This is a genomic window from uncultured Tenacibaculum sp., assembly GCF_947495995.1.
In the GTDB taxonomy this organism is placed as follows: Bacteria; Bacteroidota; Bacteroidia; order Flavobacteriales; family Flavobacteriaceae; genus Polaribacter.
The window spans coordinates 230,685-288,355 of sequence record NZ_CANMAX010000001.1; the positions used below are offsets into that span (position 1 = coordinate 230,685).

Consider the following 57,671-nt stretch of genomic DNA (forward strand, 5'->3'; position numbering starts at 1 on the left):
ATTTAATTTGTTACACATAAATCCTGGAGCTGCTGGAAAACATGGTTTTCATAAAGTACGCACTATGATTCGTTTTGAACTTAATTCTGGTGAAATTCAGAATATGGAAGTAATTGAATTGGCTAAAAACTAAAAATCGTTTACGCTAAAGCCATTTCTTGATTTCTAATTACAGGAATACTAACTATAACTTTTGTTCCGTTTCCTTTAGACGATTCTATAAGGAAATTACCATTCATCATTTTTATTCTTGCTTTAATTTGGTTTAAACCAATACCAGCTTCTTCATCTGACTTTTGATCGAAACCATCTCCATCATCTTTCACAATAAGGTTTATTGCATCTAATTCTTCTTCTAACATAATGTATGCGTTTTTAGCGTTACTATGTTTTAAAATATTATTCACTAATTCTTGTATAATATTAAATACTTTAATTTCAAAATCTTGTGAATAACGATATACATTACTTATTGCTGTACTTATTTTGATTTCTGAGTTTGAGAATTTTTTAGCTACATCTTTTATTGCGTATTCAAGACCAAACTTTAACAGAATAGAAGAAACTAAATTATGTGATAAATCACGTATTTTTTCTGAAGCTTCGGTAATAATTTGTTGTGTTTTTTGAAGCTCTTCGGGTATGTTATCTCCGTATTGTTTTTGTGTAGCTTCTAAATGCATGTTTGCAGAAGATAATAATGCACTTACATTATCGTGTAAAATTTCCGCTATTTGTTTACGCTCTGTTTCTTTACCATCGAGAGTAGCATTTAGAATTTTTACTTGAGCCTGAGAATTTAAACGTTCTAATCTACGTTGTTGGCGTAATTCGTTTTGCGAAAGTTTTAAACTTAAATTACGTTGGCGTAATTTATATAAGTTGGCTAGATATAATAGTAAAATAGAAATTAGAACTCCAGTAGTACCAACAATCCAAGTTTTTTGTTCTTGTTTCGATTGTTGTTCGTCAGCTTTTTCTTGTACTATATTTACATCGTTCTTTGCTAAAATTCTATTTAATTCTTTCTTTAATTCATTATCTTTCAAACTATCTCTGATTGCATATGATTTTGTAACAAAATCATATGCAGTATAATCTTTTAAATTATACAAAGCCCAAGCAATGTTGTCATATAATATCTCTTTATATCGAACTGCTTTTAGTGATTTTTCATTTTCTAAAAAAGTAAGAGCCTCTCCATACAACTCTCTACCTTTTTTGTATTCTTTTCTTTGTATATAAACTGTCGCTAAATTAGTATATCCCAAAGCAACAGACATATTTTCTTCAAGATCAGTATTAATTTGTATCGATTTTCTCATATACCTTTCAGCAATAGATAAACTATCCTCTAAAACAGCTATATTACCTAAATGAGAATATGTTTTTGCTTTGAAACCTAAAATCTCAAATGAAACATTATTAATATCAGAAATCTTTTTCAAATAATATTTTGCGCTATCTAACTTCTTTTTTCTTGAATAATATGTTGACATTAAAAAGTAAATGTCTGCTTTCAAAACATCCTGATCTTCATTAGTCTCACTAATAAAATTATTACTATCTAATGTCTTCAGTGATTTTTTTAGATATTTAAAAGCTATTGGAACTGTTTTACCTATACTATCCTTAACTAATTCTTCTTCAATTCTATTTAAAAGTGAATCACCTATGGTATTAAAGGATGATTTATTTGCTAAATCTTCAAGTAGAAGTTTACCAATAAGTAAACTGACTTTAGCTTCAAGAATCTTATTTCCCAGATCCTTATTAGCTAATGGCAATATTTTTTCAAGAGATTTTGTGTAATTTTCCTGTTCATAAAGAATATTTGCATATTCATATACTCTAATAGAGGTACTATCTTGTACCTTTTGGATATAACTATAAGAGGTTAAAGCTGAGTGGGCAGACTCAGCTTTAACTTTCAAACATAAAAATATAAAAACAAGGGGGACAATGTTTTTCACATTTACCATAATATGGCTAATTATATTAATTTAATAAGCAGTCTCCCAAATAAGTCTTGGTACTCTTTGAGTTCTTACTTCCGCAACTCTTGATAATACTTGAGCGTCATTTTTTAAGTAATTTACAAAATCTATTTGTAATGGTAAATACTCAGTTTTGTTATATAACTTAGTAAAAGAAGTAGTTTTTGACACTCCTTCTTTTAAGTGTACTTCATAAATATTTTCGTCTGCGTTATATTTAAATTCTACTTGAACTCCATCACGTACTGTAAAATCTAATACATATTGACCGTCTCCAAAACTTTCAACACTATATGTTTGTAAAAAGTTAGTACTAATTTCACCTTTTGCTAGAATTACATTCTCATCTTCAACAGTAATTGATCTTCTTTCTTCTCCATTTTCAACTACTTGTAATTCTAATTTATCGTTTTTCAGATCTAATTCAGCTGAATTATTTGTATTTCTATTTACAACGTCATTTTTTGTTTCGAATACATTTAACGTTGTAACATCTATATTTGAATCTTTATCTAAATTTGCTTGTGCATTTTTAGCTAATGTATAATCTACGGTATACTTACCGTTAGCATCTCTACTTATTTTTTGTGACTGGATTAGAGATTTATTAACACCCTCTACTTCAGTATTTAAAACATCATTATCTTCTGTACTACAAGATGAAATTAATGTAGCAACTATCATTAAAAAAGGTATGTATCTTTTTGTCATGGGACTTAAATTTTAAAAAATGGATTATAAACTTTTAAAAAAGGTAGAATTCGGGGGGACTACATTTTTAAAAAATGTGAAAAAGTAGTAGGCCCGACAATATATAGATAATACAGTCTCTGAGGGGGGGGGAACATATATAAGGACGGGGAACCTCTATATAAAATTGAAGGGAGGTCGATTAAACTATATTATTTTTAACAGCATATATTGCCAAACCTACTACATTTTTCACTTTTAACTTTTTATACAAGTTTCTTCTATGAGTTTCTATTGTTTTGACCGTTAGGTCTAATTTCTTTGCTATTTCTGAAGTACTTAATTCTTGAGTGATCAATTTTAAGACTTCAATTTCTCTTTCGGTAAGTGGTTCTACAACAGAACTACTCTTAATTGCATCGTCGGTTTTGGTATCATTAATATATAAATCGAATAAACTTTCTTTTATATTATCGCTATAATACTTTTCGCCACGATGTACCGCCTTGATAGCTTTAATTATGTGGTCGCTTGCCGAGCTTTTTTCTATGAAACCTTTTGCACCAAGTGCAATCATTTCTTGAACAAGCTTCGGGTCGCTTAAACCAGATAGTATAATGGTCTTTTGATCTACGCTTCTATTTTTAAACGCTTTTAAAACACCTATACCATCTAATTTTGGCATGTTAATATCAAGTACAAGAACGTCGGCTTTTTTGGTTCGGGCCCATTCTACAACATCTTTTCCCGTGAGTGAGTAGCCTTCTAACTCAATGTCATCTTCTGTTTTAATTAACGCTGAAATTCCGTCAATAATAATTTGATGATCGTCAGCGATATGAACTTTGATTTTCTTTATCATTGTTACATGTACAAATTTATAAGGTTAATGCGTTGTAGCCAAATTACAAACACCCTGAAAACCTTCTCAGGGTTTACCCTGAGCGTCTAAGGGTAAACCCTTAGAAGGATATCGTGGAGGCCTTTATTTATCTACAATTGTGATTTCAAATGTAGCGATTAAAATTTTAGCTTTTCATTCAAAAAATTCTAAAAAAGGGTAATGAAACGCCATTTTTTAACATAATATCTTTATAACAGAAAAAAACCGAGAATAGTATTATTCTCGGTTTATTCGCACTAAATATATTAAGATGTTAGGTTTATCGTAATCTGTCTACAGATTTTACAAGATCTTCATCCTTTTTAATGGCTATGTTCGCTAATGTTAGCAGAACAATTGAAACAATAGGTATGAACATCCCAATACCTTTCTCAGAAACCGCAGCTTCTCCAGATAATGTTAGAGACAAATATACCAACACCCCTAATAAAAAAAAGTTTGTCAAAATATTAAGTCGCCCTAATACAAATTGCAATTGTCTATTCTTAAATAAGAATATGGTTATTACAGATAATAGAGCCGATACAAAAAATGCTACAGGAATACTTTTTTCTAAAAAAGATGTAGCATGAAGAAAGTCTAATGAAAAGGTAGCACCTTTAGCAGTACTCCAAACATTAAAAACAAAGGTTAAACCTCCAGAAATAATTCCGGCGATTAGTAGGTATAACGATTGTATTCTTTGTATCATATTAAAAAATTGGAATGCAAATTTACACTTTCTTTTTTTAAAAAGAAACTTTGCAAATCAAAATATTTATCTATATTTGTCGAGTAAGGATACCTCACACCACTTACTTATTTACAAGTAAGCATTTCAAGAAAAATACCAAAAGATCTAATTTTCATCCCCTTATTTTCAAAAAAGATACTTATAATTTAAAAATATACTAATGTTCGAAATCTCGGATTTAAAAGCTAAAAAATTAGTTGAACTACAGGAAATTGCAAAAACAATTGGTTTAAAAAAGACAAGCCAATTGAAAAAGCTTGACCTTATCTACAAGATTTTAGACGCTCAAGCTGAAGCTTCTAAAGAACAGAAAAAGGAAACAAAACCTGCGGCTACAAAAGCTAAAACTGCTGAGCCTGCTGAGCCTGCTGAGAAAAAAGAAACAGAAAAACCTGTTAAAGCAGAACCAAAAGCAGATAAACCTAAGAGAAAACGTATTACTAAATCTGTTGAACAATCTTCAGGTTCTTCTAAACCTAGTGCTGCACCTAGTACTACTACTGCTACTACTGTAAAGCAAGAGCCTAAAAAACCTCAACATTCTCATTCTAATAGTAATAACCAGAATTCTAATAGAGGTCATAAAAATTCAAACGCTGATAATAATAAGTCTCAAAACGATAATAATCAGCAACAAAGAAATAATAACCAGAACAGGAATAATAATCAGAACAGGAATAATAACCAGAATAGGAACAATAATAACAAACATCAAAACCAAAATAAAAATCAAGGACCTAAACACAAGAGCGGTAACCGTTATCGCGATCCTGATTTTGAATTTGATGGAATTATTGAAAGCGAAGGTGTATTAGAAATGATGCCAGATGGTTATGGATTCTTACGTTCTTCTGACTATAATTATTTATCGTCTCCAGATGATATCTATGTATCTCAATCTCAAATTAAATTATTTGGTTTAAAGACAGGAGATACTGTAAAAGGAAATGTTCGTCCACCAAAAGAAGGAGAAAAGTATTTCCCTTTAATTCGTGTATCTAAGATTAATGGATTAAATCCTAACATCGTTAGAGATCGTGTTTCTTTCGAACATTTAACTCCGCTTTTCGCTAATGAAAAATTCAATTTAGCTGAAAAAGGAAGTTCTTTATCAACTAGAATAATGGATTTATTCTCTCCAATTGGTAAAGGGCAACGTGGTATGTTAGTAGCACAACCTAAAACTGGTAAAACCATGTTATTAAAGGATGTTGCAAACGCAATTGCTGCGAATCACCCAGAAGTTTATCAAATTGTATTATTAATTGATGAGCGTCCTGAGGAAGTTACAGACATGAAACGTAGTGTTCGTGGTGAAGTAGTGGCTTCTACTTTCGATGAGCCTGCTGATAAGCATGTACGTGTAGCTAACATCGTACTAGAAAAAGCAAAACGTTTAGTTGAATGTGGTCACGATGTAGTAATCTTATTAGATTCTATTACTCGTTTAGCCAGAGCATATAACACTGTAGCACCAGCTTCTGGTAAGATTTTATCTGGAGGTATTGATGCTAATGCTTTACACAAACCAAAACGTTTCTTTGGTGCGGCTCGTAACATTGAAAACGGAGGTTCTTTAACTATTATAGCTACCGCTTTAACTGAAACAGGTTCTAAAATGGATGAAGTAATCTTTGAAGAATTCAAAGGAACTGGTAACATGGAACTTCAATTAGAGCGTAACATTGCTAACCGTAGAATTTACCCAGCTATTGACTTAATTAAGTCTAGTACTCGTAGAGATGATTTATTATTAGATCCGAAAACAGTACAACGTATGTGGGTATTACGTAAATATTTAGCTGATATGAATCCTATTGAAGCTATGGAATTTATACAACAACGAATTAAAACATCTATCAATAACGACGAGTTCTTAATCTCAATGAACGGATAGTATTAGTTTTTGATAAAAAAATACCATAAAAAAATACCCAATAATGGGTATTTTTTTTACACCTAATTAACATATGTTAATTTACAGATCGAAAGATAAATGCCTTTCATCGAAACTTAAACGTCATTCATCTAAACTTTTAGCACACAAGAAGATAAACATTATATCTTTATTTACAGAAGTATGGGGCATATATTTTGGTCACAAGCATTTTAATAATTTGGGAGCGATTTTAACATATTTATATTAAATAGACAGGCTCAAATATATTGTCACTTCCCCCGATTGACATTATGGATTTGGATAATTCACTATTATCCAAATCTTTATTTTTTACACCTATTCTACTTCTGGATAAATCACCTTATCTAAAGGCACGTCAAATTCATTTAAATTATTGATTGAAGTTATAGGAGCAAAGAAGTTTAATCCTATAGTTTGTACAGTAGTTTTACAATCGCTTAAAAAACGATCATAAAAACCTTTCCCATAACCAACTCTATATTTTTTTTCATCTGAAATAAGTAGTGGTACAAAAACCAAATCAATTTCTTTTACATTAATCTCTAGCGCATTTTCTGGCTCAGGAATACCGTACTGATTAATAACTAAGGTTGTATCTTCTTCGAAAAAATAGTGTGTTAAAGTAGCATTAGAAAAATCACTTTTACTAATAATTATATTTTTATTAATGCTTCTTAAATAAGAGACTATAGGATATGTATTAATCTCTTTTTGCTTTTCGATTGGTAAGAAAATGTGAATATTTTGAACCTTGCTAAAATCAAAATTATAAATTTGATTATAAATGCTCTTTTGAAGGTTTTCTATAGATTCAAAGGATAAATCTTTTCGTTTCTGCTTATAGATTTTTCTCAGTTCATTTTTATTCATGAAACAAAGATATTAAGAAAATCGCTCTACTTGAAAAGGCGAAATATCCATACTTGTTGGTTTATTAAAAATAATTTCTGAAATTAATTTTCCTGTAGCCGGACCTAAACTCCATCCCATCATAGCATGACCTGTAGCTACAGTAACATTAGTAAGTTTAGAAACTCTACCGATATACGGCAAACCATCGGGGGAACATGGTCTTAAACCGCAACTTGAATTAGTTTTTTCTTCTGTAGTTATTTTTACTTGATCGTAATAACTTTCTGCTGCGTTTGCTATAGCGTTAACTCTTTTTGGATTGATATTATGATTAATACCTCCCAACTCCATCGTACCCGCAAAACGAGTAACTCCTTCCATTGGTGTTACCGCAACTTTTGCTTCTAACAAAATTGACGGTAAATTAATATTTGTTGGTGTTGCTGTTTCTATTCGATATCCTTTTCCTGCTTGTACAGGAACTTGTAATTGTATTTTCTTTAATAAGTTTTGTGACCAAGAACCAGTTGCTACAACTAATTCATCAAATTGCAATTCTCCATTTGTAGTTGTTACTGTTGTCGCGTAATTCGATTTAATTTGAATATCGATAACCTCAGTTTCTGTTTTAAATACAACTCCTTTTTGAATTAAATAATCTTTCATTTGTTGCATAAAATCAACCGGAGTCATATGTGCATCTGACAAATAATGCACTGCCCCTTTTACAGTTGAATTTACACTAGGCTCTATATTTTGTAACGTTTCTTTTGATAAAAGATTTACTTCAAGTCCTAATTCTATAGCCTTTTTACCTACATTCCATTCTGCTTCACCTTCTTTATCTGTTTTGTAAAGCATTAACAGCCCTTTATTCTCATAAAAGAAATCAAAAACATTTTCGCTTTTCATTTCTTCATACAATTGCTTACTCAGCAAATTAATATCTCGAATAACCGGAATTGAGCTTTTAACTTTTGCTGAAGTTGCTGACTGTTTAAACAACCAAGACCATTTTAAAAAATCAAAATCTAGTCTTGTTTTCACATAAAACGGACTAGAAGAATTAAACATCCATTTTATTCCTTTTGTGATTATCCCAGGACTTGCTAAAGAAATAATATGACTAGGTGTAATTAAACCAGCATTTACATAAGAAGCTCCCGAAGAAAAATTAGATTTATCAACCACAATAACTTCGGTTGCTTCTTTTTGCAAATAATAGGCTGTACTTAGCCCAATTATACCCCCTCCAATTATTACTATTCTCTTTTTCATTTTTATATCACTTGAAATCCGTGAGCATAAGGATCATCTTCATCATCAATAATAATGGTATTGTAACCATATATTTTTGCCCAACCTTGTACGCTAGGAATAATTGCGTTTTTAACTCCTAATTTAGTTACCTCTTCTACTCTACCAATAAAAGTACTTCCGATAAAACTTTCGTGAACAAACCCTTCTCCTACTTTTAGTTTTCCTTTAGCAAACAACTGAGCCATTCTTGCTGAAGTTCCAGTACCACAAGGACTTCTATCAATGGCTTTGTCTCCATAAAAAACTGCATTTCTACCCGAAGATTTTTGATCTAACGGTTCGCCTGTCCATAACATATGACTTACATCTCGTATGGTTTCATTCTCTGGATGCACAAATTGATTCGGATATTTTTTATTTATCGCTTCTCGAACATGCTGAGAATACTGAACAATTTTAGATGCAGTAAAATCTTGTATTCCTGAAAAGTTTTTTTGTGGATCAACAATGGCATAAAAGTTACCTCCATAAGCTACATCAAACACTAATTCACCTAACTCTGGACAATCAATAGTTAATTCTTCCGCAGCCAAATAACTCTTTACATTTTTCAGTTTTACCCAAACTACTTTTCCTTCAACTTCTTTATATTCAATTTCCACAAGACCCGCAGGTGCCTCCATTTTAATAACACCAGGAATCTTTGGAGTAACTAAACCTTCTTCTATTGCTATTGTAATTGTACCAATAGTTCCGTGTCCGCACATAGGTAAACAACCAGAAGTCTCGATGAATAAGATTCCAAAATCATTATTTGGATCTTGTGGCGGATATAAAATACTTCCGCTCATCATATCATGACCTCGAGGTTCAAACATTAAACCTTTGCGAATCCAATCAAATTCTTTTAAAAAATACTGACGTTTCTCACTCATAGAGTTTCCTATAAGCTTAGGACCTCCTTCTTTTACTACACGAACTGGATTTCCGCATGTATGACCATCTATGCAAGTAAAAACACTTCTCATTTTCTTAAGCGTTTGTCAATTTTCCGTTTACAACTCGGTTAATTCCTAAAGGATTTCCATCTTGCAATTCTACTGGTAATAATTGTTGTGGCCAATTTTGATAACTAAATGGACGCACCCAACGCTTTATTGAATTTACACCAACTGCAGTAAAACGACTATCGGTAGAAGCAGGATAAGGTCCACCATGCACCATAGACGGACAAACCTCAACACCAGTTGGTACTCCATTAAAAATTAAACGGCCTACTCTATTTTGCATTTTAGCAATTAATTCACCATAATTATTAAGCTCATTATCATCCGCTATAATAGTTCCTGTAAGTTGTCCTTCTAATTTTGCGATAATTTGCTCTAATTCTTGAACATTTTCACAAGAAACAACAATAGAAAAAGGTCCGAAAACTTCATGATGTAATTTTGTATTCTCTAAAAAGGTTTTACCAGAAACAGTGGCAATTAATTGTGATGCATAATTCGTTTTTACTTTCTGATCTAAATTCGCTACTACAGTAACATTTTCTTCAGCAATCGCTTTAGTTTTACCTTTTTCGTAAGCGCTATGAATATTTGGATGCAACATACACATCGGACTAATTTCTTTAATCTTAGTTCCTAATGTATTTGTAAAATCATCTAACTGTTTTCCAGCAATCCCTAAAATTAAACCTGGATTTGTACAGAACTGACCTGTTCCTAATGTTATTGAACCAGCATAAGTATTTGCAATTTCTGCGCCTCTATTTTCTAATGCTTTTGGTAATACAACCACTGGATTTATACTTCCCATTTCAGCAAAAACTGGTATTGGCTCTTCTCTTTTAGCAGCAATATCTAATAAAGCTCTACCTCCTTTAATACTTCCCGTAAAACCAACAGCTTTAACTTTTGCATCGCTAACTAATTGTTCTCCTGCATTATAATCTATTGCATTGATATTTGAGAAAATTCCATTTGGCATGTTAGTTTTCTCAGCTGCTTTTAAAATTGCACTGGCTATCAACTCTCCTGTACCCGCATGCATTGGATGAGATTTTACAATTACTGGACAACCAGCTGCAAATGCTGCTGCAGTATCTCCGCCTGCTGTTGAATATGCCAACGGAAAATTACTTGCTCCAAATACCACAATTGGTCCTAATGGAATATTCATTTTTCGTAAATCTGGTTTAGGCGCTGGGGTTCTGTCTGAAATTCCTGTATCAATTGAAGCTTCTACCCAAGATCCTTCTTCTACTAAATCAGCAAAAGATCGTAATTGAAAAACTGTTCTTCCTCGTTCACCTGCTGCTCTACCTGATGGTAATCCTGTTTCTGAACAATATACTTGAATCAATTGCTCTCCTAACGCTTCAATTTCATCTGCAATAGCTCTTAAGAATAAAGTTTTCTGTTTTCCTGAAAAACTTCTATATTCTTCAAATGCCTTTTCAGCTAAGTGAACTGCTTCATTTATTTCTTCCGTAGTCGCTTGATAAAATATATGTTCATTTTCAACATTTAACTCAGGATTGAATGTTTTGAATGTTTTATCTCCTTTAGCAGACAATTGATTTCCTATATAATTTTTTCCAGTAATCATGTATTGTTAACTTTTATAATTTGGTAGTTGTGGCCTGTTTTTAAGTCCGTCTTCTATAATCTTTAGTACATTTTCACGCTCTTCTCCAATTAAAGGTAATCTCGGCGCTCTTACATTCTCAGTTCCTATTCCTGTAGCAACTTCAGCAAGTTTAATATTTTGAACTAATTTAGAATTTATATCTAATTCTAACAACGGTAAAAACCATCTATAAATCGCTAAAGCTTCTTGTATTCTACCTGCTTTTTGTAACTCATAAATCGCAACAGTTTCTTTAGGAAAAGCACAAACCAAACCTGCAATCCAACCATCAGCTCCCATTAATAAACTTTCCAAAGCAAGTGTATCTACACCTGTCATTATTTTTAATCGATCTCCAAATGTATTTTTGATTCTAGTAATATTAGAAATGTCTCTGGTAGATTCTTTTACTGCCTGAATATTGTCGCACGTTAATAATTCTTCGAACATTTTTAACGTCACTTCGATACCATAATCAACAGGATTATTGTACACCATAATAGGTAAAGAAGTATTGTTTGCAACAGCTTTAAAATATGCTACCGTTTCTCTACCATCTGCTTTATAGCGCATTGGCGGTAACATCATTAATCCTTTTGCTCCATCTTCTTCTGCTTTTTGAGCTGCTAAAATTGCATTTTTGGTAGTTTGCTCTGCAACATTAATTAGCACAGGAACTTTATTTTCTACAATATCAACTGTAGTTGTAGTTAGTGTTCTCTTTTCTTCATCAGATAATGTACTCGCTTCTCCTAGAGTTCCTCCTAATACTATTCCGTGAACACCAGCATCTAATTGTGCTTTAATATTAACTTCAAAAGCAGCTAAATCTAACTGATCATCTGCTGTAAATTTTGTTGTTACAGCCGGCATAACGCCTTTCCACTCTATTGCCATTTTAGTTTAATTTTTAAGGCAAAAGTATAAGAGTAACATGAATTTAAAAGTGCTGATATTAAGCTAAACTAATACTATATTACTCAAATTATTAATTTTCACATTAAAATACATTAATTTCATATTTAAAATATAATCTTTAGACAATGAAAGTATTACCATTTAAAATTCCTAAACCGAAAAACTTGGGTGTAATTTACCAAGAAGATCGTGGTGTTTTTTATGACAAACTTCATCAACATGAAGAAATTCAAATTTCTTGTATTGTAAAAGGTAAAGGAACTTTAGTCGTTGGAGACACCATACATAATTATGCTATAAATGATGTATTTATTATTGGAGGAAACTTACCGCATTTATTTAAAAGTGATGCTCATAATTCTGAAGATTCTTTTATGATTTCTTTATTCTTTACAGAGCAATCTTTTGGAAAAGACTTTTTTAAACTAGATGATTTTTTACTCTTAAAAAACTTCTTTGATAAAACTAGAAATGGATTTAAAATCATAGAAAATAAGGACGCGATACTGCAATATTTTTTAACGCTAGAACATCATAACGATTTAGAACGTTTTATTACTTTTTTTACGCTTTTAAAAGAATTAAATCATCTAAAATCGGAATCACTTTCTACATTTATTTATCCGAAAAAATACACAGAGAATCAAGGAAAAAGAATGCAAACAGTAATGAATTATACTATTAATAATTTTCATTCAGAGATTGATTTGCACACCGTAGCTGAAAAAGCAAACATGACTAAAAACGCATTTTGTAATTATTTTAAACAACACACAAACAAAACTTATTTTACATTCTTAAATGAACTACGAGTAGAAAATGCATGTAATTTATTATTGGAAAACAGATCTTTATCTATAAACGAAATTGCATATCGATCTGGCTACAGTAGTTTATCTAATTTCAACAGAAAGTTTTTGGCTATTAAAAAAGTAACACCTTCACAGTATCGTAAAGTAAATTAAAGCGCCTTTAATTCTTCTTTCATTTTTCTGGTAAGCCCTTTTACTACCAAATCGTAAGAATGATCGATTAATTCGAAAACTAAATCGTCTGGAACACCTTGATTAATCGTGATCGTATTCCAATGTTTTTTATTCATATGAAATCCTGGATTTATTCCTTCATATTCTCCTCTTAATTCTTCAGATTTATCTGGATCACATTTTAGATTTATTTTCTCTTCACCTTTTTCCCAATGGTTTAATCCTACCAAAGCAAACATCTTCCCCATTACTTTAAACACCAAAGTAACATCATCAAAAGGAAATTCTTCAGTAATTCCTTTTCTACAAATACAATATTCTCGAAGTTGTTCAATATGCAAAGTTTTCTTTTTTTCTTACAAAAGTGATTTGTTTACTCAATCAATTTAATATTACTACTTGGTAATTCTAATGCAGAATAATCTAACTTCCATCCAATAGCTTCTATTAAATTTTCCATTAAAACAATGGCTTCTATAGCTTCATTATTTGCTGCTTGCATCAAATTACTTTCAGGAATTTTCTGCATTACGTGATCTTTTGCAGCCTGATTTACCTTTGTTAAATCTTCTGAATTAAACTTATTTAAAAAACCATCTTGAATGTCGTAAAAACGAATATTTGGCTCAATTGAAAGTATTTCAGGCTCAGGAAAATTTGATAATTTTATTGTTTTATTCTTAGTATCGGCTTCCATTTTAATTTTTCTAAAATCGAAACCAATATGTGTTTTTGCATTAATTAAAATAATTGCTTTTTTCTTACTTGATATTAATCCGAGTAACTTTCCTTGTGTATCTTCATGATGATAAATTTCAGAGAAATCACCTTCAACAGTAATCAACTTGGTTACTTTTTTAATTTTATCAAGTAAAATCACCGATTGATTTTGAGTAACACTTCTGTTCTTCACCGTTGCAAACTTCTGAAAAACAAAATAAGAACCTACAGCACCTAACGCTAGTCCGAAAAACAATAATTCCATAGGATAAAGATAGTTTTTATATCATAAATTAAGACTGTTTTTTACAATAGAAAGTCACAACTAAGTTTTACTCTTAAGAATACTTTAATAGTTTCTCTATTTATAAAACCTTAATTTTATTTTTGATTTTCACTCACCAAACATGCTTAGTACATTAGAAACGCTTCGTAAAGAATTACATCAAAATCCTGAAATTTCTGGTAAAGAATATAAAACAGCAGAAAGACTTCAAAAATTTATCTCAGAACATTATCCTGGAACAATAGTTACGAATATTGGCGGACCTAGCTTTGCTGTTATTTACGATTTTGGTTCTGGCGGATCTACAGTTGCTATTCGTTGTGAATTAGATGCACTACCTATTTTAGAAGAAAATGATTTTGAATATACATCAAAAGTTGAAGGCGTTTCACATAAATGCGGACATGATGGTCATATGACTATGGTAACCGGACTCATATTTTGGCTACAACAACAAGAGAAAATATTTACTAAAGGAAAGGTTATTTTATTATTTCAAACTGCTGAGGAAACTGGTAAAGGAGCTTACGAAATGCTTGAAGATCCTAAATTTAAACCTTTAGAAATCGATTACATTTTTGCACTGCATAATATTCCTGGAGAAGATTTGCATACGATTATCACAATGCAAGAAGGTTTTTCTGCGGAAGTAGAAAGTTTTGTTTTAAAACTTAAAGGTTTAGGCTCACATGCTGCAGAACCTCAGAACGGAATTAACCCCGCAGTTGGAATTGCTGATTTAGTTTCTGGTTTCAATAAATTAAATAACTACGATCCAAATCAAAAAGATTTTAAAGTACTTACTCCTGTTCATATTCGTATGGGAGAAGCAAACTATGGAATTTCACCTGGATCTGCAGAATTACATTACACCATTAGATCTTGGACTTTAGAAAGCATGAATGTATTAAAATCGGAAATTCTTAAGACTATTGAAATTCTCTCTAAAAAGCATAAATTAGAATACGAATTAGAATGGTTAGAACATTTCCCTGCTAGTGAGAACGATCCTACTTGTAATAAAATCATCAATAAAGTCGCTCATGAATTAAATTTTAATGTAGTAGAAAGAGCGTATCCTTTTAAATTTGGAGAAGATTTTGGTTGGTTTTCTAGACATTATAAAACAGGAATGTTTGGTTTAGGTTCAGGAATTAACACACCGCCATTACATAATCCGTCTTACGATTTCCCTAATGAAATTATCCCCACAGGAATACAAATGTTTAGCGAAATTATAGCAACTATTTTACTAGAAAAATAACATTACAGTTTATGAAAAACTTTATACTAATTCTCACATTTACTCTCTTTTCAAGTATTGTTTCTGCACAAAAAATCACTTCTTGTGAAAATTGTAATACAACTAAATACAATTTACAATCCATTAAAGAGAATCATCTACACGAATTAGAATTATTAAGAAATGAAATTTTCGCAAGACATGGTTATCAATTCAATAATGATAGATTGGATGAATACTTTTCAAACTTCTATTGGTATAAAGGAACTACAAAGAATGTTAGCTTAAATTTTATTGAACAACATAACGTTACACTCTTTAAAACTCAAGAAAATAAAATTAAGCAGCATCGCAAAAAATTAATCAGTGAATTACAAAAACTGAAAAAAGCGGTCTTAAATAATGATACTGATTTTATTAAAAACGTATTTGATAATTATACTTCTGAAAATGGTAATGATTATCCATACGAAGCTTTAGTAAATGCTTTAGAAAGTGTTTTAAAATCTACTGATATTGATGCAATGTATTGGCATAAAAATCAAGCAAAATATAGTATTGAAATTGATAATGGATTTTCCGTTTCAAGTAAAGGAATTTACATTAAAAACGATACTATTTCCATCATCGTTACCGATCCGCAGAAACATTCTAGTTTAATGAAAGATGATGCATTTGAATATCCTAGCAGCTACTATTCTGAATCTGAAAATTCTGCTGGTGGTGTTTTTGAATTCAGCAATGGAAAATTAAAATTAGTAAACTTGTATTTCGCAGGATAAACGTTGAGTTCATTTTTTAATTATCATTTATAACACTCATGGATATTATTACTTTACCAGAAGATTTATCGATACAAAACGAAAACGCTCTTTGTATTTACGATTATCAAACTTCAAAAGAGTGTTTAAAACAAATGGTAACGCTGCAGAAAAACACATTTAGCTTTCTTATTCAAGGAAATAAAGAAGTGTTTTCTAACAAAACTAACACAAACATTAATCACAACAGTTTTCTTTTAATGAAAAAAGGTCGTTGTTTAATGACTGAAAAAATTACGCTTACAGAACAAAAAAATTATAGAAGTATTCTTTTCTTTTTCGACAACGAAACCTTAATTAATTTCATTCATAAGAATAATATTAACTATGTAAAATCTCCTGTAAAAAAACCATCTATTTTCACTTTCGATTACGATGATTTTTTAGAAGTATTTGTTCAAAGTTTAATTTCAATTAGCAAATTAAATTATAAGGTACAATCGAAACTACTAGAAGCCAAATTTGAAGAACTAATTGTGTATTTAATAAATACTCAAGGAACAGATTTTATTGAATCTTTACTTTTTGAAATTCAAAATGAAAATCAACATTTCATAGAAGTTATAGAACACAACAAACTAAATAAACTTAGTTTACAGGAATTGTCCTTTTTAGCCAACATGAGTCTTTCTACATTTAAAAGAGAATTCACAAAACACTTTAATACTTCACCTAGTAAATGGTTTTTAGATCAACGACTCGAACATGCAGCGCTTTTACTTCAAGATAAATCTGTACGCCCTACAGATATTTTTGAAGAAATTGGTTATGAAAGTCTATCTAACTTTGTACAAGCTTTTAAAATTAAGTTCGGAATTACCCCAAAACAATATCAATTAAATTGAGCTTTTAGCAATACTTTTTGATCTGTATCGCACAATAAATAGTGTAAAACCAATCTAACTTTGCCTCATAATTAATTCTTATTATTATGAAAAAATTACTTTTAGCTGTTGGTATTTACATGATCGCAGCAATAAATTTACAAGCGCAAAAAACATTTACGTTAACAAGTAACTCTTTAAAAGGACAAGCAACTTTACGTGAAGAATTTAATGGATTTGGATGTGTTGGTGAAAATGAATCACCTCAACTTTCTTGGGAAAACGCCCCAAAAGGAACTAAGAGTTTCGCCATAACAATGTACGATCCAGATGCTCCTACTGGAAGCGGATGGTGGCATTGGGTTGTTTTTGATATTCCAAGTACTACGAAAGAATTAAAAGCTGGAGCTGGAGACATTAGTAAAAACTTGCTTCCAAAATCAGTAATTCAAAGTGTTACAGATTATGGCACTAAAGGATTTGGCGGACCTTGTCCTCCAAAAGGTCACGGATTACATCAATATATTATAACTGTTCATGCTTTAAAAACAGATTCTTTAGGATTAACAGCAGACACTAATCCAGCTGTTGTTGGTTATTATTTAGGAAATAACACTCTTGCTAAAGCCAGCATTGTTGCATATTACCAAAGAAAATAAAACAATTCAAAAGGTTTAAGTGATCGTATCATTTAAACCTTTTTCTTTTTAAATTACTATCATTACATTCGTGTAAATTATTTTCCTTGAAAGAGAATTTCCTTTTTAATCCATTTTCTGGTGTTTTACATGAAGATATTCCTCAAGTAATTCTACCTAATATTGATATTGAAGATATTACAAATAAGATAAGAAACTCAAATGGCTTAGCTATTGAATTTATTGGCAAACAAGGAAGAGGAAAAACTAGCCATTTAAAATACCTACAACACATTTTAAACGAATATCCTATATTCCTTTTAAATTCGAATTCTTCAGCCTCGGAAATTATTAAAAACACTTCTAAAACTGTCTTTATAGATAGTATCCATCACTTAAGTTTTCGACATCGCATACAAATATTCAAACAAAAAAAAGTTGTTGTGTATACAACACATTGGAGTAGAAAAATTGATTGTTTATTAGCGAAAAAAGATCATTATTCAATACGATTTAAGGGAATTCAACCAGAAAAATTAAAAGATATCTTGAACAAAAGATTGAAATTAGCTTCAAATACTAATCAACCTGATACATTATTCAGTACAAATGATGCTGACATACTAATTAAAAAGTTTGGAGATAATTACAGAGGAATTATTAATCATTTATACGAGAAATACCAATGAGCAATTCTATTTTAAATGCTAAAGTAAAAGTCTTAGGACTAGACAGTCACCATACATATAATGCTATATTAACTATTCAACCTGAAGAAGAATTAGTTATTGACCATATTGACGGAATTGTTTATTTAGAAGCTCGAGGAAGAATGTCGAGTGTAAAAAAACCTCTCGTCAACTTTAAAATTGAGAACAGGAAAGTTTTAGCTAAAAATGAAATTTTCGAGATTCCTTTTTCTTTCACTTTAAGTGAAGATTATATCGAATCTTACGACGGTAAAAATGTTAGTATTTCTTATAACTGTGAGGCTAAAATATTTGTAAATAAAGAAGATTTAGAAAAGTTAGATCGAGGTGTATTTACTCGTATGAAATCTTTTTTTACTTCAGACTATTCTACCAAGATCTCTGGTTATTTCACAAAAATTGACGAAGGAAAATATAAAATAAGCGAACATCACAGTGAACTTAAATTAGCCTTCAATTTTAAAAGTTTATTATTTACTGCATTAGTAATTGGTAGTATATATATAGCGGCAATGTTAGGTTTGAAATTTGATTTTCATGGAGGACACATTTTCTTACTTATTATTACTACAGTTATTACAAATTATTTTCTATTTCAAATTAAAAAGAAGCAAATTGGTGATATTTCATTAACCACTTCAAATCGTGAAAATGAATTTGTTTGTTATGTAAAACCAGCTCGTAATTTTAGTTTACATAAAGCTAAAATGTATTATCAAATCGTAGAAAAAGTTGTGGATAATAGAGGTACTTCCTCAACAACATATAGAGAAACAATATATAAATCTTCTATAAAACCTGTAAAAGGCAAAGGAAGTTCTGAAATTGAATTTGAATACCCTTTCCTTAAAAATTTAGCTACAATGGAGTTCGACGATTCTTCTATTTACTGGGAAATTGTTATCAACGGAATGCACAATGGAATTTCTGAGAAACTTACCTGTACTATTGAAGCATATAAAGTTTAATTTAAAACTTTATATAAAATAGGTTTACTCGGACTTGCATCATTTTCAAATGGTGCTATCATTAAATTTAAAAAATACGTTCCATCCTCAATTTTATTCGACACAAAAATAAATTCTGTTATAGTTGCCTCTAATCGAATTTCTCCTTGAGTATTCCAAAAAGCGTTATGAGCCAATAACAATCCATCATCTTTTTCTTTATCAACCGAAGGTAAATCGATAAGTAAATGCTGAATTCCTTTCTCTCTTAAATAAATAGCCGCTTCTTCTAATAAATAAGGCGGATTACTATTAGAATATCGTTTAGATCTTTTCTCACTTCCTACATTGGGTAAAGTTCTAATTACAATAGCTTCTCTTTTTTTATTTCCTAGCACACTTTGTAATTGTTTTTTTGAAATCACCTCATCTTCACCGAGTCTTTCAGGAGCTACAGTAACTACTTCTGCCAGAAAAAAGAAACGTTTCAAGTTTTGATTTACAGAATGTATTTTCTCTGTAATATGTCCGACACATTCTGTATGTGTAATATGAGAATGCGGATTAAATTGAATGGAATTAAAGTTTACAGGAGCTCCTTCGGAAACCTTGATTACCTCATCACCAAATTGTTCTGCGTAGATCTTAGGATCATCTATATACCAAGCATTTACATTTTCTTTGGTTGTATCTATAGGAATAGAAATATCGATAGGCATTGATAAATCTATTTGATATTTCTTTGAGTTGTACTGAATTGTTGTAATCAAGATAAATTTAGTTTAAACAAATCGGAAGCAATACCATCGGTTAAGAACTTCCCTTTTCGTGTTGTTTTTAGCGTTTCATTTTCAATATACAACAAATCTTCAAGAATGAATTTTTCTGCTTGCATTTTTAAATACGCTAAATATTTGACACCAAAATCTTCTTTTATCTTTTGAAAAGATACGCCCCAAATCGTTCGTAAACCTGTCATAACATATTCATTATAAAGATCTGTAACCGATAAATTTTCAATCTCTAAAGGTAATTCACCTGCATTTATTTTCTTAATATATAATGCATTGTTAGCGACATTCCAACCTCGTTGTTTTCCGTTGAAAGAATGTGCAGACGGACCAATACCTAGATACTTTTTCCCTTGCCAGTATGCTGAATTATTCTGACTGAAAAAATCTTCTTTTCCGAAGTTTGACAGTTCATAATGCTGAAATCCTGCTTTATTTAATTCATCTACTAAAATTAAAAACTGCTCTTGTGCTAATTCATCATCAACATTATCTATAATTCCTTTTTCAATAAAACTTTCTAAAGCTGTTTTGGGTTCAACCGTTAATGCGTAACTCGAAATATGTGGCACTCCGAAAGACAATGCTGTTTGAATATTCTCACGCCATTCTTCATTTGTTGTATTAGGAATACCATAAATTAAATCAATTGAAATATTGTCAAAATGACGAATCGCTAAAGACAAACTCTCTTTTGCTTCTTCTGCATTATGTGCACGATTCATTAGTTTTAAATCCTTCTCAAAAAAAGATTGAATTCCTATACTTAATCTATTTACAGTAGAACTTGCTAAATTTTCGATACGTTCAGCGCTTAAATCATCTGGATTCGCTTCTAAAGTAATTTCAGGATTCTCAACAACTTTATAATTCTCATAAACCGCAGTAATAATTCGATCAATTTCTTTTTGACTTAACACACTTGGTGTTCCTCCTCCAAAATAAATCGTTTTTACCTCTTCATTATTAAACTCACTTTTACGCATTGTTAATTCAGAAATAATTGCATCAATCATTTCTTCCTTTCTTTTTAAAGAAGTAGAGAAATGAAAATCGCAATAATAACATGCTTGTTTACAAAACGGAATATGTAAATAAATACCAGCCAAATCAATTAAATATTTCTTCTATCTTTCCAATTCTTTTCTTTTCGATACCAGAATAAGAATTGTCCTAATGTTTCATTCTCTAAATATCCTTTTTCTTTATTTTCCATTGTAAAAACATCGTTTTGTGTATCATTTATTTCCCCTCCATTAAATTCAGTTAGTTTTTCATATAAGAAATCTGTATCAACAACCTTTGACATAAGTAGTAAATCACTTTTATTAAACTGATCATATCTATCATTATCAAAAAGAGGAGTATATAATCTTATAATTTGTATAATATCAGATACATTATTAATAATTTCAGAAATAAAACTATCATAAGCATCTGGAGAATGTTTTTTGTATAGAAAAAGAAACATTTGTTTCATATCCTTTCGAAGATTATAATCTATGAATGATATATCTTTAAGATCTAACTCATCTTTTAGTCTTTCGATTAAAATCAATTCCGCTTTTGCTTTTATTTCTCTGGAATCTTGTATTTTACTTGTAAAAATAAATAGTTCATCAATACTCAACTTTTTTGTTAATGAAGTAACCTCATTTTCTTCTTTTGTTTTGTTCCCCATTAACTCAATAAAATAAGTTCTATGAGCTACCCCGTAGGCATTTTTATCTAATGTAATTAAATCTCTTTCTTCTAATAAAAATGAAAAGAAATACTCTCTATTTGCTTCATTAACATTTTTTATAAAAAAATCCATCATATTATAAAACCTATATTCATAATTTTTAAAGGATTCTTTTAAATGGATTAACTCACTTTTAATTTTTCCTGTTTCTTGAGAATTTATAAGATTTATTATTTCTTTCTTTTTTGTTTCTGAAACTTTTCTTTCGATATGAAATGAAAAATATTTTTCATAATGTTCTACAGAAGATATTTTTAAGCTTTTAGACATTAAATCTATATGATTTGAATCTTTATTCAATTGGTTATGATTAAATGAATCTTTATAAGGAAAAAGCTTATCTAAAACATTTTTCATTATATGATCATCTGGTAAACTTTTTGATATTCCTCTTGTATTAATAGTTGATTTATCTACTATAAAAAAATCTTCTATAGTATATATACCACTACCGTAAGATGAAACTTTCAATCCTTTCAAATAGTTATACAATTCACTATCGCAAATCTTCAAATACTCTATCCAAAATAAATCTCGTAAATTAACTTCTTCTCCAATAGCAAAAGCACTTGTAAAAAAACTATTTAATACTCTCACTACTTCCCTACCATTATTAAAATAAGAAGCTTCAAATTCTTCACTTAATTCTAAAATTTCTTTCTTTTTTTCCTCTTGATACCCTAACATCTGAACTATCTTATTTAGCTTTCTATCAAATGCTTCTTTTAAATCCTCTTCTTCTATTCGAGGTAAATGAATTGGCAGATTAATTATTTTTTCTAAAAACAATTTTCCATCTTCAATACTTTCTCCATATCGTTTACTTATTGCTTTTGCTACATGATCTTCATCTAAAGCAATAATGTATATAAAATTATTAAAGTTCGCATTAAGTTTTATTAGCTTTAAAATGGTATATATTTCGTTTTTGTCAAGACGATCTATATCATCAATAAATATTGCTATTTTATAGCTTGACTTTTCCAGTTTATTATTAATAGCTTCAATTAATTTACCTAAAGTTAAACTCTTTTTCTTAAAACACTTCGCAATTGAATAAAGTATCCTTGCAACTAATCCTACTCTCCCTTTTAACTTTATCGCTTCTATATACTTATAGTATTCTGTTATTTTTTTTGCTATCTTCTGAATATCACTATCTTGATCTACGTACATCATTTTTGAAAGTCCATCAAAAAAATCAAAAAGCATTTCTTCTTCAGTACTATATCTCCAAGGATTAAAATGATATTTTAGAATACCTTTTTGTTTACTTTCTTTTTTCCCTAAATCAATTTGTTTTTCTACTAGATTTAGAAATGATGTTTTACCTTCTCCCCATTTACCATAAATTCCAATAGTTAAAGGCTCTGAGTTATTTGAATTGTTTTGAATTAACTTTTGAATTTTTTTAGCATAATGCTTAAAATTAAAAAGATCATCTTCATTCTTTTCAATTGGTAAATCATTTAAATTCATCTTTTATTTATTTCTTAACTCTTTTTTCATTCTGCTTTACAAACGCAGCCCAACCAGTGTAGTTCTTTCCTCCTACTTTAGCTCCTGAATTATAAAAATGACAAACTGCTGCTGCTAAACCATCGGTTGCATCTAAATTTTTTGGCAACTCTTTTAAATTTAATAACGACTTTAACATCATTGCCACTTGTTCTTTACTTGCTTTTCCGTTACCTGTAATTGCCATTTTAATTTTTAATGGCGCATATTCTGTTACAGGAATTTCTCGAGATAAACCTGCCGCCATAGCAACTCCTTGTGCGCGACCTAACTTCAACATAGATTGTACATTTTTACCAAAGAAAGGTGCTTCTAGCGCTATTTCATCAGGCTTGTACGTATCGATAAGTTCTATCGTGCGTTCAAAAATTAGTTTTAATTTCAAATAGTGATCGGTATATTTTTTTAAGATTAATTCATTCATCTGAACAAACTCCATCTTCTTTCCTACAACCTTAATAATTCCAAAACCCATGATAGAAGTTCCTGGATCTATACCTAATATGATTTTTTCTGTCTTCAAATTCACTGTACTTTGTACCAATACAAAGCTACTATAATTTTAAGTTAGTTGTAACATTCTGATCTAAGTTTCATTCCTAAAAAAGCAACGCTTGTACCAATAAACAAATACACTTATTCCTTTTTAACTTTCAAAGTCTTTAAATAATTTGTTGATTTGTTACACAATCTAAAATGTTTAACCAAACACCAAATTTATTATGGCATGTAAAATAGAAATTCCACAAGGAATACAAATTCCTTTGAATCAAAACAGTCCAGAGAAATTAGCTGATAATATTAATTTTTCTTATCTAAGAAGTACTAGACCTTTACAACCACTTGTTTCCGTTAATACTTCTGATGAAGGAATTTTACAGAGTGCTAGTGCAGTTGTTTTGATTGATGCTAGTATTCCTATTAGCGAAGTTAATCCAAGAATAATTCAACAATTTAGTTACACAAACGAAGGAGTTCCTTTTTTAAACTTTTACATTTGTTACGATTTTAAACCTGTGGGTTCTAAAACCTTCAATGCATACAGATTTGATTTTAGCGTTAATTGGAACGATTTCTCCCCAAACCCAGTCTTTGATCCAAAAGCACCTATACCTGCACCTTCTTCTATAAAATTCATTACCTCTTTCTTATGGGACGAAGATCCTGAAACTTCTAGAGGTACAGTTACTACTGTTAAGAAGGGACTTTAACTTTTACATTTACTTTCATATAAAAAATAGTAAGATTTTTTAAATAGATTTGTTAGTGAATTCCTTTTTTAAAAAACTAATGAATATTTACCTAAAAATAATCTTACTATTTTTTCTATCCTATCTTTCTGCTAACGCTCAAAAAAACAAAACAGAATTATTCAATAAAGAGATAATAAAGATTTCTAAAAAATTTAAAACTGAACTTTTTTTTAACAAGAGTGTTTATTTTTTTTCTAAAAAGGAATGGGACTCTACTTTAATTTATTCTCAAAAACACCTTGTAACTACTGACAACATTCATTTAAAAAACTTTTCACATTATTTCAGAGGATATAGTTTTAAAGAAAAAAAATTGTATAAACAGGCAGAAAAAGAATTTAATCTCATAAATAAAAACTATAGATTTTATTACACAGTTAGAATGTTTTTAGGTGAATTAGCATTAGAACAAAGTCAATTCAGAAATGCTATTAATTACTTTGAAGAACTCATAAACATAGAGGAAAAAGATTATTATTATTTTAAAAAAAATGCAGTAATACACAATTTAGGTTTATGCTACCTACACCTAAAACAATATAACAAATCAGAAAAATATTTAACTAAAAGTGTAAAATTACAACAACAGCAACAAGATACTTTAGAATTAATAGGTGCATATGGTGACATTGCTAACCTCTATTATGTTCAATACAAAGATGGATTAGCTATTCCTTATTTTGAAAAAGCCTACCAAATGGCTAAGTATACAAAAGATTTTACATCAAAATTAAACACCTCTATAAACATGTCAGTTGTAGAGGAAAATAGAAAAAAATTTCAAAAAGCTTTAGTCTACAGAAAAGAAGTTCAACAATGGAAAGATTCCTTAAACGATCAAAATAGAATTTACGAAGTTGCTCAAAAAGAAAAAGAATTTGCTGTTGCGGCCAAACAACAAGAAGTAGATCTTTTACAAGTAGAAAACAAATTAAAAGAAACAGAACGAAATATTTTTTTAATCTCAGCTATAAGCTTACTTGCATTTTTAGGTATTGGAGCTTATTTGTTTCGAGAAAAAGTAAAAGCCAATAGAATTATTGCGCAACAAAAAGAAACTTTAGATGAACTAAACGCTACTAAAGATAAATTATTCTCTATTGTGAGTCATGATTTACGTTCTTCTGTAAATGCTTTAAAATCGAGTAATGCTGTTCTATTAGACAATTTACAATCTAAAAATTTAGATGCTTTAGAGCACTTACTTCAAAAAAACAGTGGTATTGTAAACGGTGCCTATGGCTTATTAGATAACTTATTAAACTGGGCTTTACTACAAACCGATGGTGGTTATTTTTATATCGAAAAACATCGTTTATTTGTTATTGTAGAGCACGTTACTTACAACTACAAAGCTTTGCTTTTGGAAAAAGCAATTCATTTTGAAAATACAGTTTCTAAAAAGGCCGTTGTAGCAATTGATCAAGAATCAATTAAAATTGTACTACGAAATTTAATTGATAATGCTATAAAGTTTTCAAAGCCTGAAGGTTCAATTAAAGTTTACGCTGAAGAGTCTAATAATTTTTGGAATTTAATTGTTGAAGACACAGGTTTAGGAATGAGTGAGACTACTCGATTAGAGTTACTAAAAGATTCTGCTTTACTTAATAAAAAAGAACATGAAGATGTACTTGGAACCGGATTAGGTTTAAGTTTAGTAAAATCTATGATTCGAAAAAATAATGGAAAATTCAATATTGAGAGTATATTAGGAAAAGGTACGAAAATGATTGTATCTTTACCTAAAACTACCACTAATGGATAACATTAACGTACTAATTATTGAAGATACAGTTGAAGAAAGTAATAAACTGGTTAAACTCTTAGAAGAAAATAATTATACTGTTAGTGGAATTGCACGAACCTTTCAAGAAGCTTTAGCTTTATTCTATAAAGTAAAGGTTGATATTCTTATCGTAGATATTTTTTTAAACGGTGTTCCTGAAGGAATTACTTTTGCTGAAACGATTACAACTGTTCCTGAAGCTGCAAAACCGTTTGTGTTTCTAACAAGCTCAAAAGATCGACAAATTTTTGAACGTGCAAAACTTACTAAGCCTTATAGTTTTTTATTAAAACCATTTAATGAATTAGAGGTTTTGTATGCTATTGAAATGGCTATTGAAAAGTTTTACGATCAGTCTGATGTGTTTTTCACTGAAGAAGAAGATACTGTAATTAGTGGAGATAGTTTATTTATTAAAAAAGGAAAATCTTTAAAAAAAGTATTACTTACAGACATTATTTACATTGAAGTTGAAGAGAAATACTGCAACATAATTACTGAAAAAGAAAAATTCGTAATTCTTATTTCACTTACTAAGATTTTAAAACTTTTAGACCCGAATTCTTTTTGTAGAACTCACAGAAATTATATCGTAAATATTAATAAGATCGTTGAAATTGTTCCTTCGGATAATCTTATTGTCTTACAAGGAAAACATCATGTTACGCTAAGCGAACGCTATAAAGACTTAATTAAAAAAGTCCGTACTCTTAAATAACACTTTTCTTTCTTTTTTCTACTGAAGTGATTTAGCTATCTATGAAAATAGATTGCTTCATTCCTCTTATTACTTATTATTTTTTATTCCATTTTTTTCCTTTTTCATGGAAAAGAAAACGTCTTTCATTCCATTTAAAGTCTGTAAGCTATTTGTTGACAGTAATTTTACATCAGAAATAACACGCTAGCATATTTGTTTCACGTAATATTTACTAACCACAAAAAACTTATTATGGCTTCAAAAAACACATTTCAATTATCAGTTTTAAGTCAAAATGACCCAGGAGCTGCGGACGGATCAAAATTATACTGTGAAGTAACTTCAATTAGTAATGGAACATTAAGAGCAGGGTCATTCCCAATTAATGAAGAAGTAAAATTACCAATTCCTCCAGGAGAAGCAAAAGATGCTCCAGCTACACCAACTTGGTTTTTAGAAACTGAAGAAGGTAAAGATGCTAGTCTTGAAATCACAATCTTTTGTCCTACTGATGACAATTATCCAAAAACAACTATTGTAATAAAAGAATCTGATGTAATTAAATGGGACACAGAACCTTTTGAAGAAAGAGTTAATCAAATCTATCAAAAAGGTGAATACGGAATTATTGGGTTTGCTCAAAAAGGACGTGAAGGATATATCTATACAATAACAGCGGGAATATTAAATCCAAGATTACACGGAAATTTAGCCGCTATTTAATACTCATAAAAACTTAATACTAACCAAACTTAAAATTTAAATTTATGGTAACTACAGCTTTAGCAACAGAAACAGTTTATTTCAAAGGATCAATGGGATTTATTGCAAATCCATTAGGAACAATGGTAGAATTCTCTTTATTAGTAGATTCTGACAAACATACGGTAACTGGTAACGTAACAATTACTAACGGAGCAACAAAAGAAAGTTATTCTGGAAGAGTATCTGGAACTACGTATCCAGCAGGTTACGGTGATATTGTTCGTTTAATTAACATTACTGGAAGTATTCCTGGTAGTAATCCTTTAACGCCAATTCAATTTCCTTTTGAAGCAAACATGGCATTAAAAACTGACTGGGATGGAAAAGGTGGATTTACATTCTTAGGAAAACATCATGACGATGTAGATGTACAAGGATCTATTTTCAAATTAGATTCAGCTAAATAATTAAAAAATCCTGTATGAAAATGCAGGATTTTATGCTTCAATACAATTCAAATCAATTCAAAATATAATATTATGTCACAACAAGTAGCAGTACAAGATAAAGATATAGCACAAATTGCTAATCAACATAGCGGATCAAGAAGATTCGGACCTGTAGAAATCACTTACAATATGAATATCGCAGAAGAAGAAGCTACAGTTTCTGCAAGTATAATGGGAGTTTCGTTAGGAACAACAAAACTTAACATGGAACATCAACAAAGCAGTCTTGGAGGAAATGTAAGTTTATACCATGCTCTAATTGAACTTGATATTAATTTTTCTGAAAAAGAAGTAGGGGGAGGTGTAGAAGTAACTATGATGGGAAAAGTAATTTTTAAATCAAAGATTACTTTATTAGATTGGTAAATACTAATTAAGTAATAAAAATATACTGCAAAAAAAGCACAACATGATGTTGTGCTTTTTAATTTTATAATAAAATTGAAATTTACTTAATTTCTAATGAGGTAAACTTAAATGTATTTCCGTCGAACAAACCTTTATCTGATAATTTTAAAGCAGGAATTACCAATAATGCCATAAAAGACAAAGTCATGTAAGGCGATCTTAGTTTACTTCCTAAATCTTTAGCCATTTGATCCAATTCAGCATAAGATTTACCGATTTCCTCAGCAGATAAATCACTCATGATTCCTGCTACAGGAAGCGATACTATTTTTTCTTCAGTATTTGAAACCGCACAAACTCCTCCTCTATTTTCTATGATTAAATTCACTGCTTTACAAATCGCTTCGTCAGATACTCCAACAGCAATAATATTGTGAGAATCATGTCCTACTGAACTTGCAATCGCACCTTCTTTTAATCCGAAGTTTTTGATAAATGCTACAGCTGGTTCAGAGTTTTGATAACGATTTACAACTGTCATTTTCAATACATCATTTTCTACATCTGAAACTAGATTTCCATTCTTGATTAATGAATTCGCTTCAATTTCATTTGTTACCAATTCTCCATCTAAAGCTTCAATAACTCTTATTTTTTCTGAAGCTGAATGAAATTCAAAGTCAATGACTTGTTTTTTATCTGTATCGAAATTATTTAAGACTTCAAATTCAACAGATGTAATATTTGATTTTCCGTTTTCAGCAATTAATTCTCCGTCAATATAAGTTTGTAGCACTTTAAATTTCTCTAAATCTTCAACGACAATAAAATCAGCTTCATCTCCTTCTTTTAACAAACCTACATCTAAATTATAATGTGATACCGGATTTACACAAGCAGCTTGTAAAACTTTAAACACATCGATTCCTTTCGCAACTGCTCTTTCACACAATTGATTGATATGACCTAATAATAAATCATCTGGGTGCTTATCATCTGAACAAAACATCATGTTTTCATAATGCTCTGGTAAAAGAGCAATTAAAGCTTCAAAGTTTTTAGCCGCACTACCTTCACGAACAATTACTTTCATTCCTTTTTGCAGCTTTTCTAAAGCTTCATCATATGTAAAACATTCGTGATCTGTATAAATTCCTGCTGAGATATATTTCGTTAAATCTTCACCTCTCAACCCTGGTGCATGACCATCAACTGGTTTATTATAATGTTTAGCCCATTCTATTTTTTTTAATACTTCAGCATCTTCATAAATCACACCTGGGTAATTCATCATTTCAGCTAAATATTTAATATCAGGATTCTCTAAAAGCTTTTTAATATCATCAGAATCTATAACTGCTCCTGCACTTTCAAAAGAAGTAGCTGGCACACATGATGGCGCTCCGAAATTAAATTTTAAAGGAACTTTTTTTCCGTTTTCAATCATAAAATCGACTCCAGCAACACCTAAAACATTAGCAATTTCATGTGGATCGGAAACTGTTGCCACTGTTCCATGAGTTACTGCAATTTTTGCAAATTCTGAAGGCACTAACATGGAACTTTCAATATGAATATGCGCATCTACAAAACCAGGTAAAATATAATTCTCTACATTATGATTACTTTCTGTTATCGATTTTATCTTTCCTTCTTCAACTACAATTTCTCCTTTAAAAATCTTTTTATTTAAAATATCTACAATATTTCCTTGAATAACCATTTGATCGAATTTTAATATAAAAGTAAGTAATAATTATACGTTAATCATTACAATAATAGATGAGTTTTTTCTACATAAAGTTGTAAAAAACAAAAGCGATTGTATTACTACAACCGCTTTTATATTTAACAACTACTAAATATGTTAGTAACCATAACGTTGAGGTCCTCCACGTCTGATTTCTTCATTAGCATATTCTTCGAACTTTTTAAAGTTTTCTCTGAATGCATTTGATAATTTAAATGCAGTGTCATAGTATAATTTATCGTTATTCCAAGTTGCTCTCGGGCTTAAAATCTTATCTGGTACACCAGGACAAGTTCTAGGTTGAGCCACTCCAAATACTGAATGGATGTGATAATCTTCGTAAGTATAGTTTCCTAAATCACCGTTTAATACAGCGCTAATCATAGCTCTTGTGTATTTTAAAGCGATTCTTGAACCAACTCCGTATTGTCCTCCAGACCATCCTGTGTTTACTAACCAAACGTTTACGTTTGCTTCAGTCATTTTCTTACTTAACATTTCAGCGTAACGTGTTGGGTGTAATGGCATAAAAGGCGCTCCGAAACAAGCAGAGAAACTAGGTACAGGTTCTGTAACACCTGCTTCTGTTCCTGCTACTTTAGCTGTATAACCAGAAATAAAGTGGTAAGCAGCTTGAGCTGGAGTTAATTTAGATATCGGAGGTAACACTCCAAATGCATCTGCAGTTAAGAAAAAGATATTCTTTGGATTCTTTCCTGTAGACGGTACTCTAATATTTTCAATATGGTGAATAGGATAACTTACACGTGTATTTTGTGTAATAGAAGTATCTGCAAAATCTACTTCTCCATTATCATTCATGATGATATTTTCAAGGATTGCTCCTTTCTTAATAGCACCGTAAATCTCTGGCTCTTTTTCTTGAGAAAGATCAATTACTTTAGCGTAACAACCACCTTCAAAATTAAATACTGTGTTTTCAGCAGTCCATCCATGCTCATCATCTCCTATTAAACTTCTGTTCGGATCTGTAGATAAAGTCGTTTTACCTGTTCCTGATAATCCGAAGAAAATCGCAGTATCTCCAGCTGCACCAACGTTTGCAGAACAGTGCATTGGTAATGTATTCTTGTATACAGGTAAAATAAAGTTTAATGCAGAGAAAATTCCTTTCTTGATTTCTCCTGTATAACCAGTTCCACCAATTAAAGCTACTTTTCTAGAAAAATTTAAGATCGCAAAGTTATGTTGACGAGTACCATCAATAGCAGCGTCAGCCATAAAACCTGGTGCATTAATTACTGTCCACTCTGGAGAAAAATCTTTTAATTCTTCTTCTGTCGGACGTAAAAACATATTGTAAGCAAACATGTTACTCCAAGGGTATTCGTTTACTACTCTAATGTTTAATTTATAGTTATCGTCTGCACAAGCATAACTATCTCTTACAAAGATTTCCTTATCTGAAAGATATGCAGTTACCTTGTCATATAATTGGTCGAATTTACCTGACTCAAAAGGAATGTTGATATCTCCCCACCAAATTTCATCTTTTGTGATATCATCTTTTACTATAAATCTGTCCATCGGAGATCTACCTGTAAATTCTCCTGTATTGACAGCAATAGCTCCAAACACAGTTTCTTTTCCTTGTCCTTTCTCTATAGTTAAACTATGTAACTCGTCAGAAGTTAATTGATAACGAACCGTGTCGCTCTTGATTCCAAGATGCTCTAACGAAATCGTTTTCGTATCAAGATTATTCATCTCTATAATTTTAAGTTGTGTTTAATTTGTGACAAAAATAAACCTTTTTGTTTAAACAGATTACTGTATTTATTTTTTTATTGATTTTTTCTATTTCTTCGATTTTTTGAAGAAAGTTATCCCCAAATAAAACCAGCCTAAAATCAATAATAATCCGCCTAAAGGAGTTATAAACCAAATACTTTTTGCCGGAATTTTAGCCAAGTACATTGCGTAGATTGAACCTGAAAAAAATAAAATTCCTATCCAAAAAAGATACGACATTATCCTTTTTTCCTTTAAGGAAAAAGCCTGATTTAGGTTAATTATTAATAAAATAATCACATGATATAGCTGATATCTTACCGCAGTTTCAAAGCTATTTAATTCTGCTGCACTTAATGTTTCCTTTAATGCATGCGCTCCAAAAGCTCCTAAGATGACAGCCAATGCTCCAAGCACCGAAGTAATTGTTAAATTTTTATACATATTTAGTATATTTGTTAAATTTTAAACTTGAACAACTAAAAAACTTAGTCCTTTTTTACAAAAGTACTGCATAATTTTATGAGAAAAATATTAATTATCGGAGCTGGAAGATCAAGCTCTTCTTTAATAAAATATTTATTAGATAAATCTACTTCTGAAAACCTACATATTACCATTGGAGATATTTCTTTAGAAAGCGCGGAAAGCAAAATCAATAATCATCCTAACGGAACGGCTATTTCATTAGACGTTTTTGATGATAAACAACGTATTGAAGCTGTAAAAAATGCTGACATCGTAATTTCCATGTTGCCTGCTCATTTACATATAGAAGTCGCTAAGAACTGTCTTGAATTTGAAAAACACATGGTTACTGCTTCATATATTTCTAATGAAATGAAAGCTTTAGACGAGGAAGTGAAAAAGAAAGGATTAATTTTCATGAATGAAATTGGTCTAGACCCTGGAATTGATCATATGAGTGCGATGCAAGTGATTCATAAAATACGAGAGAAAGATGCTAAAATGTTACTTTTCGAATCGTTTTGTGGTGGTTTAGTTGCTCCTGAAAGTGATAACAATTTATGGAATTACAAATTTACTTGGAATCCAAGAAATGTTGTTTTAGCTGGGCAAGGTGGTGCTTCAATGTTTATTCAAGAAGGAACTTACAAATACATTCCGTATCATAAATTATTTAGAAGAACAGAATTTCTAACAATTAACGGAAGCGGTAAATTTGAAGCTTACGCCAATAGAGATTCTTTAAAATACAGAAGTATTTATGGCTTAGAAGATATTCCTACCATGTATAGAGGAACAATAAGAAAAGTTGGTTTTTCTAGAGCTTGGAATAGTTTTGTTCAGTTAGGAATGACAGACGATACGTATACTATAGAGAATTCTGAACATATGAGTTATCGTGACTTTACAAACTTATTCTTAGCTTATTCTCCTTCTGATTCGGTAGAATTAAAATTCCGTTCTTATTTGAAAATTGATCAAGACGATCTTATGTGGGATAAATTTGAGGAATTAGATCTTTTCAATCCGAATAAAAAAATCGGTTTAGTAAATGCTACTCCAGCTCAAATTCTTCAGAAAATCTTAATGGATTCATGGACTTTACAACCTGAAGATAAAGATATGATCGTAATGCATCATAAATTTGGTTACGAAGATAAAGATGGAAAACATCAAATAGAAAGTAGTATGATTATTAAAGGAGATGATCAAACGTATACTGCTATGGCAAAAACTGTTGGATTACCAGTAGCTATTGCTACTCTTCAAATTTTAAATAAGAAAATCACAACCACAGGCGTTCAATTACCAATTACTAAAGAAGTGTATGAGCCTATCTTGACGGAACTTGAAGACTATGGCGTGATTTTCGTTGAAAAAGATGTGCCTTATTTAGGCTACAATCCCGAAAGCGTGAGAGGGTAAGATCTCGCTTTCTTTGGTTTAAAAAAGTTTATCTTTAAGTAGTTACTAGATTTTGAAATATGAATCTAGTAACTTTTTTACTTTCATTTTTAAATACTACATTCTTGTTCGAAGTTAATTTTTACTCCATCTTTTTGAAGTTCAAAAAACATTTCTCTGTCTTCTATAATTTCCCAATTACCATTATAGTTAGCCATTACTCCCGATAAGTTCGATAAGATAAAATTACCGTTTACAAAAGACCAACTTCCTTCATCAACAATTTCTCTTTCGCTATCATATACAATAACGTCGTTATTAGAAAAATCAATAGTTAATATAAAATTAGCTCCTTGACTAAATGGAGCCCAAATACATTCAGATAAATTTGCTCTTAAAGTTTGCGCTCCTATAGTTTGACTTGAATCTAAATTATCTTGACAAGACATAAAACATAAAGTAACGGAGAACAAAAGCACTAGTAGATAACTAGATTTAATTTTCTTCATGAGGTTATAAGTTTATTTAGGGGTTTACGGTTATTAAACAATCAAATAAAAAAAATTCCTACCAAGGCTTAAAAAAAAGTAACATTCCAAAATTTAGTTTGTCTTTTAGGAAAACAAAATCAAAATGAAAAAACTACTCCTATTTACAACTACAGTATTATTAAGTTTAAACTTAAATTCCCAGCACAAAAAGTACTTCAAAACAATTTATAAAATAGAAAGCTCTCCGCTTAAAGATCAGCAATCTTCTGGTACATGTTGGAGTTTTGCCACAACATCTTTTATAGAGACAGAAGCCATCCGATTAGGTAAACCTAGCATTTCTTTATCTCCAATGTTTTATGTACATCCAACTTATATTGATAAATCAGAGAAGTTTGTAAAAACAAAAGGAAAAAGCTGGCTAGATGCTGGTGATCTTACTTTTAGTGTATTTAGAGCTTATGAAAAATATGGTGCAATTCCAGAATCTGTTTACAATGGAATTATTAAAGAAGATTGGCAACACGATCATGTAGAAATGGACAATTTAATCTCCACAATGTTAACTTCAGTAGCAAAAAGTGGTTATGGAAGAATAAAGCCTAACAGCTGGAAACAATCTTTAAAGGGAGTTTTAAATGCTTACTTAGGTAAAATACCAGAAAAATTTATTTTTGAAGGAAAAGAATATACTCCGAAATCATTTGCTGCAACTTATATTGGTATACAACCTGAAAATTATCTTGAAGTAACAAGTTATAGTCATATCCCATTTTATAAAAAATCGACATTAAAGATTCCTGCAAATTGGGGAAATAACACATATCTAAACTTACCTATTAATGATTTTGAGTCTGTTATTGAAAATGCTTTAGCGAATGGATATTCTCTAGCATGGGATGGAGATGCATCTGAACCTAACTTTAATTTTGACAAAGGAATTGCTACACTAACTAAAAAGGAAGAAGACTTAAAAATCACCCAAAAACTTAGGCAACAAACTTTCGAAGATAAATCTACTACCGACGATCATAACATGCATATTGTAGGAAAAGCTGAAGATGCTTCAGGTAAAACATACTACATCATGAAAAACTCTGAAGGAAAAAACGAAATGGATGGTTTTATGTATATGTCTAAAAATGCATTATTATTAAAAACAATTTCTGTTTTAGTTCATAAAGAAGCTATTCCTAAAACTATTCAAGCAAAAATTAAGTAAACTAAGTATTAAAACAGTCTAAAATAAAAGGTTTTAGGCTGTTTCTTCTTTTTCTGCATAATTATCAACTACAAAAACTCCCCAATCTGCAATAGATTTTAAAATCGGAATTAGTGTTTCTCCGAATTCAGTCAAAGAATACTCTACTTTTAGTGGTGGTTTTGTAGAAAACACTTCCCGTTTAATCACTCCGTCTTCTTGCAATTGTTGTAACTGTAAACTTAAAGTTCTTTCAGTAACTGTACCCATTTTCTTTCTTAACTCGTTATATCTTAACTTACCTTCTATCAGATAAAAAAGTATAACAGTTTTCCATTTTCCACCTATAATTCCCATGGTTACACTTGTACAACATGGATATTTCTTGCCGTTTACTGAATACATAATATAAAATTTAAACTATCCTTTTTGACCGTTATTGCGTGAATACAAAACTATAAATAATTTTGTAACTATAATTTTTATAGTAAAAAAATATTTTTATGAGTTCTACAAAAATCACTAAGGAAGATATTATAAACGCATTTCAGTTTAGACATGCAACGAAGGAATTCAATCCTGACAAAAAATTATCTGAAGATGAAATTAATTTCATTTTGCAAACTGCAAACTTGTCTCCAAGTTCATTTGGATTTGAACCTTGGCATTTTATTGTAGTTCAAGATAAAGAGTTACGTGAATTACTTAAACCTGTAGCTTGGGGCGCTCCTCTTAAATTAGACACAGCAAGTCATTTTGTTTTAGGTTTAAGCATGAAAGCACCAATGACAAAATGGGATAGTGATTACATTATGAGAATGATGAAAGATGTAAAACAGCTTCCTGAAGATGTTATTGAAATGTATTCTAAGTTCTACAGAGAATTTCAAGAAAGAGATTTTAATCTAGATACTGATAAAAAATTATTCGATTGGGCTTCAAAACAAACTTATATTGCTTTAGGAAATATGATGACCTCAGCTGCATTGGTTGGAATAGACAGTTGCCCTATTGAAGGATTTCACCAAGAAAAAGTAGAACAATTACTACAAGAGAAATTTGATGTTGATACCGATAAATATGGCTTATCATACATGGTTGCATTCGGACATAGAAAACAAGCGCCAGCACATGCAAAATCGAGAAGAGATTTTAATGAAATCGTTACTTGGAAGTAAGCATTCAATTTTAAAAATAGAAAAATGAGTAAAACAATATTAATAACTGGTAGTACCGATGGCATCGGTAAACTTACTGCTTTAAAGTTAGCTGAAAACGGACATCAAGTTTATATTCATGGACGAAACGAAAACAAAGTTTCTAATGTTATTGAAGAGATAAAATCTGCAACAAAAAATCAGAAAGTTTTCGGTTTTATTGCTGATTTTTCTGACCTTAAGCAAATACTTAATCTTAGCTTTAAGATTAAAAATGAAATAGATCAACTTGATGTATTAATTAATAATGCGGGAGTTTTTAAAAGCGCTACTCAAAAAAACGATGACGGTTTAGATCTTAGATTTGTAGTAAATTATTTTGCTCCGTACATTTTAACTCAAGAACTAACTCCAACATTAAATAAAAGCGATTCTCCAAGAATTATTAGTTTGAGTTCTGCCGCACAGTCTGAAGTTTCACTAAAAGCTTTAGAAGGCAATACTGATTTAACAACTCAAGAAGCGTATGCGCAAAGTAAATTAGCTTTAACCATGTGGAGTTTCAATTATGCTAAAAATCATAAAAATATAAATACTATTGCTGTAAATCCTGGTTCGTTACTTAACACTAAAATGGTAAAAGAAGCTTACGGAAATCATTGGTCTTCTGCAGATAAAGGAGCTAACATCCTTTATGATTTAGCTACTTTTGAAAAATTCAATGATAAATCAGGTTCTTATTTTGATAATGATCGAGGTGATTTTAACAATGCTCATCCTGATGCATACAATGAAGAAAAAATTAATTCACTATTATCAACAACAGAAACGATATTAGGAAAGCTTGTTTAATTAAAATTACAAGTTTTCAAAAAACTACATTTTCAAATAAAAATCTTTAGTAAGATTTACATAGGCATCAGTATACTGGTGCCTTTCTTTTTCTATTACAAGTTCTTCCTCAACTAATTCTTTAACTTCAAACGAAAACGCTAACAAACTTCTTTTCAATTCAGAATTAGCATTACCCCTAACCCTACAAATTCTATTTACCAACAGTTTGTGTTCTTTTGCCAATTCAACAAAACTATTTTCTTCTTCAAATGGAACAATCACATTAAACTCACCTGTTTCACTTAATAGTTTTGAAACTCCTTTAATTAATTCCTCAAAAGATAATGATGTATTTGTGAACCTAGCTTTATTTCTTGATTCATCTTCAGAAAGAAACTCAGCGTTATAAAATGGTGGATTAGAAACAATAAGATCATAAACCTCTTCTTCTTCATGCATTTCTTCAGCAAATTCCTGAAAAGAAGCATGGTAACAGAATAAACGATCTCCCCAATCTGAGCGTTCAAAATTTTCTACAGATTGTTCGTATGCACCTTCGTCTAACTCGATCGCATCGATAGTCATCGCATCTGATCTTTGCGCTAACATTAATGCAATTACTCCTGTACCTGAACCTATATCTAAAATTGAATCTAGATAAAAATCTGTTTTACACCAAGCACCTAATAAAACGGCATCTGTACCAATTTTCATTGCTGCTTTATCTTGATGAATTACAAATTCTTTGAACTTAAATGGCTTCATGAAAGAAAACGTGCTAAAATTGTATCTGCATTAAAAAACAAGTACAATACTAAGGCTAATAATATTACAAAAAATAGTCCTCGTTTTGAATTTGCTTTCTTCCTATTGTCATATCGTTTTTTAAACTCCATTCGTTATTTAATTTTTAACGGTCTATTATTTTTTTGTTGCTCTTAACATTTCTCTTTTACCTGGAGGGCCTGGTAATCTTTCTACCGTAAAACCAACAGCTTCCATAGCTCTTCTAACACTTCCTTTTGCTGCATATGTTACTAAAACACCGTCTTTTTTAGCAGCTATATACATTTTTTTAAAAATTGCTTCTGACCATAATTCTGGTTGTACTCTCGCTCCAAAAGCGTCGAAATATATAAGATCAAATGTGTCTTCATCTTCAATCTCTTCAAAGAACTGCTTTCTTTTTGTAAGAGAAAAGTCATTATCAATTTTTACTTTTTCTTCCCAAGGAGAATTATGAATTACTTCAAATTTATCTCTTGAACTTTCTGCTTTTAATTCAGCAACATAGTTCAATTTACCAACTTCATCTTCAGCTATAGGATACGCTTCTACTCCAACATAATCAATTATAGAATTGTTTTCTAAATACGTAATAAAGCAGTTTAAACCTGTACCAAAACCAATTTCTAAAATAGAAATTGGTTTTGCGTTGAATAAATTTAATCCACTCTTTATAAATACATGATACGCTTCTTGAATCGCACCATGCTTTGAATGGTATTGTTCATTCCAATCAGGTAAATGGATAGTTGTAGAACCATCCGAAGTAATGATAATTTCTCTTTTCAATTTACTTTAATAAAACTCCGTGAGCTAAAAATGCCATTTCTTTTTTAGGCTCAGTAATTTTTTCAATCTCTTCTTTAGATTTCCCTGCATCTTCTGCATAGTGACGTAATTCATCAACTGGAGTAACCTTTACAAAAGCTTTTCCTTCAACAATTACATCTTTACCTTGGCTATCTAATGGCATAAAGAATCCGTAATCTTTAAAACGTACCATAATCTCTTCTTCTTGAGACAATGGTAATTTCATCCAACATCCTTTTTTAGAACAAACCTCATTAATTTTTGAAGCAAACTTTACAGTAACGGTATCTCCAATTTTTAAATCTTTGTAGTTCTTTAGTACGTCTTCTGTTGTTAATGCTGCTGCATCTGAAAGTTTTTCACCAAATAATTTTGGCTCTTCATTTTTAACTTCTGCTGTAACTTCTTTTTTAACTTCAGTAGATTCTGTTGAAGTTTCTTTTTTTTCAGTTTTACAAGAAGTTAGTAATAAACCTGCGCTAAAAAAAGCAATAATTAAGTTTCTCATTTACAATATTTTGAACATAGTTTGCAACAAAGATACAATTTTGAGGTTTTTTTCCTCCATGGAATTAGAATTTAAGTGCAGTGTATTTCGTATTTTAGCGTAACCAAAAATTTTATTTTATGAACTCATCTTCAAACATTAAAGTAACCCCAATACAAAATTCTAAAATTGACACTGTAGATTTTAATAATTTATCGTTTGGTACTGTCTTTACTGATTATATGTTTGAATGTGATTATAAAAATGGTGAATGGCAAACTCCAGTTATTAAACCTTATGGAGAAATTTCTGTTGCGCCTTCTGCAAGAGTTTTTCATTACGGACAAGCAGTTTTTGAAGGAATGAAAGCCTACAAAGACGAAAATGATGATATTTTCCTTTTTAGACCTGAAGAAAATTTTAATAGAATTAATAAATCTTCTAGTCGTTTAGCAATTCCAGAATTTCCAAAAGAATTCTTTTTTGATGGTTTAACTCAATTATTAAATCTAGAAAAAGATTGGATTAAAAAAGGAAAAGGAAACTCAATGTATATTCGTCCGTTTGTTATTGCTACACAACCTGCAATATCTGCATCGCCAGCTAGTGAATACAAATTCATGATTATTTTATCTCCTGCACAAGCTTATTATGCTGGAGAAGTTCGTGTATTAATTGCACAAGAATATAGTAGAGCTGCTGACGGTGGAGTTGGTTTTGCTAAAGCTGCTGGTAATTATGCGGCACAGTTTTACCCAACGAAATTAGCTCACGAAAAAGGATATCAACAAATTATTTGGACAGATGCAAACACTCATGAATACTTAGAAGAAGCAGGAACAATGAATGTTTTCTTCCGTATTAATGACACTCTTATTACTGCCCCTAATAATGATAGAATTTTAGATGGAATTACTCGTAAATCGGTAATCCAATTAGCAAAGGATAATGGTATTAAAGTTGAAATTAGACGCGTTTCTGTTTCAGAAATAAAAGAAGCTGCTAAAAACAATATTTTATTAGAAATTTTCGGTACAGGTACTGCCACAGTTATCAATCCGATTATTGGCTTTAGCCATAATGGAGAAGATTTTGATCTTCCTAAAGTTGAAGATTCTTTTGCTTCTAGTTTTAAAGAAGCTTTAACCAATATACAATACAATCTTGCTAAAGATCCGCACAATTGGCGATTAAAAATAAGCTAAAACCCAAGAATTAGTAACAATATAATAACACTTGTAGCTGATTTTTATATATTTGTTACAATGCAAAAGAAGCTATTAAGATGAAGAACATAATTATTACACTTGTTACTATAGCAGCGGGATTCGGAATTACATACTATGTATTGGATAATGTTTTTGTTACAAAAAATATTACTCCAAGTACTGTTGCGACTTCAAATAACATTTCATCAAATACTTCTGATGAAGATAACGACGGAGATTATAACGATGACGAGAGTCAAAATCAAGTTGACAATGAAATGTTCCCAGAAAATTTAAGCACACATCTTTCTTCTGTAGACAATTGGAATAGTTATTTTGAAGATAATGTTGACTTATCTAGTAGTTTTATTGCTTTAGATACTAGTGGAGAAGAGATTGATAAAGGAGATTTTTTATCTGAATTAACTTCTGGTCAGTATGCACCTATTAAATTATTAACTGGTGAGGAAATGTATCAATTATATAAATTGAGTGATTCACAAAACTTAATTGGTAATACAATTCAAGAAACTGCAAAGATTACGCATTCATACTACTTAAAAGAAGGAACAAAATTAGCTGAATTTGATTTTGTTGATTTAAATGGAACTAAATTTTCTAGTGAGAATACACAAGGAAAGATCATAATCATGAAGTGTTGGTATATTGATAATGAAGCTAGCATTGAAGAATTTAAAGAGCTTAACAAACTTTATGATGAGTATGAAGCTTATGAAGATGTTATGTTTTTAAGCTTAGCTTTTGATCAACCTAGTAGACTTAAAACCTTTTTGACTGAAAATGAATTCAGGTACCCTGTAATCGCGAATCAAAAGAATTTCATAGAAAATAAAATAGAAACCTCTCACTTTCCTACACATCTTATTATTGATGAAGAAGGATACATCGAAAAAATGGCAAGTAGTGTAGATGAGCTTAAAGATGCATTAGAAAAAATGTCTGCCCCAGACATTAGCGACGAAATGGATCAATAAGCTATAGTGATTCTACTTTTTTTATTTCTCTAACACTTCTTTAATCTTTGGCTTAAAGTAATTAGGTCCTTTCATTACTTTTCCGTCTTCTCTGTAAATAGGTTTTCCATCTTCTCCTAATTTACTCATGTTGCTTCGTTGAATTTCTTCAAAAACTTCGTCTATTTTATATTGCATGCCATGCTCTATAATCGTACCACACAATATATACAACATATCACCTAAAGCATCTGCAGTTTCAACTAAATCATTATTATTTACTGCTTCTAAATACTCTTCATTTTCTTCTTTCATTAAATTAAAACGAAGTAATTTTCTATCTTCTCCTATATCTACTTTCGGAGCTTCATTCATTCCTAAACCAAAAGCTGTATGAAAAGCTTTTACTGCTTGTATTTTTTCTTTCATTACTTTGTGAATTGTACTTTAGTTAATATTAAATATTTTCTCTGCTTTTTCAATATCAAAATCTTCCCAATCAGAAATACAATATTGAACATTTTGCTTTTTAAAATCTGCTAAATTTTTCTCATTTACGCCTACAAAATGTAAGTCTAAATTTTTAGCTGTGGTGACATCCCATAATCCATCACCAAAAGATATTACGTGTTCAAAATCATCTACCTCATAATACTTTTTAGCTTTTTCTATTGCTGAAGCTACAATCTCTTCTCTTGTATAAATAGTATTTGAAGTTTCTAATAATTTTTCTGAAAACGTTATTTCGGCTTGCTCTAATTTTAAAAGCGCTGGTTTTAATAATGAACCTGTCGCAAAACAAACTCCGTAAGTAGTTTCATGAATTAAAAAATCAACTACTTTTCTAGCTCCAGTAATTTCTTTAGAATCAGGATGAATTAAAAAACGATTGGTCATTACTTCTTCAAAATCATTCAAAAGATCTAAAGAGAAATGTTTATTAAATGTTTTCTCGTAATTCGTTTTTATAATGTAGCTATCAGTCGCATTTGCATAATTTCTCCAATCTGTATCTACATTATCAATACCAATATTTTTCATTCCAAACAACAAAGCATCAATATGCTTTTGATCACTACTTGTTAAGGTATCATCTATATCAAAAACAATTAAGTTCTTTTTTTTCATGTCTTATATTACTTTTTTTAGCAACCAACCTGGCACTAATTTTAAAACTAACGCAATAATACTCCAACGTTTTGAAATATATGCTACTCGTTTCTTTCTTTTAATCGCTTTGAATATTTGCTTTGTCGCTTTTTCTAAAGAAACCATCCAAAAAATTCCATCGCCCAAAGCCATGGCTGTATCTACAAAACCAGGACGAATATCTGTAACAAATACTTTATTTGTATTGATCGTCTTTGTTTTGACATACAAACTTTCAAGATATGATTTCTGATATGCTTTAGAAGCAAAATAAGCTGGAGCTGCTCTATTTCCTCTAATAGAAGCTATAGAAGAAATACCAATTAAATGGCCAAATCCTTGTTCTCGAAACAAATTATAAGCCAAATCATACAATTTTGTACAACCTAAAACATTTGTCAGAATAGTTTCTTCTTCTTTATCCCAATCTAATTTTGGATTTACATGACCAGTTCCAGAAGACTGAATTACAATATCTATTTGACCAAACTCTTCTACTATTTCTTTAAATACTTTTTCAACCTCATCTACTTTTTGAATATCATTTTGTTTAATTACAACATGATTAGGATACATCTCAGCTATTTCTTGTAACTTCTCTAATCTTCTTCCTGTAACAGCCACTTTACAATCTTCTTTCACAAAAGATTCTAGTAAAGCTTTTCCTATCCCTGATGTTCCTCCAAAAATGACTACTTTTTTCATTTATTTAGTACTTTTGTTAAATGTACAAAGTTTGTACACTCACTAATACATTTAATACGTTTATTTATGCTTCTAATAGCTTCAAAAATGTTTACAACAGGTAGAATTATCTTTGCCGCTTTCTTTATTATTGCTTTTACTGCATTAATGATTTTCAGTTATAAAAAAGATGCTAAAAACAATAAAAAATATTACCAAAATGCTGCTTTGTATGTAGCTATAGGAATTATTGTAACGATCGGACTTTTATTTTTATCTAAGTATTTAGTTAAAGGTTAAATTTCTTCTACATCACTAAGTTTATCGTGATCTAAAACGGTGTATCCTTCTTCATCAAAACCAGAAGAAGGTGCGTATTTAACATCAGTTTCTACTTGAGAAAATTTATACGATGTTGCTTGATATACCGTTTGTCCAAAAGATTCTTCGTGATATTGAATTAAAATATACAGGCCAGCATCTAAGTTCTTAATTTCTTCATTTGATAAGTGATATAAAGGACTTTTTTGATCTATAACATGAACGACTGTCCAAACCGTAGGTAAATACATAATTTTATTTCGCTCTAAATCTAGAGCAAAGAAACTTCGTTTATATTGCCCATTCTCATCCTTTTCATTAAGTGATAAAGTTACAGTAACTTTCGGTTCGATCATAATAGTTTTTCTACTATTCATTAATCGAAACATTAATGCTCTTCCGTCATTAAATTCTCTTACGATCAAATTTTTACTGAATCGAATTGCAGCTTTCGGTTTCGAAAAACGTCCATATAGTAATCCGGTTACAAAAGCAAAACTTACCAATCCTATTAAAGCTTCAAAAGCAGCAATAATATTCGCTGTTAACCCTTTAGGAGCAATTCCTCCATAACCAACTGTAGTTAGCGTTTGTGCGCTGAAGAAAAAACCGTTTAAAAAATCTCTGAATGTACTTCCTGTAGATGGCGTAATTTCCTCTATCCCAATTAGAGTATAAATAATTCCGAAGAATATATTTAATACAGTATAACTTAGCACCACAATTACAAAAAACTGAAACCAAGTCAAACTGATAAAGAAACTATATAGATCATCTACACTAAATCTACGATTGATATGAACAATATTAGAACTTCCATCTTTATTAATAGTTCCTTTTACATTCTTTGCTGACTTATATCCAAATCCGGGATCTTTAGTTTTCTTCGCCATTCTATTTTCAATTATTACACCTCGTTATATCTAAAACAATCTGTAGTATGATCGTTTACCATACCTGTTGCCTGCATAAAAGCATATACTATTGTAGAACCTACAAATTTAAATCCTCTCTTTTTTAAATCTTTTGAAATCTTATCTGACAAAGGAGTTGTAGCAGGAACTTCCTCTCTAGTTTTAAAATTATTCTTAATTGGTTTTCCATCACAAAAAGCCCAAATGTAAGTTGAAAAAGATCCAAACTCTTTCTGAACTCCCATAAATGCATTTGCATTAGATATTGCGGATTTAATCTTCAACTTATTCCTTATAATTCCCTGATTCAGTAGCAACTCATTAAATTTAGCCTCATCATACTTTGCTATTTTCTTATAGTCAAACCCATCAAAAGCTGCTCGAAAATTTTCTCGTTTCTTTAAAATGGTAATCCAACTTAATCCTGCTTGAAAAGTTTCTAAAATTAAAAACTCAAACAAAGTTTCATCATCATACACAGGAACACCCCATTCATTATCATGATAATCTATATATAATGGATCTTCAGTAACCCAAAAACATCGTTTTTTCATTAGTAAAATTTGTTTTAAATTTAACAAAATCCGACACAAGTCTATTATTTGAAAAAAGTTATTTTTACAGATTGTAGCTACAAATTTAAAACACAATGAAAAAAGTTTTTTTTCTACTCGCAATATTCATCAGTTATGCTGGTTTTTCTCAAATATTAGATCCGGTAAAATGGAAAACGAAAACTGAAAAATTATCAGAAACTGAATATTATTTAATTTCTACGGCAACCATAGACCAAGGATGGCATTTATATGCACAAGAAATTCCTAAAGGTGGACCAATTGCAACTTCTTTTTCTTTTCAACCTAACGATAATTATGAGTTGGTTGGTGAAACGATTGAAGATGTAGGGATAACTGAAGACGACAAAGTCTTCAAAATGAAGATAAAGTATTTTGAAAAGCGAGCTACTTTTAAACAAAAGATAAAATTATTAGCAAAAGATGCTGTAATTGAAGCTTCTGTTCAATTTATGGTATGTAACGATACACGTTGTTTACCTCCTCGTTCAGAAGAATTCACTTTTTTTACTTCAGAAAAAAGCAAAGCTTCAGCTGTAAAGAAAGCGGATAAAGTAGCAGATTTAAACGACGATGAAGCTAGTAGCTTACTATACGGTATTTCTGAAAAAGAAATGCAACAACCTGCCACAGATTTAAATGCTTTAGGTACTGATAACATTTCTGTAGAAAAGAAAAACGACAGCTCTTCACTTTGGAGTATTTTCGGACTTGGTTTCTTAGGTGGTTTACTTGCATTACTTACACCTTGCGTATTCCCAATGATTCCTTTAACAGTAAGTTTCTTCACTAAAAAAGATAGCTCTAAAGGATCAGGAATTTCAAAAGCATTATTGTATGGTTTTTTCATTTTAGCTGTCTATCTTTTATTAAGTATTCCTTTCCACTTATTAGACTCTATAAATCCAGATATTTTAAATGAAATTTCTACAAACGTTTGGTTAAACGTTATTTTCTTTATTGTATTTGTATTCTTTGCAGGTTCGTTCTTCGGATTTTATGAACTTACATTACCAAGCAGTTGGACGAATAGAACTACTGAAGGAGAAAATTCTGGAGGAATTATCGGAGTATTTTTTATGGCATTAACTCTTGCTATTGTTTCTTTTTCATGTACAGGTCCGATTTTAGGTTCATTATTAGCTGGATCTTTATCTTCTGATGGTGGAGCTTGGCAATTAACTTCTGGAATGGCTGGTTTTGGTGTAGCATTAGGATTACCATTTACTTTATTTGCTATGTTTCCAAATATGCTAAAATCATTACCTAAATCTGGAGGATGGATGACAACTGTAAAAGTTGTACTTGGATTCTTAGAACTTGCTTTAGCTTTCAAATTCTTATCGAATGCCGATTTAGTTGCTCACTGGAATATTTTAAAGATTGAACCATTTTTAATTTTATGGATTGTAATCTTTGCCGGATTAGCTTTATATTTATTCGGAATAATAAAATTCCCTCATGATTCACCTCTTCAGAAAATAGGTTTTTCTAGAATCGGATTTGGAGTTATCGTTGCTGCTTTTACAATTTATCTTGCTACGGGGTTTAGAGTTAATAAAGAAACTAAAACTTTCTCTTCGCTATCATTGTTAAGTGGTTTAGCTCCGCCTGTGGGTTACAGTTACATCTACCCAAATGAATGTCCGAATAACCTAACTTGTTTCAAAGATTTAAAAGAAGGCTTAGCATATGCTAAGAAAGTAAATAAACCTATTATGTTAGATTTTACAGGTTATGCTTGCGTAAACTGTAGAAAAATGGAAGAACATGTTTGGCCAATAGAAAAGATAGATAATATATTACGCAACGATTATGTACTAATATCGCTTTATGTTGATGATAAAAAAGAATTACCAAAAGAAGAGCAAATTGTAGTAAATCGAATAAACGGAGGAACAAGAACACTTTCGAATTACGGTCATAAATGGTCTCATTTCCAAACTGTATTCTTTAAAACGAACACTCAACCATATTATGTTTTATTAAGTTCTGATGGAAAACAGATTTTAAACGATCCTGTTGGATATACTCCAAACGAAGACGATTATCATAAGTGGTTAGAAGATGGAAAAGAAAAATCTAAAAACACATTAAATAATCTTTTCAATCAGGTTGAATTCAACTAAATAACAAAAGATTAACACTTATAAAAGAAATCAAATATCTCAAAATTTCGTATCTTATATCATAAAATTGACTTTCATATGAAAACTTCGATATACTACGTGATTTTGGGATGTTTTATGTTTTTACTTATTGCTAATTGCAACAGTACAAAAACAATTAATAAATCAACAGAAAGAGAAGAACCTGTAGTTATTAAAAACGACAGTTTAGAATATGAGATTATAATTCTAGATATCGGTTTTAATGCCTATTTACAATCAATTGCTAGACCAGTAGGGTATTACTCCCAATCTTACTTAGAAAATAGAAATAGTTTTTTAGTTCCTGTTTGGAACGCTCGTGTTAACGATCCAATACGATTTAATCCTAACATTTATCAAAATGTTATCGATTACGATGCAAACATAGATTACGGATACGATGTCAACTACAAGCTATTTAATTATTTCCAATTCGCAGAAAGAAAGTACCGAATGGTTCTTAGATAATTAAACCGTTACAAAAACGTATATTTGCACCCAGTTATTATCGCACCAAAATGAAATTTTTACGAAACTTATTAGCATCCATTTTAGGATTTTTTATCAGTATTTTTTTAATTTTCTTCTTATTCATCATCATTGCATCACTAGCAGGAAGTAAAGAAGAAGTTGTTGTAAAACCTAACTCTATTTTAGAATTAGATCTAACTTCAATTATTAAAGATTATGCTCCAGATGAAGAAAACCCAATCTTAGAAGCTTTAGAAATTAACGATCCAAAATTAGCTTTAAACAAAATATTTAATGCTCTTGATAACGCTCAACTAGATAACAAAATTAAAGGAATTAGCTTAAATACAACATTTGTAAATGCTGGTTTTGCACAAACTCAAGCATTAAGAAAGAAACTTGAAGAATTTAAAGAATCTGGAAAGTTTATCTACGCTTATAATGATGTGTATTCTCAAAAAAACTACTATTTAAGCTCTGTAGCAGATAGTTTATTTTTAAATCCGGTTGGACAAATTGATTTTACTGGTTTATCTACAGAAATACTTTATTACAAAGATTTTGAAGATAAATATGGCGTAAAAATGGAAGTTATTCGTCATGGAAAATACAAAAGTGCTGTTGAGCCATATTTAGAAAATGAAATGAGTGAAGCTAACCGTGAGCAAACTACTTCTTTTTTAAAGTCTATTTGGTCAGAAATTACTTCTGAAATTGGAGCTTCTAGAAAATTATCTCAAGAAGAAGTAAATGCTATTGCAGACGATTCTAAAGGAAGAAATGCAACATTAGCTAAGGAAAACAAATTAGTCGACAACGTTATATATCAAGATGAATATGATGCAAAATTAAAGAAAGCTGTCGACGGAAAGTATGCTACAATTTCTCTTAAAGATTATATAAAATCAGGAAAAGGTAAAAAGTCTTCAACTGCAAAAGATAAAATCGCAGTAATTTATGCACAAGGTCAGATTATGTATGGAGAAGGTAATGAAGACATTATCGGACAAGGAATAATCAACAAAGCCATTAAGAAAGCTGTAAAAGACAAGAAAGTAAAAGCTATTGTTTTACGTGTAAACTCTCCTGGAGGAAGTGCTTTAGCTTCAGATTTAATTTGGAGAGAATTAGAATTAGCTAAAAAAGAAAAACCTTTAGTAGTTTCTATGGGAAATTTAGCTGCTTCTGGTGGATATTATATCGCTTGTAACGCTGATTTAATTGTTGCTGAACCTACGACTATTACTGGTTCTATTGGAGTATTCGGAGCAATTCCTAATGCTTATGAACTTTCTAAGAAAATGGGAATTAATGCTGAACAAGTTTCTACTAATGAAAGCGCTCAATACAGTGTATTTGAACCAATGAATAAAAAGTTCTATGATGTTACAAAAGAAGGTGTAGAGCAAATCTATACTACATTTGTAAATAGAGTCGCTGCTGGTAGAAAAATGACTTTCGAGCAAGTAGATGCTGTAGCTCAAGGAAGAGTTTGGACAGGAAAAGAAGCTATCTCTAAAGGATTAGTTGATGAATTAGGAGGATTAGATCACGCAATTAACGCTGCTGCACAATTAGCAGAATTAGATGCTTATAAAATTAGAAATTTCCCTAATTATAAAACTGACATAAAAGAGATGTTTAACATTTCTCCTTTCGGAAAAGTAAATAAAGAAGAAGTTCTTAAAGAAGCTTTAGGAGATGAAAACTATAGACTTTTCAGCAAAATTAATGAACTTAAAAACCTTAAAGGTATCCAGGCAAGAATGCCATATATTTTAGATATTAAGTAAAATATAATTTCATATTAAATAAAAAAGACTACACATCTTGTGTAGTCTTTTTTGTTTCCCTTTCTTTCAATTAGTGTCTTTTCTAATGGTTAATAGCATAGCTTGCTGCTTTTGCAGATTCCGCTAACACTTTTAATGTTTTTCTAAAAAGCCTTCTAATTTTAATAAGTAGAATTTTCCCCATGATAAAATAATTAAATAATCCCCTATGATTTTTATTTCTATTCAAAATTACTTTAATGAAACTAAAATGCATTTAACTTTTGTTACACTTAACCATTATTACAATAAGCTAATTATCAAGAATTTAGATGTTTTAGGATTTTGTTTTGTAACATCTTTGAAGATCATTTGAAACACATATAAACAAAAAAAGCGAGAGAAATAATCCCTCGCCTTCTTTTTAAAAAATAATGTTTTTATTCGTAAGAAAAATTAACCGCAGCAGTTTCAGAAGAAGATCCTGCGTTTAATACTGCAATAGCATTGATAGGATAATTATCTTGATCGTATGTATAACTGATATCAATTGTTGCTTGAATTTCTCCATTTTCATTTTTGTAAACAAATTGTACTGGATTATTCATTGGTAATAATTGACTTGCTTTAATAATTTCACTTGCTTGAGCATTCATACTAAAATCTAACTGAACTCTATCTAAAATATCAATAACACCCGCAGCTTCTAAAGTAGAGAAATACATGTTTGGTGCATCATCGTAACTAATTTCAGCAGTTAAACTTACAGTTTCGTATTGATTAGTAGAGTAATTGTAAACTTGATCTTGAAAAGTAATTTTAGACGGATTTCTATTATCATCGTAAGAAACTACTTGTCCAAGTTCATAAGCATTAAATGGAGATTGAAATAAAGTTTCTAAATTCAACGTTTCATTTACACCTTGAGAAGATACATTTAATAAGTCACCAGTATTGGTATATTGAATTGAAGTTATTTCACCAGTTAAATTTGAAGAAACTTCTGTTAACTTATTATTACTGTCGTAACTAAAAGAAGTTGCTAAACTTTCTCCGCTTGAATTAGTAGAAATTTGTCTTAATCTTTTTTTAGCAATATCATTATTTACGTCATCAAAATCATCAGATACAGAATTACTACAACTAATAGTACATAAAGAAATGGTTAATGCCGATAACAAATAATTGATTTTTTTCATAGTTAATAATTTTAAATTGTTCGGCAAATAAACAAAAAAAGTCTAGAAAACTTTACGTAATCTAGACTTTTAACGTTATAGTAATGTCAAGTAATTTTTATAAGCTAAAAGCTGATTTTACTTGATCTACATAATCTAATTTTTCCCAAGTAAATAACTCTACATCTAATGTTTTTTCTTCACCATTTGGTTGAACGAATGTTTTAGATACAACTTCATTTACTCTTCCCATATGACCGTAAGCAGCAGTTTCACTATACATTGGAGTTCTTAGTTTTAATCTAGATTCAATTGCGTGAGGTCTCATATCAAAAATCTCAGAAACTTTACTAGCAATTTCACCATCATTTAAATCTACTTTTGAAGTTCCGTAAGTATCAACAAAAATACCCATTGGCTCAACAACTCCAATAGCATAAGAAACTTGAACTAAAACCTCATCTGCCACACCAGCAGCAACTAAGTTTTTAGCGATATGACGTGTTGCATATGCAGCACTTCTATCTACTTTACTTGGATCTTTTCCTGAAAACGCTCCACCTCCGTGAGCCCCTTTACCTCCGTAAGTATCAACAATAATCTTTCTACCAGTTAAACCTGTATCTCCATGAGGTCCACCAATTACAAACTTCCCTGTAGGATTGATATGATATTTAATATCGTCGTTAAATAATTTTTGAATGTTTTTAGGTAATTTAGCAATTACTCTTGGAATCAAAATATTTTTGATATCCTCTCTAATCTTATCTAACATTGAAGCATCATCTCCAAAATCATCATGCTGAGTAGAAACTACAATCGCTTCAATTCTTTGAGGCACATTATTATCAGAATACTCAATAGTAACCTGACTTTTAGCATCTGGTCTTAAGTATGAAATTTCTTTACCTTCTCTTCTTAACTCAGCTAATTCTTTTAAAATTAAGTGAGATAAATCTAAAGCTAAAGGCATATAATTTTCAGTTTCGTTAGTAGCATAACCAAACATCATACCTTGATCTCCAGCACCTTGCTCTTCTTTCTTTGCTCTATCTACTCCTCTATTAATATCATCTGATTGTTCGTGAATTGCAGAAAATACTCCACAAGAATTTCCATCGAACATATACTCGCTCTTTGTATAACCTATTTTGTTGATTACATTTCGAGCAATTTTCTGAACATCTAAATAGATGTTAGACTTAACTTCACCTGCTAAAACTACCTGACCAGTAGTAACTAAAGTTTCACAAGCAACTTTAGATTCTGGATCGAAGGCTAAAAAATTATCAATTAAAGCATCACTGATTTGGTCTGCAACTTTATCTGGATGTCCTTCAGATACACTCTCTGATGTGAAAAAATATGGCATGTTATCTTTTTTTCGTTTTGAATTAATAAACTTTTTCTGAGGAAGTTGTCGTAAAATATAGCAAACATTACTGTTTTAGCATTTTTTTACGAGGTCGCAATCAGGACAAATCTTTCCTCAAAAAAATCAGCGTCAAATTTAATATATATATATTCATTTTTAAAATTTATCCAACTTTATATTTACAAAATCAATTGACACATAAGAAAAACCAATTTATTCCCTATTGATATAAGTGAAATAAATTACTACATTTGTGGTCAATAAATACATAAAAGACAAAAGAATGGCATTAGAAATTACAGATACATCATTTGAAGAAGTAGTATTAAAATCAGACAAGCCTGTATTAGTTGATTTTTGGGCTACTTGGTGTGGACCATGTAGAATGGTTGGACCAATTATTGATGAAATTAGTGGAGAATATGAAGGTAGAGCAATTGTTGGTAAAGTAGACGTTGATGCGAACCAAGAATTTGCAGCTAAGTATGGAGTTAGAAACATTCCTACTGTTTTAGTATTCAAAAACGGTGAAGTTGTAGCAAAACAAGTTGGAGCTGCTCCTAAAAAAGCCTACACAGATAAGATAGACGCAGCACTATAAAATTATTTTATAGAAAAATTAAATAAAAAAGGTTTGACACGTGTCAAACCTTTTTTATTTTAGATATATGAGTATTCAACTTTCATCACTTCAATCTTCAGAAATTAAAAACTTAGAACTTCTTGCCAAACAAGTTGTAGAAGGTTTTATAACAGGAATGCACAAAAGTCCGTTTCATGGATTTTCTGTTGAATTTTCTGAACACAAACTTTATAACAAAGGAGAAAACACAAGACATATCGATTGGAAACTTTTTGCCAAAACAGAAAAGTTATATACCAAAAAATATGAAGAAGAAACGAATTTGAGATGTCATATTATTATTGATAACTCTTCTTCTATGCACTACCCTATTAAGCAAACACAGAAGTTTGATGATCTTAATAAAATAGGATTCTCTTGTGTAGCAGCTGCATCTTTAATTGAAATCTTAAAAAAACAAAGAGATGCTGTTGGTTTAAGTATTTATTCTGACACATATGAATTTTATGCTCCTGAAAAAGGAAGTGAACGTCATAGAAAACTTATTATTAATGAACTAGAAAAGACATTAACATCAAAAACTAGTTCTAAATCTACAGAAACATATAAATATCTTCATGAAATTGCAGAAAAGATTCATCGTAGATCTTTAATTTTTGTCTTTACAGATATGTTTCAAACCAATAAAAATCAAGAAGAATTATTTAATGCGCTTCGACATTTAAAGTATAATAAACATGAAGTTGTGTTATTTCATACTTATGATAAAAAGTTAGAATTAGATTTTGATTTTGAAGATGGTCCTAAAAAGTTTGTAGATATTGAAACTAACCAGGAAATAAATCTTTATCCTGATAGTGTTAAAGACAATTATAAAAAGCAAACGGAATCTTTCTTCAATGATTTAAAAAATGAATGTTTACAATATAAAATCAATTATGTTCCTGTAAATATTCATGAAGGATATGACACAATTTTAACGAGTTACTTAGTAAGCAGAAGAAAAACATAATTTTTTTTCGAAAGATTTTTGCAGAAACGAAAAAAGATTATATATTTGCACCCGCAATAAGGCAACGGTCTGGTAGTTCAGCTGGTTAGAATACATGCCTGTCACGCATGGGGTCGCGGGTTCGAGTCCCGTCCAGACCGCAAAAAGCTTCTCAATCGAGAAGCTTTTTTTATACCCTATATTTTATTTTTACAAATTCACACCAATTATACTTCTTAATTCTATTAGAACTTTTAAAGTAAAAACATACTTCTAAAACATTTTTTCAATTAATATTTTATCTTTTTAAAAAGTTTTAGTAAGTTTGCACCCGCAATAAGGCAACGGTCTGGTAGTTCAGCTGGTTAGAATACATGCCTGTCACGCATGGGGTCGCGGGTTCGAGTCCCGTCCAGACCGCAAAAAAGCTTCTCAATCGAGAAGCTTTTTTATTTTCCACTCTAGTCAAAAAATAGCAATCTTTTTTCAACAACTAAACTTTTGTGTAGTTATTACCATACTATTACATAGTATTTTTGTGATAAATCCCAGAGAAATGAGACAGAGATATATTAGAAATAGACTATACTTAACTGAAAAAGAGCAAGAAACCATTAAAAACTGTTCTATAATCCTTGGTGGTTCTGGAATAGGAAGTGTGATTGCTGAATGTGCTCTAAGACTAGGATTTGAAAAGATTACCATTATAGATGGTGATCAAGTTGAACTATCTAATTTAAACCGTCAAAACTACACAGAAGACAATATAGACATTGATAAAGTTGAAGCAATTAAAAACAGATTATTAGCTATAAACTCTGATGCTCAAATTAATGTATTTAACGAATTTATTACTGAAGATAATATTAAAGGATGTGTAGAAGGACATCAGATCGCAATTAATGCTTTAGATTTTTCTTCTGATATTCCTTTGCTTTTTGATGAGATTTGTCAGAAAAATAACATTCCTGTATTACATCCTTATAATTTAGGTTGGGGAGGTTTAGTTACTGTAATTACTCCGAAAGGATTATCATTAGAAACTCTAAAAAGAGCTAATGAAGATTTTAGTGAAGTTAATGTAGTGAAGTATGCGACTAGTTATCTTAAATTTTGGGGAAATCCGCATGATTGGATCGAAGAAATACTAGAAAAGTACATGCAAGAAGAGGAGCGATTACCGCCACCACAGCTTTCTGTAGCGTCGTGGACAGTAGCCGCAATGTGTACACATTTATTGTTCAACATTGCCACAAACAAGAAATACAAAGAGTTTCCTGAATTTTATTTATCTACTATAATGAACGGCTTAAATTAATCTGTTGTTTGTTGCGTAAGCTATTGCTTCCGAAATATTAACAACTTCTAATTTATCAAATAGTTTTCTTCTATGAAACTTCACTGTGTCTGGGGAAACGAAAATAGCTTCAGCAATTTCATTAATTGTAAATCCTCTTACAGAATACCTTAAAATTTCACTTTCTCTGCTTGTTAGTTTAATCTTTTCAGTAGTTTTCCAGAAATCACCTTCTAAGTCGTATTTAAAGATTTTATTATCTCCTTTTTTATACACTTTAATATTTCCAGAATTTTGTTCAGCAGAAAGTGAAATTATACATAATGCTTTCCAAATCTTTCCGTCATTAGTTAAAAACAAAGGAGTTAACTTTTGATTGATTAAAATTATTTTTCCTTCATTATTCTTCAAATGAAAATCATAAGATATAGTATAATTCTTACGTTCCTCAATAGGAATTTTTTCGTAAAAATCGAAACCGATCGTATTAATTTTAAGGAGAAGATCTAAATCTGGTTCGGTAACATATTTAAAATAGAATGCGTATCCCATTTTTTCTACTTCTTCTGCGGTATGCCCACATAAGAATAATGGATTATCAGAAACGTATTCAAAACCTTTCTGTTCGTAATCGATTATATAAATACTCTTATACGTAGTTCTAGCAAAAGCCTTAACAGGTTCTAGATAATCAAATGTCTTTTTTTGATCATCGTCTGAGATTTCGTTAACGGTATTTTTGCTATAGAAAAAATCATTAACATTAGCCATAATGGAGGTTGATTAAGTTGTTTCAAATATAATTCTTTTTTTCTTTAGTGATTTTGGACTACTACACTTTTGTGTAGTTTTCACATTATCAAATAGTTACTACACTTAAGTGTAACGTTTTCACTTCGATCTGTAGATAGTTTTAGAGTAAATTATTTTACTATGTTACCATCTAAAAACTATCTGCAAAAACTAGAAATTAATCAAATAATAAACTTAGCTGAATTTATTGTACTTGAAAATTACAAGCATCATGCTAACGAAACATTACCAAGTAATCATAAAGAAGATATAGACGCTATATATTATGAAGAACTAAATTACTTCAACGATTCTCAAATTTTTGTTTCTAAAGATATGCTAGGAACTATAAATGGAGCTATTCGAGTTTTACAATGGAACTTTAAAGATACACTACCATTACAAAAGATTTTTGGTATTCATCCTTTAATGGCTGTAAAGAACGATCGTGTGAATAATATCTTTCATATTGGGCGATTTGCAATCAATAAAAGTATAGGCGACATTAATCTATTTAAAAAATTAATGGTTTGTGCCATAAAACCAGTCTGTGAACACAAAGACAATGTCGCATTTGCCGAATGTGATAGTAAATTATTACGTGTATTACGATTATTAGGCATTAAAGCTACTATAATAGGTAAACCAATACACTATTTAGGATCTGAAACTATACCTGTTGCATTAAGCTATGATGGGCTTATCAACTTCTATAATAAGAACAAATCTCTAGTTACTGTAGAGACAAATTACAACAACACTGAATCACTACCCAAAAGTGTAGTTTTCAATACTTTAAACACCAACTACCCTTTAGTGTAGCAGAAAAAGAAAGGTAAGTAACTACCTTTGAAGTGTAAGAAATACCAAAGGCCAATGGTTAGACCGATGTTCAATTAAAGTCTCAAAACTAAGATTGTTTTTAATTAACCTTTTTTAAATATAATAAAAATGAAAAATTTAGTATCAAAATTAATCGGAGGATTAGCATTAACTGCTTTAACAATTGGATCTTTTACAACAACTGCAAACGCTCAACCAGTAGACATGAACGAAGTAAGCATTACAACTGCAGCTAACTTTGACGAAACTTCTGAGCCATTAAAAGAGTGGACTTTTGTATCAAGAGACTACGTTTACAAGGGGTCTAGATAAGAAGTAATCTTCTACAACATAAGGAAGGGTTACCCTGGTAACCTTTTCCTTTTCTAATGTTTTAAAACTCTATTTATGAAAACTTTTAAATACATATTACTCGGTTGTCTTGTTGCTCATATTGCGTTTATGCTGATTATAGGATTTACAAGTTTTACTGAGTTTAAAGATGATCAAGAAGCTTACTCTAAGCTAAATCCAACCGGACAAAAAATAGTTGATTATAGTAGCTTTTTTAAATGTTCTGAAGCTGTAACTGATTTTATATACTGTTATTCTATTTTCACAGGAACCAATAGAGGGTATTCTTTTTTCTCGCCCAATGTCACTCAAATAAAAGTAGACATTGCTTTTATGGCAAATGATAAAAGAATAGAACTACCGCTCCTAACACAAGAATCTAAACTTAAGTTTGGATGTGCGAACCTGCACTTTAAGTCTAATATTTTTAATGTAGAAGAACGAGAGTTGATATTAAAATCGATATCATCTTACTTATTCTCT

General features: G+C 30.4%; 62 protein-coding genes and 2 tRNA genes (2 of these 64 cut by a window edge). 33 read left to right on the top strand and 31 right to left on the bottom strand.

Going from position 1 to position 57,671, the window contains the following annotated elements; translation table 11 throughout:
- Positions 1-133, top strand: partial view of a metallophosphoesterase family protein gene (locus tag Q1A15_RS00955; protein WP_299617448.1) — the 3' portion only. 362 nt of this gene lie to the left of the window's left edge; the window shows 133 of its 495 coding nt (coding positions 363-495); its start codon lies off the left edge, out of view; the stop codon is at positions 131-133.
- Positions 134-140: 7 nt separating this feature from the next.
- Here Q1A15_RS00955 and Q1A15_RS00960 read toward each other — a convergent pair whose 3' ends face one another.
- The 4 genes from Q1A15_RS00960 to Q1A15_RS00975 all read right to left on the bottom strand — a co-directional run bounded on the left by Q1A15_RS00960 (position 141) and on the right by Q1A15_RS00975 (position 4,282).
- Positions 141-1,934, bottom strand: a complete 1,794-nt coding sequence (locus Q1A15_RS00960; protein WP_299617450.1) for an ATP-binding protein — start codon at positions 1,932-1,934, stop codon at positions 141-143.
- Positions 1,935-2,003: 69 nt separating this feature from the next.
- Positions 2,004-2,708, bottom strand: a complete 705-nt coding sequence (locus Q1A15_RS00965) for a hypothetical protein (RefSeq protein ID WP_299617452.1) — start codon at positions 2,706-2,708, stop codon at positions 2,004-2,006.
- 181 nt (positions 2,709-2,889) lie between these two features.
- Entirely contained in the window at positions 2,890-3,549 is a 660-nt protein-coding gene (locus Q1A15_RS00970; RefSeq protein WP_299617454.1) for a response regulator transcription factor, read from the bottom strand.
- A gap of 301 nt (positions 3,550-3,850) precedes the next feature.
- On the bottom strand, positions 3,851-4,282 hold the full coding sequence (locus Q1A15_RS00975) for a DUF4293 domain-containing protein (protein ID WP_299617456.1): 432 nt from the start codon (positions 4,280-4,282) through the stop codon (positions 3,851-3,853).
- 202 nt (positions 4,283-4,484) lie between these two features.
- On the opposite strand from Q1A15_RS00975, the gene rho reads away from it, so the two are divergent.
- Positions 4,485-6,221 carry a transcription termination factor Rho gene (gene rho / locus Q1A15_RS00980; protein ID WP_299617458.1) on the top strand — a complete coding sequence of 579 codons (1,737 nt, stop codon included), beginning with the start codon at positions 4,485-4,487 and terminating at the stop codon, positions 6,219-6,221.
- 339 nt (positions 6,222-6,560) lie between these two features.
- Here the strand turns inward: rho and Q1A15_RS00985 are convergent, their stop codons facing one another.
- Genes Q1A15_RS00985 through Q1A15_RS01005 form a run of 5 tightly spaced genes read right to left on the bottom strand, consistent with a single transcriptional unit; the run spans position 6,561 to position 11,885 of the window.
- The gene (locus Q1A15_RS00985) at positions 6,561-7,115 is read right to left on the bottom strand and encodes a 5-formyltetrahydrofolate cyclo-ligase (protein ID WP_299617460.1); all 555 of its coding nucleotides are present in this window, start codon (positions 7,113-7,115) and stop codon (positions 6,561-6,563) included.
- Between the two features lie 12 nt (positions 7,116-7,127).
- Complete coding sequence (locus tag Q1A15_RS00990; protein WP_299617462.1) at positions 7,128-8,375, bottom strand: FAD-dependent oxidoreductase; 1,248 nt, start codon at positions 8,373-8,375, stop codon at positions 7,128-7,130.
- Between the two features lie 2 nt (positions 8,376-8,377).
- A complete protein-coding gene (locus Q1A15_RS00995; RefSeq protein WP_299617464.1) occupies positions 8,378-9,385 on the bottom strand; it encodes a 4-hydroxyproline epimerase in 1,008 nt (335 codons plus the stop codon).
- Positions 9,386-9,389: 4 nt separating this feature from the next.
- Complete coding sequence (locus tag Q1A15_RS01000) at positions 9,390-10,967, bottom strand: aldehyde dehydrogenase (NADP(+)) (RefSeq protein WP_299617466.1); 1,578 nt, start codon at positions 10,965-10,967, stop codon at positions 9,390-9,392.
- A gap of 6 nt (positions 10,968-10,973) precedes the next feature.
- Positions 10,974-11,885 carry a dihydrodipicolinate synthase family protein gene (locus Q1A15_RS01005; RefSeq protein WP_299617468.1) on the bottom strand — a complete coding sequence of 304 codons (912 nt, stop codon included), beginning with the start codon at positions 11,883-11,885 and terminating at the stop codon, positions 10,974-10,976.
- A gap of 146 nt (positions 11,886-12,031) precedes the next feature.
- Here Q1A15_RS01005 and Q1A15_RS01010 point away from each other — a divergent pair, with 146 nt between their 5' ends.
- Positions 12,032-12,871 (top strand): helix-turn-helix transcriptional regulator, encoded by an 840-nt coding sequence (locus Q1A15_RS01010; RefSeq protein WP_299617470.1) that lies wholly within the window; start codon positions 12,032-12,034, stop codon positions 12,869-12,871.
- Here the strand turns inward: Q1A15_RS01010 and Q1A15_RS01015 are convergent.
- Positions 12,868-13,233, bottom strand: a complete 366-nt coding sequence (locus tag Q1A15_RS01015; RefSeq protein ID WP_299617472.1) for an MmcQ/YjbR family DNA-binding protein — start codon at positions 13,231-13,233, stop codon at positions 12,868-12,870. The two genes, Q1A15_RS01010 and Q1A15_RS01015, sit on opposite strands and share 4 nt — an antisense overlap.
- Positions 13,234-13,265: 32 nt before the next feature.
- A complete protein-coding gene (locus Q1A15_RS01020) occupies positions 13,266-13,877 on the bottom strand; it encodes a DUF4230 domain-containing protein (protein WP_299617474.1) in 612 nt (203 codons plus the stop codon).
- A gap of 142 nt (positions 13,878-14,019) precedes the next feature.
- On the opposite strand from Q1A15_RS01020, the gene Q1A15_RS01025 reads away from it, so the two are divergent.
- The 6 genes from Q1A15_RS01025 (at position 14,020) to Q1A15_RS01050 (ending at position 19,102) form a co-directional block, all read left to right on the top strand.
- The gene (locus Q1A15_RS01025; RefSeq protein WP_299617476.1) at positions 14,020-15,162 is read left to right on the top strand and encodes an amidohydrolase; all 1,143 of its coding nucleotides are present in this window, start codon (positions 14,020-14,022) and stop codon (positions 15,160-15,162) included.
- A gap of 11 nt (positions 15,163-15,173) precedes the next feature.
- Positions 15,174-15,923 carry a YARHG domain-containing protein gene (locus Q1A15_RS01030; protein ID WP_299617478.1) on the top strand — a complete coding sequence of 250 codons (750 nt, stop codon included), beginning with the start codon at positions 15,174-15,176 and terminating at the stop codon, positions 15,921-15,923.
- 38 nt (positions 15,924-15,961) lie between these two features.
- Positions 15,962-16,807 (top strand): AraC family transcriptional regulator, encoded by an 846-nt coding sequence (locus tag Q1A15_RS01035; RefSeq protein WP_299617480.1) that lies wholly within the window; start codon positions 15,962-15,964, stop codon positions 16,805-16,807.
- An 86-nt stretch (positions 16,808-16,893) separates the two neighbouring features.
- Positions 16,894-17,445: a YbhB/YbcL family Raf kinase inhibitor-like protein gene (locus Q1A15_RS01040; RefSeq protein ID WP_299617482.1), complete on the top strand. Its 552-nt coding sequence runs from the start codon at positions 16,894-16,896 to the stop codon at positions 17,443-17,445.
- Positions 17,446-17,531: 86 nt separating this feature from the next.
- Complete coding sequence (locus Q1A15_RS01045; protein WP_299617484.1) at positions 17,532-18,113, top strand: hypothetical protein; 582 nt, start codon at positions 17,532-17,534, stop codon at positions 18,111-18,113.
- On the top strand, positions 18,110-19,102 hold the full coding sequence (locus Q1A15_RS01050) for a hypothetical protein (RefSeq protein WP_299617486.1): 993 nt from the start codon (positions 18,110-18,112) through the stop codon (positions 19,100-19,102). Before Q1A15_RS01045 ends, Q1A15_RS01050 begins: the two co-directional genes overlap by 4 nt.
- Here Q1A15_RS01050 and Q1A15_RS01055 read toward each other — a convergent pair.
- Genes Q1A15_RS01055 through ruvC form a run of 4 tightly spaced genes read right to left on the bottom strand, consistent with a single transcriptional unit; the run spans position 19,099 to position 23,657 of the window.
- The gene (locus tag Q1A15_RS01055) at positions 19,099-19,851 is read right to left on the bottom strand and encodes a cyclase family protein (RefSeq protein WP_299617488.1); all 753 of its coding nucleotides are present in this window, start codon (positions 19,849-19,851) and stop codon (positions 19,099-19,101) included. The genes Q1A15_RS01050 and Q1A15_RS01055 overlap by 4 nt on opposite strands.
- Positions 19,848-20,981 carry a radical SAM family heme chaperone HemW gene (hemW, locus tag Q1A15_RS01060; RefSeq protein ID WP_299617490.1) on the bottom strand — a complete coding sequence of 378 codons (1,134 nt, stop codon included), beginning with the start codon at positions 20,979-20,981 and terminating at the stop codon, positions 19,848-19,850. Before hemW ends, Q1A15_RS01055 begins: the two co-directional genes overlap by 4 nt.
- Positions 20,982-20,986: 5 nt before the next feature.
- Positions 20,987-23,095, bottom strand: a complete 2,109-nt coding sequence (locus tag Q1A15_RS01065) for a P-loop NTPase fold protein (RefSeq protein WP_299617492.1) — start codon at positions 23,093-23,095, stop codon at positions 20,987-20,989.
- A 7-nt stretch (positions 23,096-23,102) separates the two neighbouring features.
- Positions 23,103-23,657, bottom strand: a complete 555-nt coding sequence (gene ruvC / locus Q1A15_RS01070) for a crossover junction endodeoxyribonuclease RuvC (RefSeq protein WP_299617494.1) — start codon at positions 23,655-23,657, stop codon at positions 23,103-23,105.
- A gap of 199 nt (positions 23,658-23,856) precedes the next feature.
- On the opposite strand from ruvC, the gene Q1A15_RS01075 reads away from it, so the two are divergent.
- The 6 genes from Q1A15_RS01075 (at position 23,857) to Q1A15_RS01100 (ending at position 28,456) form a co-directional block, all read left to right on the top strand.
- Positions 23,857-24,345 (top strand): hypothetical protein, encoded by a 489-nt coding sequence (locus Q1A15_RS01075; RefSeq protein ID WP_299617496.1) that lies wholly within the window; start codon positions 23,857-23,859, stop codon positions 24,343-24,345.
- A 355-nt stretch (positions 24,346-24,700) separates the two neighbouring features.
- Complete coding sequence (locus Q1A15_RS01080; RefSeq protein WP_299617498.1) at positions 24,701-26,155, top strand: tetratricopeptide repeat-containing sensor histidine kinase; 1,455 nt, start codon at positions 24,701-24,703, stop codon at positions 26,153-26,155.
- Positions 26,148-26,894 carry a response regulator transcription factor gene (locus Q1A15_RS01085; RefSeq protein WP_299617500.1) on the top strand — a complete coding sequence of 249 codons (747 nt, stop codon included), beginning with the start codon at positions 26,148-26,150 and terminating at the stop codon, positions 26,892-26,894. Before Q1A15_RS01080 ends, Q1A15_RS01085 begins: the two co-directional genes overlap by 8 nt.
- Before the next feature lie 234 nt (positions 26,895-27,128).
- The gene (locus tag Q1A15_RS01090; RefSeq protein WP_299617502.1) at positions 27,129-27,599 is read left to right on the top strand and encodes a hypothetical protein; all 471 of its coding nucleotides are present in this window, start codon (positions 27,129-27,131) and stop codon (positions 27,597-27,599) included.
- 44 nt (positions 27,600-27,643) lie between these two features.
- Complete coding sequence (locus tag Q1A15_RS01095; RefSeq protein WP_299617504.1) at positions 27,644-28,048, top strand: DUF1842 domain-containing protein; 405 nt, start codon at positions 27,644-27,646, stop codon at positions 28,046-28,048.
- 72 nt (positions 28,049-28,120) lie between these two features.
- Positions 28,121-28,456: a hypothetical protein gene (locus Q1A15_RS01100; RefSeq protein ID WP_299617506.1), complete on the top strand. Its 336-nt coding sequence runs from the start codon at positions 28,121-28,123 to the stop codon at positions 28,454-28,456.
- A gap of 82 nt (positions 28,457-28,538) precedes the next feature.
- Here Q1A15_RS01100 and ade read toward each other — a convergent pair whose 3' ends face one another.
- The 3 genes from ade to Q1A15_RS01115 all read right to left on the bottom strand — a co-directional run bounded on the left by ade (position 28,539) and on the right by Q1A15_RS01115 (position 32,384).
- Positions 28,539-30,161 (bottom strand): adenine deaminase, encoded by a 1,623-nt coding sequence (gene ade, locus Q1A15_RS01105; RefSeq protein WP_299617508.1) that lies wholly within the window; start codon positions 30,159-30,161, stop codon positions 28,539-28,541.
- A 144-nt stretch (positions 30,162-30,305) separates the two neighbouring features.
- The gene (pckA, locus tag Q1A15_RS01110) at positions 30,306-31,916 is read right to left on the bottom strand and encodes a phosphoenolpyruvate carboxykinase (ATP) (protein WP_299617510.1); all 1,611 of its coding nucleotides are present in this window, start codon (positions 31,914-31,916) and stop codon (positions 30,306-30,308) included.
- Between the two features lie 90 nt (positions 31,917-32,006).
- Positions 32,007-32,384 (bottom strand): DUF423 domain-containing protein, encoded by a 378-nt coding sequence (locus Q1A15_RS01115; protein WP_299617512.1) that lies wholly within the window; start codon positions 32,382-32,384, stop codon positions 32,007-32,009.
- A 78-nt stretch (positions 32,385-32,462) separates the two neighbouring features.
- Here Q1A15_RS01115 and Q1A15_RS01120 point away from each other — a divergent pair, with 78 nt between their 5' ends.
- A complete protein-coding gene (locus Q1A15_RS01120; RefSeq protein WP_299617515.1) occupies positions 32,463-33,833 on the top strand; it encodes a saccharopine dehydrogenase C-terminal domain-containing protein in 1,371 nt (456 codons plus the stop codon).
- Positions 33,834-33,922: 89 nt separating this feature from the next.
- Here the strand turns inward: Q1A15_RS01120 and Q1A15_RS01125 are convergent, their stop codons facing one another.
- The gene (locus Q1A15_RS01125; protein WP_299617517.1) at positions 33,923-34,321 is read right to left on the bottom strand and encodes a hypothetical protein; all 399 of its coding nucleotides are present in this window, start codon (positions 34,319-34,321) and stop codon (positions 33,923-33,925) included.
- 124 nt (positions 34,322-34,445) lie between these two features.
- Between Q1A15_RS01125 and Q1A15_RS01130 the strand changes: the two genes are divergently transcribed.
- Positions 34,446-35,525, top strand: coding sequence for a C1 family peptidase (locus tag Q1A15_RS01130; protein WP_299617519.1), 1,080 nt, complete (start codon positions 34,446-34,448; stop codon positions 35,523-35,525).
- Between the two features lie 33 nt (positions 35,526-35,558).
- Here Q1A15_RS01130 and Q1A15_RS01135 read toward each other — a convergent pair whose 3' ends face one another.
- The gene (locus tag Q1A15_RS01135; RefSeq protein WP_299617521.1) at positions 35,559-35,909 is read right to left on the bottom strand and encodes a helix-turn-helix domain-containing protein; all 351 of its coding nucleotides are present in this window, start codon (positions 35,907-35,909) and stop codon (positions 35,559-35,561) included.
- 98 nt (positions 35,910-36,007) lie between these two features.
- Between Q1A15_RS01135 and Q1A15_RS01140 the strand changes: the two genes are divergently transcribed.
- Both Q1A15_RS01140 and Q1A15_RS01145 read left to right on the top strand, forming a co-directional pair.
- Complete coding sequence (locus Q1A15_RS01140) at positions 36,008-36,682, top strand: NAD(P)H-dependent oxidoreductase (RefSeq protein ID WP_299617523.1); 675 nt, start codon at positions 36,008-36,010, stop codon at positions 36,680-36,682.
- A 24-nt stretch (positions 36,683-36,706) separates the two neighbouring features.
- On the top strand, positions 36,707-37,513 hold the full coding sequence (locus tag Q1A15_RS01145; RefSeq protein ID WP_299617525.1) for an SDR family NAD(P)-dependent oxidoreductase: 807 nt from the start codon (positions 36,707-36,709) through the stop codon (positions 37,511-37,513).
- 24 nt (positions 37,514-37,537) lie between these two features.
- Here Q1A15_RS01145 and Q1A15_RS01150 read toward each other — a convergent pair whose 3' ends face one another.
- From Q1A15_RS01150 to Q1A15_RS01160, 3 genes are all read right to left on the bottom strand, one after another.
- Positions 37,538-38,260, bottom strand: a complete 723-nt coding sequence (locus tag Q1A15_RS01150; RefSeq protein WP_299617527.1) for a methyltransferase — start codon at positions 38,258-38,260, stop codon at positions 37,538-37,540.
- A 156-nt stretch (positions 38,261-38,416) separates the two neighbouring features.
- Entirely contained in the window at positions 38,417-39,070 is a 654-nt protein-coding gene (gene mnmD, locus Q1A15_RS01155; RefSeq protein ID WP_299617530.1) for a tRNA (5-methylaminomethyl-2-thiouridine)(34)-methyltransferase MnmD, read from the bottom strand.
- 1 nt (position 39,071) lies between these two features.
- A complete protein-coding gene (locus Q1A15_RS01160; RefSeq protein ID WP_299617532.1) occupies positions 39,072-39,599 on the bottom strand; it encodes a DUF4920 domain-containing protein in 528 nt (175 codons plus the stop codon).
- Positions 39,600-39,718: 119 nt separating this feature from the next.
- On the opposite strand from Q1A15_RS01160, the gene Q1A15_RS01165 reads away from it, so the two are divergent.
- A complete protein-coding gene (locus Q1A15_RS01165; protein ID WP_299617534.1) occupies positions 39,719-40,783 on the top strand; it encodes a branched-chain amino acid aminotransferase in 1,065 nt (354 codons plus the stop codon).
- Positions 40,784-40,863: 80 nt separating this feature from the next.
- Entirely contained in the window at positions 40,864-41,781 is a 918-nt protein-coding gene (locus Q1A15_RS01170; protein ID WP_299617536.1) for a TlpA disulfide reductase family protein, read from the top strand.
- A 21-nt stretch (positions 41,782-41,802) separates the two neighbouring features.
- On the opposite strand, the gene Q1A15_RS01175 is transcribed toward Q1A15_RS01170, so the two are convergent.
- The 3 genes from Q1A15_RS01175 to Q1A15_RS01185 are packed head-to-tail and all read right to left on the bottom strand — an operon-like array spanning position 41,803 to position 43,614.
- Positions 41,803-42,189 carry a nucleoside triphosphate pyrophosphohydrolase family protein gene (locus Q1A15_RS01175; protein ID WP_299617538.1) on the bottom strand — a complete coding sequence of 129 codons (387 nt, stop codon included), beginning with the start codon at positions 42,187-42,189 and terminating at the stop codon, positions 41,803-41,805.
- Between the two features lie 18 nt (positions 42,190-42,207).
- A complete protein-coding gene (locus Q1A15_RS01180; protein WP_299617540.1) occupies positions 42,208-42,888 on the bottom strand; it encodes an HAD family hydrolase in 681 nt (226 codons plus the stop codon).
- A 3-nt stretch (positions 42,889-42,891) separates the two neighbouring features.
- Entirely contained in the window at positions 42,892-43,614 is a 723-nt protein-coding gene (locus Q1A15_RS01185; RefSeq protein ID WP_299617542.1) for an SDR family NAD(P)-dependent oxidoreductase, read from the bottom strand.
- A gap of 66 nt (positions 43,615-43,680) precedes the next feature.
- Between Q1A15_RS01185 and Q1A15_RS01190 the strand changes: the two genes are divergently transcribed.
- On the top strand, positions 43,681-43,893 hold the full coding sequence (locus Q1A15_RS01190; RefSeq protein ID WP_299617544.1) for a hypothetical protein: 213 nt from the start codon (positions 43,681-43,683) through the stop codon (positions 43,891-43,893).
- Here Q1A15_RS01190 and Q1A15_RS01195 read toward each other — a convergent pair.
- Together Q1A15_RS01195 and Q1A15_RS01200 are read right to left on the bottom strand one after the other, a co-directional pair.
- Positions 43,890-44,807, bottom strand: coding sequence for an ion channel (locus Q1A15_RS01195; protein WP_299617546.1), 918 nt, complete (start codon positions 44,805-44,807; stop codon positions 43,890-43,892). The genes Q1A15_RS01190 and Q1A15_RS01195 overlap by 4 nt on opposite strands.
- A gap of 14 nt (positions 44,808-44,821) precedes the next feature.
- On the bottom strand, positions 44,822-45,382 hold the full coding sequence (locus tag Q1A15_RS01200; protein ID WP_299617548.1) for a DNA-3-methyladenine glycosylase I: 561 nt from the start codon (positions 45,380-45,382) through the stop codon (positions 44,822-44,824).
- Positions 45,383-45,477: 95 nt separating this feature from the next.
- Here Q1A15_RS01200 and Q1A15_RS01205 point away from each other — a divergent pair, with 95 nt between their 5' ends.
- The 3 genes from Q1A15_RS01205 (at position 45,478) to sppA (ending at position 49,817) form a co-directional block, all read left to right on the top strand.
- Positions 45,478-47,532 carry a thioredoxin family protein gene (locus tag Q1A15_RS01205; RefSeq protein WP_299617550.1) on the top strand — a complete coding sequence of 685 codons (2,055 nt, stop codon included), beginning with the start codon at positions 45,478-45,480 and terminating at the stop codon, positions 47,530-47,532.
- 78 nt (positions 47,533-47,610) lie between these two features.
- Positions 47,611-48,021: a DUF6146 family protein gene (locus tag Q1A15_RS01210; protein WP_299617552.1), complete on the top strand. Its 411-nt coding sequence runs from the start codon at positions 47,611-47,613 to the stop codon at positions 48,019-48,021.
- 50 nt (positions 48,022-48,071) lie between these two features.
- Complete coding sequence (gene sppA, locus Q1A15_RS01215; RefSeq protein ID WP_299617554.1) at positions 48,072-49,817, top strand: signal peptide peptidase SppA; 1,746 nt, start codon at positions 48,072-48,074, stop codon at positions 49,815-49,817.
- 419 nt (positions 49,818-50,236) lie between these two features.
- Here the strand turns inward: sppA and Q1A15_RS01220 are convergent, their stop codons facing one another.
- Both Q1A15_RS01220 and metK read right to left on the bottom strand, forming a co-directional pair.
- Entirely contained in the window at positions 50,237-50,995 is a 759-nt protein-coding gene (locus Q1A15_RS01220; protein WP_299617556.1) for a hypothetical protein, read from the bottom strand.
- 97 nt (positions 50,996-51,092) lie between these two features.
- Complete coding sequence (gene metK / locus Q1A15_RS01225) at positions 51,093-52,346, bottom strand: methionine adenosyltransferase (protein WP_299617558.1); 1,254 nt, start codon at positions 52,344-52,346, stop codon at positions 51,093-51,095.
- Between the two features lie 286 nt (positions 52,347-52,632).
- Here metK and trxA point away from each other — a divergent pair, with 286 nt between their 5' ends.
- The 5 genes from trxA to Q1A15_RS01250 all read left to right on the top strand — a co-directional run bounded on the left by trxA (position 52,633) and on the right by Q1A15_RS01250 (position 55,241).
- Complete coding sequence (trxA, locus tag Q1A15_RS01230) at positions 52,633-52,950, top strand: thioredoxin (RefSeq protein WP_299617560.1); 318 nt, start codon at positions 52,633-52,635, stop codon at positions 52,948-52,950.
- A gap of 67 nt (positions 52,951-53,017) precedes the next feature.
- A complete protein-coding gene (locus tag Q1A15_RS01235) occupies positions 53,018-53,944 on the top strand; it encodes a DUF58 domain-containing protein (RefSeq protein ID WP_299617562.1) in 927 nt (308 codons plus the stop codon).
- Positions 53,945-54,010: 66 nt separating this feature from the next.
- Positions 54,011-54,084: transfer RNA gene (locus Q1A15_RS01240), tRNA-Asp, on the top strand.
- Between the two features lie 185 nt (positions 54,085-54,269).
- A tRNA-Asp gene (locus Q1A15_RS01245) sits at positions 54,270-54,343 on the top strand.
- Between the two features lie 136 nt (positions 54,344-54,479).
- The gene (locus Q1A15_RS01250; protein WP_299617563.1) at positions 54,480-55,241 is read left to right on the top strand and encodes a ThiF family adenylyltransferase; all 762 of its coding nucleotides are present in this window, start codon (positions 54,480-54,482) and stop codon (positions 55,239-55,241) included.
- Here the strand turns inward: Q1A15_RS01250 and Q1A15_RS01255 are convergent.
- Entirely contained in the window at positions 55,233-55,991 is a 759-nt protein-coding gene (locus Q1A15_RS01255) for a LuxR C-terminal-related transcriptional regulator (protein ID WP_299617565.1), read from the bottom strand. The two genes, Q1A15_RS01250 and Q1A15_RS01255, sit on opposite strands and share 9 nt — an antisense overlap.
- Positions 55,992-56,153: 162 nt before the next feature.
- On the opposite strand from Q1A15_RS01255, the gene Q1A15_RS01260 reads away from it, so the two are divergent.
- The 3 genes from Q1A15_RS01260 to Q1A15_RS01270 form a co-directional block, all read left to right on the top strand.
- Positions 56,154-56,834, top strand: coding sequence for a hypothetical protein (locus Q1A15_RS01260; RefSeq protein WP_299617567.1), 681 nt, complete (start codon positions 56,154-56,156; stop codon positions 56,832-56,834).
- 129 nt (positions 56,835-56,963) lie between these two features.
- On the top strand, positions 56,964-57,167 hold the full coding sequence (locus Q1A15_RS01265; protein WP_299617569.1) for a hypothetical protein: 204 nt from the start codon (positions 56,964-56,966) through the stop codon (positions 57,165-57,167).
- Between the two features lie 75 nt (positions 57,168-57,242).
- Positions 57,243-57,671 carry the 5' portion of a hypothetical protein gene (locus Q1A15_RS01270; protein WP_299617571.1) on the top strand. 150 nt of this gene lie beyond the right edge of the window, so only the first 429 of its 579 coding nucleotides appear in the window; it begins with the start codon at positions 57,243-57,245; the stop codon falls past the right edge of the window.

Excerpts from the sequence above, each read along its gene's own strand:
- Q1A15_RS00965 (WP_299617452.1), bottom strand. The coding sequence starts at position 2,708 with ATGACAAAAAGATACATACCTTTTTTAATGATAGTTGCTACATTAATT.
- Q1A15_RS00970 (WP_299617454.1), bottom strand. The coding sequence starts at position 3,549 with ATGATAAAGAAAATCAAAGTTCATATCGCTGACGATCATCAAATTATT.
- Q1A15_RS00975 (WP_299617456.1), bottom strand. The coding sequence starts at position 4,282 with ATGATACAAAGAATACAATCGTTATACCTACTAATCGCCGGAATTATT.
- rho (WP_299617458.1), top strand. The coding sequence starts at position 4,485 with ATGTTCGAAATCTCGGATTTAAAAGCTAAAAAATTAGTTGAACTACAG.
- Q1A15_RS00985 (WP_299617460.1), bottom strand. The coding sequence starts at position 7,115 with ATGAATAAAAATGAACTGAGAAAAATCTATAAGCAGAAACGAAAAGAT.
- Q1A15_RS00990 (WP_299617462.1), bottom strand. The coding sequence starts at position 8,375 with ATGAAAAAGAGAATAGTAATAATTGGAGGGGGTATAATTGGGCTAAGT.
- Q1A15_RS00995 (WP_299617464.1), bottom strand. The coding sequence starts at position 9,385 with ATGAGAAGTGTTTTTACTTGCATAGATGGTCATACATGCGGAAATCCA.
- Q1A15_RS01000 (WP_299617466.1), bottom strand. The coding sequence starts at position 10,967 with ATGATTACTGGAAAAAATTATATAGGAAATCAATTGTCTGCTAAAGGA.
- Q1A15_RS01005 (WP_299617468.1), bottom strand. The coding sequence starts at position 11,885 with ATGGCAATAGAGTGGAAAGGCGTTATGCCGGCTGTAACAACAAAATTT.
- Q1A15_RS01010 (WP_299617470.1), top strand. The coding sequence starts at position 12,032 with ATGAAAGTATTACCATTTAAAATTCCTAAACCGAAAAACTTGGGTGTA.
- Q1A15_RS01020 (WP_299617474.1), bottom strand. The coding sequence starts at position 13,877 with ATGGAATTATTGTTTTTCGGACTAGCGTTAGGTGCTGTAGGTTCTTAT.
- Q1A15_RS01025 (WP_299617476.1), top strand. The coding sequence starts at position 14,020 with ATGCTTAGTACATTAGAAACGCTTCGTAAAGAATTACATCAAAATCCT.
- Q1A15_RS01030 (WP_299617478.1), top strand. The coding sequence starts at position 15,174 with ATGAAAAACTTTATACTAATTCTCACATTTACTCTCTTTTCAAGTATT.
- Q1A15_RS01035 (WP_299617480.1), top strand. The coding sequence starts at position 15,962 with ATGGATATTATTACTTTACCAGAAGATTTATCGATACAAAACGAAAAC.
- Q1A15_RS01040 (WP_299617482.1), top strand. The coding sequence starts at position 16,894 with ATGAAAAAATTACTTTTAGCTGTTGGTATTTACATGATCGCAGCAATA.
- Q1A15_RS01050 (WP_299617486.1), top strand. The coding sequence starts at position 18,110 with ATGAGCAATTCTATTTTAAATGCTAAAGTAAAAGTCTTAGGACTAGAC.
- Q1A15_RS01065 (WP_299617492.1), bottom strand. The coding sequence starts at position 23,095 with ATGAATTTAAATGATTTACCAATTGAAAAGAATGAAGATGATCTTTTT.
- Q1A15_RS01075 (WP_299617496.1), top strand. The coding sequence starts at position 23,857 with ATGGCATGTAAAATAGAAATTCCACAAGGAATACAAATTCCTTTGAAT.
- Q1A15_RS01085 (WP_299617500.1), top strand. The coding sequence starts at position 26,148 with ATGGATAACATTAACGTACTAATTATTGAAGATACAGTTGAAGAAAGT.
- Q1A15_RS01090 (WP_299617502.1), top strand. The coding sequence starts at position 27,129 with ATGGCTTCAAAAAACACATTTCAATTATCAGTTTTAAGTCAAAATGAC.
- Q1A15_RS01095 (WP_299617504.1), top strand. The coding sequence starts at position 27,644 with ATGGTAACTACAGCTTTAGCAACAGAAACAGTTTATTTCAAAGGATCA.
- Q1A15_RS01100 (WP_299617506.1), top strand. The coding sequence starts at position 28,121 with ATGTCACAACAAGTAGCAGTACAAGATAAAGATATAGCACAAATTGCT.
- ade (WP_299617508.1), bottom strand. The coding sequence starts at position 30,161 with ATGGTTATTCAAGGAAATATTGTAGATATTTTAAATAAAAAGATTTTT.
- pckA (WP_299617510.1), bottom strand. The coding sequence starts at position 31,916 with ATGAATAATCTTGATACGAAAACGATTTCGTTAGAGCATCTTGGAATC.
- Q1A15_RS01115 (WP_299617512.1), bottom strand. The coding sequence starts at position 32,384 with ATGTATAAAAATTTAACAATTACTTCGGTGCTTGGAGCATTGGCTGTC.
- Q1A15_RS01120 (WP_299617515.1), top strand. The coding sequence starts at position 32,463 with ATGAGAAAAATATTAATTATCGGAGCTGGAAGATCAAGCTCTTCTTTA.
- Q1A15_RS01125 (WP_299617517.1), bottom strand. The coding sequence starts at position 34,321 with ATGAAGAAAATTAAATCTAGTTATCTACTAGTGCTTTTGTTCTCCGTT.
- Q1A15_RS01130 (WP_299617519.1), top strand. The coding sequence starts at position 34,446 with ATGAAAAAACTACTCCTATTTACAACTACAGTATTATTAAGTTTAAAC.
- Q1A15_RS01135 (WP_299617521.1), bottom strand. The coding sequence starts at position 35,909 with ATGTATTCAGTAAACGGCAAGAAATATCCATGTTGTACAAGTGTAACC.
- Q1A15_RS01140 (WP_299617523.1), top strand. The coding sequence starts at position 36,008 with ATGAGTTCTACAAAAATCACTAAGGAAGATATTATAAACGCATTTCAG.
- Q1A15_RS01145 (WP_299617525.1), top strand. The coding sequence starts at position 36,707 with ATGAGTAAAACAATATTAATAACTGGTAGTACCGATGGCATCGGTAAA.
- Q1A15_RS01150 (WP_299617527.1), bottom strand. The coding sequence starts at position 38,260 with ATGAAGCCATTTAAGTTCAAAGAATTTGTAATTCATCAAGATAAAGCA.
- Q1A15_RS01160 (WP_299617532.1), bottom strand. The coding sequence starts at position 39,599 with ATGAGAAACTTAATTATTGCTTTTTTTAGCGCAGGTTTATTACTAACT.
- Q1A15_RS01165 (WP_299617534.1), top strand. The coding sequence starts at position 39,719 with ATGAACTCATCTTCAAACATTAAAGTAACCCCAATACAAAATTCTAAA.
- Q1A15_RS01170 (WP_299617536.1), top strand. The coding sequence starts at position 40,864 with ATGAAGAACATAATTATTACACTTGTTACTATAGCAGCGGGATTCGGA.
- Q1A15_RS01175 (WP_299617538.1), bottom strand. The coding sequence starts at position 42,189 with ATGAAAGAAAAAATACAAGCAGTAAAAGCTTTTCATACAGCTTTTGGT.
- Q1A15_RS01180 (WP_299617540.1), bottom strand. The coding sequence starts at position 42,888 with ATGAAAAAAAAGAACTTAATTGTTTTTGATATAGATGATACCTTAACA.
- Q1A15_RS01185 (WP_299617542.1), bottom strand. The coding sequence starts at position 43,614 with ATGAAAAAAGTAGTCATTTTTGGAGGAACATCAGGGATAGGAAAAGCT.
- Q1A15_RS01190 (WP_299617544.1), top strand. The coding sequence starts at position 43,681 with ATGCTTCTAATAGCTTCAAAAATGTTTACAACAGGTAGAATTATCTTT.
- Q1A15_RS01195 (WP_299617546.1), bottom strand. The coding sequence starts at position 44,807 with ATGGCGAAGAAAACTAAAGATCCCGGATTTGGATATAAGTCAGCAAAG.
- Q1A15_RS01200 (WP_299617548.1), bottom strand. The coding sequence starts at position 45,382 with ATGAAAAAACGATGTTTTTGGGTTACTGAAGATCCATTATATATAGAT.
- Q1A15_RS01205 (WP_299617550.1), top strand. The coding sequence starts at position 45,478 with ATGAAAAAAGTTTTTTTTCTACTCGCAATATTCATCAGTTATGCTGGT.
- Q1A15_RS01210 (WP_299617552.1), top strand. The coding sequence starts at position 47,611 with ATGAAAACTTCGATATACTACGTGATTTTGGGATGTTTTATGTTTTTA.
- sppA (WP_299617554.1), top strand. The coding sequence starts at position 48,072 with ATGAAATTTTTACGAAACTTATTAGCATCCATTTTAGGATTTTTTATC.
- Q1A15_RS01220 (WP_299617556.1), bottom strand. The coding sequence starts at position 50,995 with ATGAAAAAAATCAATTATTTGTTATCGGCATTAACCATTTCTTTATGT.
- metK (WP_299617558.1), bottom strand. The coding sequence starts at position 52,346 with ATGCCATATTTTTTCACATCAGAGAGTGTATCTGAAGGACATCCAGAT.
- trxA (WP_299617560.1), top strand. The coding sequence starts at position 52,633 with ATGGCATTAGAAATTACAGATACATCATTTGAAGAAGTAGTATTAAAA.
- Q1A15_RS01235 (WP_299617562.1), top strand. The coding sequence starts at position 53,018 with ATGAGTATTCAACTTTCATCACTTCAATCTTCAGAAATTAAAAACTTA.
- Q1A15_RS01250 (WP_299617563.1), top strand. The coding sequence starts at position 54,480 with ATGAGACAGAGATATATTAGAAATAGACTATACTTAACTGAAAAAGAG.
- Q1A15_RS01255 (WP_299617565.1), bottom strand. The coding sequence starts at position 55,991 with ATGGCTAATGTTAATGATTTTTTCTATAGCAAAAATACCGTTAACGAA.
- Q1A15_RS01260 (WP_299617567.1), top strand. The coding sequence starts at position 56,154 with ATGTTACCATCTAAAAACTATCTGCAAAAACTAGAAATTAATCAAATA.
- Q1A15_RS01265 (WP_299617569.1), top strand. The coding sequence starts at position 56,964 with ATGAAAAATTTAGTATCAAAATTAATCGGAGGATTAGCATTAACTGCT.